Annotated in this window: 51 protein-coding genes (2 of these 51 cut by a window edge); 22 read left to right on the forward strand and 29 right to left on the reverse strand. The window is 74.4% G+C overall.

What is annotated here, in order from left to right:
• Positions 1-324 carry the 5' end (the start) of a GH1 family beta-glucosidase gene (locus tag ACFVHI_RS09450; protein WP_380337312.1) on the reverse strand. 1,020 nt of this gene lie to the left of the window's left edge, so only the first 324 of its 1,344 coding nucleotides appear in the window; its start codon is at positions 322-324; its stop codon lies beyond the left edge, outside the window.
• Between the two features lie 210 nt (positions 325-534).
• On the opposite strand from ACFVHI_RS09450, the gene ACFVHI_RS09455 reads away from it, so the two are divergent.
• Positions 535-759 (forward strand): hypothetical protein, encoded by a 225-nt coding sequence (locus tag ACFVHI_RS09455; RefSeq protein WP_363377142.1) that lies wholly within the window; start codon positions 535-537, stop codon positions 757-759.
• Positions 760-924: 165 nt separating this feature from the next.
• On the opposite strand, the gene ACFVHI_RS09460 is transcribed toward ACFVHI_RS09455, so the two are convergent.
• Genes ACFVHI_RS09460 through ACFVHI_RS09470 form a run of 3 tightly spaced genes read right to left on the reverse strand, consistent with a single transcriptional unit; the run spans position 925 to position 4,900 of the window.
• The gene (locus ACFVHI_RS09460) at positions 925-2,322 is read right to left on the reverse strand and encodes an NAD(P)/FAD-dependent oxidoreductase (RefSeq protein WP_063350413.1); all 1,398 of its coding nucleotides are present in this window, start codon (positions 2,320-2,322) and stop codon (positions 925-927) included.
• The gene (locus ACFVHI_RS09465) at positions 2,319-3,725 is read right to left on the reverse strand and encodes a cytochrome P450 (protein ID WP_380337316.1); all 1,407 of its coding nucleotides are present in this window, start codon (positions 3,723-3,725) and stop codon (positions 2,319-2,321) included. The genes ACFVHI_RS09460 and ACFVHI_RS09465 overlap by 4 nt, the downstream gene beginning before the upstream one ends.
• Positions 3,722-4,900 carry a terpene synthase family protein gene (locus tag ACFVHI_RS09470; protein WP_380337319.1) on the reverse strand — a complete coding sequence of 393 codons (1,179 nt, stop codon included), beginning with the start codon at positions 4,898-4,900 and terminating at the stop codon, positions 3,722-3,724. The genes ACFVHI_RS09465 and ACFVHI_RS09470 overlap by 4 nt, the downstream gene beginning before the upstream one ends.
• A 262-nt stretch (positions 4,901-5,162) precedes the next feature.
• On the opposite strand from ACFVHI_RS09470, the gene cpt reads away from it, so the two are divergent.
• On the forward strand, positions 5,163-5,729 hold the full coding sequence (gene cpt, locus ACFVHI_RS09475; RefSeq protein WP_380337322.1) for a chloramphenicol phosphotransferase CPT: 567 nt from the start codon (positions 5,163-5,165) through the stop codon (positions 5,727-5,729).
• A 68-nt stretch (positions 5,730-5,797) separates the two neighbouring features.
• On the opposite strand, the gene ACFVHI_RS09480 is transcribed toward cpt, so the two are convergent.
• The 7 genes from ACFVHI_RS09480 to ACFVHI_RS09510 form a co-directional block, all read right to left on the reverse strand.
• Entirely contained in the window at positions 5,798-6,592 is a 795-nt protein-coding gene (locus ACFVHI_RS09480) for a class I SAM-dependent methyltransferase (RefSeq protein WP_380337325.1), read from the reverse strand.
• 3 nt (positions 6,593-6,595) lie between these two features.
• Positions 6,596-7,366, reverse strand: coding sequence for an SDR family oxidoreductase (locus ACFVHI_RS09485; RefSeq protein ID WP_063350408.1), 771 nt, complete (start codon positions 7,364-7,366; stop codon positions 6,596-6,598).
• Positions 7,363-8,223: a TauD/TfdA family dioxygenase gene (locus tag ACFVHI_RS09490; RefSeq protein WP_380337327.1), complete on the reverse strand. Its 861-nt coding sequence runs from the start codon at positions 8,221-8,223 to the stop codon at positions 7,363-7,365. The genes ACFVHI_RS09485 and ACFVHI_RS09490 overlap by 4 nt, the downstream gene beginning before the upstream one ends.
• A gap of 18 nt (positions 8,224-8,241) precedes the next feature.
• On the reverse strand, positions 8,242-9,516 hold the full coding sequence (locus ACFVHI_RS09495) for an aspartate aminotransferase family protein (protein WP_380337329.1): 1,275 nt from the start codon (positions 9,514-9,516) through the stop codon (positions 8,242-8,244).
• 142 nt (positions 9,517-9,658) lie between these two features.
• Complete coding sequence (locus ACFVHI_RS09500) at positions 9,659-14,023, reverse strand: amino acid adenylation domain-containing protein (RefSeq protein WP_380337332.1); 4,365 nt, start codon at positions 14,021-14,023, stop codon at positions 9,659-9,661.
• A complete protein-coding gene (locus ACFVHI_RS09505; protein ID WP_380337335.1) occupies positions 14,020-14,610 on the reverse strand; it encodes a DUF6309 family protein in 591 nt (196 codons plus the stop codon). Before ACFVHI_RS09505 ends, ACFVHI_RS09500 begins: the two co-directional genes overlap by 4 nt.
• Positions 14,611-14,690: 80 nt before the next feature.
• Positions 14,691-15,488, reverse strand: a complete 798-nt coding sequence (locus tag ACFVHI_RS09510) for a phytanoyl-CoA dioxygenase (protein WP_363377132.1) — start codon at positions 15,486-15,488, stop codon at positions 14,691-14,693.
• A 369-nt stretch (positions 15,489-15,857) separates the two neighbouring features.
• Between ACFVHI_RS09510 and ACFVHI_RS09515 the strand changes: the two genes are divergently transcribed.
• From ACFVHI_RS09515 to ACFVHI_RS09525, 3 genes are all read left to right on the forward strand, one after another.
• Positions 15,858-16,535 (forward strand): TetR/AcrR family transcriptional regulator, encoded by a 678-nt coding sequence (locus ACFVHI_RS09515; protein ID WP_380337338.1) that lies wholly within the window; start codon positions 15,858-15,860, stop codon positions 16,533-16,535.
• Positions 16,536-16,675: 140 nt separating this feature from the next.
• Positions 16,676-16,870, forward strand: a complete 195-nt coding sequence (locus ACFVHI_RS09520) for a DUF1918 domain-containing protein (RefSeq protein ID WP_363377130.1) — start codon at positions 16,676-16,678, stop codon at positions 16,868-16,870.
• Between the two features lie 50 nt (positions 16,871-16,920).
• Entirely contained in the window at positions 16,921-17,106 is a 186-nt protein-coding gene (locus ACFVHI_RS09525) for a hypothetical protein (protein WP_380337341.1), read from the forward strand.
• 63 nt (positions 17,107-17,169) lie between these two features.
• Here the strand turns inward: ACFVHI_RS09525 and ACFVHI_RS09530 are convergent, their stop codons facing one another.
• Positions 17,170-17,910, reverse strand: coding sequence for a PIG-L deacetylase family protein (locus ACFVHI_RS09530; protein WP_063350402.1), 741 nt, complete (start codon positions 17,908-17,910; stop codon positions 17,170-17,172).
• 201 nt (positions 17,911-18,111) lie between these two features.
• Here ACFVHI_RS09530 and ACFVHI_RS09535 point away from each other — a divergent pair, with 201 nt between their 5' ends.
• Positions 18,112-19,134, forward strand: a complete 1,023-nt coding sequence (locus ACFVHI_RS09535; RefSeq protein WP_380337344.1) for a zinc-binding dehydrogenase — start codon at positions 18,112-18,114, stop codon at positions 19,132-19,134.
• 18 nt (positions 19,135-19,152) lie between these two features.
• The gene (locus ACFVHI_RS09540) at positions 19,153-19,539 is read left to right on the forward strand and encodes a MerR family transcriptional regulator (RefSeq protein WP_380337347.1); all 387 of its coding nucleotides are present in this window, start codon (positions 19,153-19,155) and stop codon (positions 19,537-19,539) included.
• Between the two features lie 100 nt (positions 19,540-19,639).
• Here ACFVHI_RS09540 and ACFVHI_RS09545 read toward each other — a convergent pair whose 3' ends face one another.
• The 5 genes from ACFVHI_RS09545 to ACFVHI_RS09565 form a co-directional block, all read right to left on the reverse strand.
• Entirely contained in the window at positions 19,640-20,884 is a 1,245-nt protein-coding gene (locus ACFVHI_RS09545; RefSeq protein ID WP_380337350.1) for an MFS transporter, read from the reverse strand.
• Between the two features lie 5 nt (positions 20,885-20,889).
• Complete coding sequence (locus tag ACFVHI_RS09550; RefSeq protein WP_380337352.1) at positions 20,890-21,510, reverse strand: GNAT family N-acetyltransferase; 621 nt, start codon at positions 21,508-21,510, stop codon at positions 20,890-20,892.
• Entirely contained in the window at positions 21,507-22,649 is a 1,143-nt protein-coding gene (locus tag ACFVHI_RS09555) for a type III PLP-dependent enzyme (protein ID WP_244293730.1), read from the reverse strand. The genes ACFVHI_RS09550 and ACFVHI_RS09555 overlap by 4 nt, the downstream gene beginning before the upstream one ends.
• Positions 22,650-22,799: 150 nt before the next feature.
• On the reverse strand, positions 22,800-24,176 hold the full coding sequence (locus tag ACFVHI_RS09560; protein ID WP_380337355.1) for a DUF6271 family protein: 1,377 nt from the start codon (positions 24,174-24,176) through the stop codon (positions 22,800-22,802).
• Positions 24,158-25,249 (reverse strand): phytanoyl-CoA dioxygenase family protein, encoded by a 1,092-nt coding sequence (locus ACFVHI_RS09565; protein ID WP_380337358.1) that lies wholly within the window; start codon positions 25,247-25,249, stop codon positions 24,158-24,160. The genes ACFVHI_RS09560 and ACFVHI_RS09565 overlap by 19 nt, the downstream gene beginning before the upstream one ends.
• Positions 25,250-25,702: 453 nt before the next feature.
• Here ACFVHI_RS09565 and ACFVHI_RS09570 point away from each other — a divergent pair, with 453 nt between their 5' ends.
• The gene (locus ACFVHI_RS09570; protein ID WP_380337361.1) at positions 25,703-27,652 is read left to right on the forward strand and encodes an FUSC family protein; all 1,950 of its coding nucleotides are present in this window, start codon (positions 25,703-25,705) and stop codon (positions 27,650-27,652) included.
• Between the two features lie 91 nt (positions 27,653-27,743).
• On the opposite strand, the gene ACFVHI_RS09575 is transcribed toward ACFVHI_RS09570, so the two are convergent.
• Positions 27,744-29,147 carry an amidase gene (locus ACFVHI_RS09575; RefSeq protein ID WP_380337364.1) on the reverse strand — a complete coding sequence of 468 codons (1,404 nt, stop codon included), beginning with the start codon at positions 29,145-29,147 and terminating at the stop codon, positions 27,744-27,746.
• A gap of 240 nt (positions 29,148-29,387) precedes the next feature.
• On the opposite strand from ACFVHI_RS09575, the gene ACFVHI_RS09580 reads away from it, so the two are divergent.
• The gene (locus tag ACFVHI_RS09580) at positions 29,388-30,719 is read left to right on the forward strand and encodes a cytochrome P450 (protein ID WP_380337367.1); all 1,332 of its coding nucleotides are present in this window, start codon (positions 29,388-29,390) and stop codon (positions 30,717-30,719) included.
• 53 nt (positions 30,720-30,772) lie between these two features.
• Here ACFVHI_RS09580 and ACFVHI_RS09585 read toward each other — a convergent pair whose 3' ends face one another.
• From ACFVHI_RS09585 to ACFVHI_RS09595, 3 genes are all read right to left on the reverse strand, one after another.
• Positions 30,773-31,231: a hypothetical protein gene (locus tag ACFVHI_RS09585; protein ID WP_380337370.1), complete on the reverse strand. Its 459-nt coding sequence runs from the start codon at positions 31,229-31,231 to the stop codon at positions 30,773-30,775.
• 113 nt (positions 31,232-31,344) lie between these two features.
• Positions 31,345-31,926: a DUF421 domain-containing protein gene (locus ACFVHI_RS09590; protein ID WP_063350392.1), complete on the reverse strand. Its 582-nt coding sequence runs from the start codon at positions 31,924-31,926 to the stop codon at positions 31,345-31,347.
• Positions 31,927-32,045: 119 nt separating this feature from the next.
• Positions 32,046-32,846 (reverse strand): LysR family substrate-binding domain-containing protein, encoded by an 801-nt coding sequence (locus ACFVHI_RS09595; RefSeq protein WP_380337451.1) that lies wholly within the window; start codon positions 32,844-32,846, stop codon positions 32,046-32,048.
• Between the two features lie 67 nt (positions 32,847-32,913).
• Here ACFVHI_RS09595 and ACFVHI_RS09600 point away from each other — a divergent pair, with 67 nt between their 5' ends.
• From ACFVHI_RS09600 to ACFVHI_RS09610, 3 genes are all read left to right on the forward strand, one after another.
• Positions 32,914-33,342 (forward strand): DUF5997 family protein, encoded by a 429-nt coding sequence (locus ACFVHI_RS09600; RefSeq protein ID WP_380337373.1) that lies wholly within the window; start codon positions 32,914-32,916, stop codon positions 33,340-33,342.
• A 121-nt stretch (positions 33,343-33,463) separates the two neighbouring features.
• The gene (locus tag ACFVHI_RS09605) at positions 33,464-34,405 is read left to right on the forward strand and encodes an SDR family oxidoreductase (protein ID WP_380337376.1); all 942 of its coding nucleotides are present in this window, start codon (positions 33,464-33,466) and stop codon (positions 34,403-34,405) included.
• 153 nt (positions 34,406-34,558) lie between these two features.
• A complete protein-coding gene (locus tag ACFVHI_RS09610) occupies positions 34,559-36,259 on the forward strand; it encodes a DUF885 domain-containing protein (protein WP_380337378.1) in 1,701 nt (566 codons plus the stop codon).
• Between the two features lie 53 nt (positions 36,260-36,312).
• Here ACFVHI_RS09610 and nadE read toward each other — a convergent pair whose 3' ends face one another.
• The 4 genes from nadE to ACFVHI_RS09630 form a co-directional block, all read right to left on the reverse strand.
• Positions 36,313-37,146, reverse strand: coding sequence for an ammonia-dependent NAD(+) synthetase (nadE, locus tag ACFVHI_RS09615; RefSeq protein ID WP_063350387.1), 834 nt, complete (start codon positions 37,144-37,146; stop codon positions 36,313-36,315).
• Positions 37,147-37,256: 110 nt separating this feature from the next.
• Positions 37,257-39,173, reverse strand: a complete 1,917-nt coding sequence (gene ftsH, locus ACFVHI_RS09620) for an ATP-dependent zinc metalloprotease FtsH (protein ID WP_380337382.1) — start codon at positions 39,171-39,173, stop codon at positions 37,257-37,259.
• A gap of 115 nt (positions 39,174-39,288) precedes the next feature.
• Positions 39,289-39,948, reverse strand: a complete 660-nt coding sequence (locus ACFVHI_RS09625) for a DsbA family protein (protein ID WP_063350385.1) — start codon at positions 39,946-39,948, stop codon at positions 39,289-39,291.
• A gap of 16 nt (positions 39,949-39,964) precedes the next feature.
• Entirely contained in the window at positions 39,965-41,551 is a 1,587-nt protein-coding gene (locus ACFVHI_RS09630; RefSeq protein WP_380337386.1) for an alpha/beta hydrolase, read from the reverse strand.
• A 244-nt stretch (positions 41,552-41,795) separates the two neighbouring features.
• Between ACFVHI_RS09630 and ACFVHI_RS09635 the strand changes: the two genes are divergently transcribed.
• From ACFVHI_RS09635 to ACFVHI_RS09650, 4 genes are all read left to right on the forward strand, one after another.
• Positions 41,796-42,176, forward strand: coding sequence for a PadR family transcriptional regulator (locus ACFVHI_RS09635; RefSeq protein WP_063351622.1), 381 nt, complete (start codon positions 41,796-41,798; stop codon positions 42,174-42,176).
• Positions 42,173-42,778: an HAAS signaling domain-containing protein gene (locus tag ACFVHI_RS09640; RefSeq protein WP_063350383.1), complete on the forward strand. Its 606-nt coding sequence runs from the start codon at positions 42,173-42,175 to the stop codon at positions 42,776-42,778. The genes ACFVHI_RS09635 and ACFVHI_RS09640 overlap by 4 nt, the downstream gene beginning before the upstream one ends.
• A 487-nt stretch (positions 42,779-43,265) precedes the next feature.
• Positions 43,266-45,092, forward strand: coding sequence for a putative Ig domain-containing protein (locus tag ACFVHI_RS09645; RefSeq protein ID WP_380337391.1), 1,827 nt, complete (start codon positions 43,266-43,268; stop codon positions 45,090-45,092).
• Between the two features lie 135 nt (positions 45,093-45,227).
• Entirely contained in the window at positions 45,228-45,632 is a 405-nt protein-coding gene (locus tag ACFVHI_RS09650) for a hypothetical protein (protein ID WP_380337394.1), read from the forward strand.
• A 4-nt stretch (positions 45,633-45,636) separates the two neighbouring features.
• On the opposite strand, the gene ACFVHI_RS09655 is transcribed toward ACFVHI_RS09650, so the two are convergent.
• Positions 45,637-46,557: a polysaccharide lyase gene (locus ACFVHI_RS09655; protein ID WP_380337397.1), complete on the reverse strand. Its 921-nt coding sequence runs from the start codon at positions 46,555-46,557 to the stop codon at positions 45,637-45,639.
• A gap of 309 nt (positions 46,558-46,866) precedes the next feature.
• Here ACFVHI_RS09655 and ACFVHI_RS09660 point away from each other — a divergent pair, with 309 nt between their 5' ends.
• Both ACFVHI_RS09660 and ACFVHI_RS09665 read left to right on the forward strand, forming a co-directional pair.
• Positions 46,867-47,238 carry a YciI family protein gene (locus ACFVHI_RS09660; RefSeq protein WP_063350380.1) on the forward strand — a complete coding sequence of 124 codons (372 nt, stop codon included), beginning with the start codon at positions 46,867-46,869 and terminating at the stop codon, positions 47,236-47,238.
• Complete coding sequence (locus ACFVHI_RS09665; RefSeq protein WP_380337400.1) at positions 47,235-48,455, forward strand: RNA polymerase sigma factor; 1,221 nt, start codon at positions 47,235-47,237, stop codon at positions 48,453-48,455. The genes ACFVHI_RS09660 and ACFVHI_RS09665 overlap by 4 nt, the downstream gene beginning before the upstream one ends.
• Positions 48,456-48,531: 76 nt before the next feature.
• On the opposite strand, the gene ACFVHI_RS09670 is transcribed toward ACFVHI_RS09665, so the two are convergent.
• Positions 48,532-49,194 (reverse strand): DUF6461 domain-containing protein, encoded by a 663-nt coding sequence (locus tag ACFVHI_RS09670; protein WP_063350378.1) that lies wholly within the window; start codon positions 49,192-49,194, stop codon positions 48,532-48,534.
• A gap of 168 nt (positions 49,195-49,362) precedes the next feature.
• The gene (locus ACFVHI_RS09675) at positions 49,363-50,799 is read right to left on the reverse strand and encodes a purine-cytosine permease family protein (protein ID WP_380337403.1); all 1,437 of its coding nucleotides are present in this window, start codon (positions 50,797-50,799) and stop codon (positions 49,363-49,365) included.
• Positions 50,800-50,870: 71 nt separating this feature from the next.
• On the opposite strand from ACFVHI_RS09675, the gene ACFVHI_RS09680 reads away from it, so the two are divergent.
• From ACFVHI_RS09680 to ACFVHI_RS09690, 3 genes are all read left to right on the forward strand, one after another.
• Complete coding sequence (locus ACFVHI_RS09680; protein WP_063350376.1) at positions 50,871-51,503, forward strand: TetR/AcrR family transcriptional regulator; 633 nt, start codon at positions 50,871-50,873, stop codon at positions 51,501-51,503.
• Between the two features lie 48 nt (positions 51,504-51,551).
• Positions 51,552-53,195 (forward strand): amidohydrolase, encoded by a 1,644-nt coding sequence (locus tag ACFVHI_RS09685; protein ID WP_380337406.1) that lies wholly within the window; start codon positions 51,552-51,554, stop codon positions 53,193-53,195.
• A gap of 142 nt (positions 53,196-53,337) precedes the next feature.
• A complete protein-coding gene (locus ACFVHI_RS09690; protein ID WP_380337409.1) occupies positions 53,338-54,690 on the forward strand; it encodes an erythromycin esterase family protein in 1,353 nt (450 codons plus the stop codon).
• Positions 54,691-54,727: 37 nt separating this feature from the next.
• On the opposite strand, the gene ACFVHI_RS09695 is transcribed toward ACFVHI_RS09690, so the two are convergent.
• Entirely contained in the window at positions 54,728-55,177 is a 450-nt protein-coding gene (locus ACFVHI_RS09695; protein ID WP_244293532.1) for a MarR family winged helix-turn-helix transcriptional regulator, read from the reverse strand.
• Positions 55,178-55,296: 119 nt separating this feature from the next.
• On the opposite strand from ACFVHI_RS09695, the gene ACFVHI_RS09700 reads away from it, so the two are divergent.
• On the forward strand, positions 55,297-56,033 hold the 5' portion of the coding sequence (locus ACFVHI_RS09700) for an aldehyde dehydrogenase family protein (protein ID WP_380337412.1). It continues 625 nt past the right edge of the window; only the first 737 of its 1,362 coding nucleotides appear in the window; its start codon is at positions 55,297-55,299; the stop codon falls past the right edge of the window.

The following is a 56,033-nucleotide window of genomic DNA, read 5'->3' on the forward strand; positions in this document are numbered from 1 at the left end:
CGCGTCCACCAGGCGGTCGTAGAAGGCGAGTCCGGCGGGGTTGACTGTGCCCGCGCCGGTGGGGAGCACGCGGGGCCAGGAGATGGAGAAGCGGTAGCCGTCCAGCCCGAGGTCCTTCATCAGCGCGATGTCCTCGGGGTACCGGTGGTAGTGGTCGCAGGCCACCGCACCCGTGTGGCCGTCGCGGACAACGCCGGGGCGGGCGGCGAAGGTGTCCCAGACGGAGGGCCCGCGGCCGTCCTCCGCCACCGCCCCCTCGATCTGGTAGGCGGCGGTGGCGGCGCCCCAGCGGAACCCCGTCGGCAGGTCGTAACGGTCCGGCATGACTGCCTCCTGACGTGAACGTGAGGGGAACTCATGTTACTGGCGCGACACCGAAACGCCAGGGGCAACCGGCCACCACCACAAGGGAACAGCCGCCACCCGCACGCCCCGACCGTCCGCGCGCCATCCCACCGGGCCCCGTCCGGTGGCCGACCGCCGGGGAGGGGGGTTGCATGGGGTGACCGGGCCCCAGCGATTCGGGAGGCTACCGTGTACGAGATGTGGGCCGAGCACGACCCGGCGGTGTCACCGCCGGCCGTGGTGTGGCACGTGGTGACGAAGAACGACTCGTCGACGTCCCTGTGCGGACGCTTCCTCGAACCCGCCCAGCGCGTCGCGCCGGCTGCGGGCGTCGAGGAGTCGGCGGGCCCGGACCGTTACTGCGATCCATGCCTGATCACCGTTCGCGAGGCGATGGCCGCGGCCGCCCGGTGACCGAAGCCGTCAGGTCGCCCTGGGGTCCACCTGAGGACGGACCCCAGGCCTGTCCGACCGATCTTGGTGGGACAGGACTTGGGTGTTCGAGGGCGGCGTCGACGGCAACGGCGTGAACAGGAGTGCGGGAGCGGGAGGTTGGGCGGTTCCGGCCGTCCGGGCCGGTCAGTAGGGCCCGGCCAGCGCGGCCACCCCCGGGAAGCGGGCGATCGCCTGGCCGGCGGTCGGCGGGTGGGCGCGCCGGGGTCGCAGTGCGCCGAGGGCCACCGCGGGTCTGGCCAGCCGGGCGGGTCTCGCGGCGAGGGAGAACACCTCGAAGTAGGCGGCCGAGACGGCGGGGTCGGTGAGGGCTGCGCCCAGCACCCGGCGGGTGTACCAGCGGGTGAACACGGCGGCGGGCCCGGCAGCGGTGGCGGGGTGGCTCGACAGCGCGTCCGGGAAGCCCTCGTCCTGGTCCTTGGCCATGTCCCAGGGCGTGTCGACGACCCTGGCGATCCGCCGCTGGATCAGTGCGCTCACCCCCGGGTGCAGGCCTTCGCTGTCGACGGCGGCGCGGATGGCGGCGGCACACTGGGCGGCGACCGTCATGCCGTGCCCGTACACCGGGTTCAGCGCCGCCACCGCGTCGCCGGTGGCGGCGAACCCGGCCAGCTGGCCGCCCTCGTAGCACTCGTAGCGGCGCCGGCGGTTCAGCGTCCCGTGGCAGGTGCGGATCGGGCCGAGCGGGCGGGCGGCGCGGGCGAGGTCGTGGACGACCGGGTGGTCCAGCGCCTTCAGGAAGTCGTGGAACTCCCGCTCGCCCCGGGCGGGTTCGCCGCCCCGGGTGCCGGAGAGCGTGACGATCCAGCGCCCGTCCTCGATCGGGATGATGGTGGCGCCCCGACCGGGCCGGCCGCGCCCCGGGACGGGCACGATGCTCACCACCGGGAAGCCCTCGTTTCCGCCCGGCGTCTCGAACACCCGGGCGGCGTAGGCGAGTCCGGCGTCCACCGTCTCCTCGCACAGTCCCTCGACCCCCAGGGCGCGCAGCCACTCCGGGGCGCGGGAGCGGCGGCCGGTCGCGTCGACGACCAGGTCGGCCCGCAGGGTCTCCCGCGATCCGTCCGGGTTCTCGATGTGGACCCCGACGATCCGGCCCGGGCCGCCCACCAGGCCGAGGACGGAGGTGCGTTCGCGGACCGTCACGTTCGCCTGCTCGCGCAGCCGCCGCCGGACGACGTGGTCGAGCAGGTGCCGGCTGCACGCGATCAGGTAGGCCGGCGAGTCGAAGCCCTGGAGCCAGCCCGGCCCGAGACGCATCAGCAGGCCGGCGGGGATCGAGCGGTAGTGGGCGCCGGCGGCGAGCAGGGCGTCGAGCGTTCCGGGCAGGACCTCCTCGACGGCGTCCGCGCCGCCGCCGAGCAGGATGTGGCTGAACTCGCCCTGCGGCAGGCCCCGGCGCGGGCCGGGCAGGACGGGCAGGACGTCCTGTTCGAGAACGGTGACGCTCCGGGCGTGCGGCGCCAGGGCGGCGGCCGCCAGCGTGCCGGCCAGGCCGCCGCCGAGGACGAGGGCCGTGCTCACCCGGCGGCCCCGGTGCGGACGAGGCCGTCACGGCGGGTCGCGCGCATCCACACCGGGCCGGGGCGCAGCGTGGCGAGCGGCATCTCGCGGACGGTCCGGCCGGGGACGTGCTCCAGGTGCCAGGCCCGCATGATCGTGGCGAGCAGCAGGACGGACTCGGTCATGCCGAACTGCTCGCCGACGCAGCGGCGCGGTCCCGCGCCGAAGCCGATGAACGGGCCGCGCTGCGGGTGGACGCCCACCCACCGCTCGGGGTCGAAGCGGTCGGGCTCGGGGAACAGGGCGGGCTGGCGGTGGAGCAGGTAAGGGCTGTAGATGACCGACGTGCCCTCGGGCAGGCGGTGCGCGCCGAGTTCGGTGTCGGTGGTGGTGACGCGGGTGAGCAGCCAGCCCGGGGAGTACAGCCGGACGGCCTCGCGGACGACCCGGGTGGTGAGCTCCAGCCCGTCCACGCTCGCCGACGTGCCGTCCACGCTCGCCGACGTGCCGGCCGCCGTGGTGGCGACGGCCTCGGCCCTGTCCGCCTCGGCTACGTTCACCCCGGTCGCGTCGACGCGGGCCGCGTCCACCTCGGCTCGGACCCGGTCTGCGATGTCCGGGTGTTGGGCGAGCAGGTGCAGGGCCCACACGGTGGAGTTGGCGATGGTGTCGAAGCCGGCGGCGAAGATCGTCATCACCTGGTCGGTGACCTCCGCGTTGGAGAGCGCCTGCCCGCCCGCGTCGGCGGCCACCAGCGTCGACACCAGGTCGCCCCGGTCCTCCGGATCCGCGCGGTAGGCGGTGACGACCTCGTCGACCAGGCGCACCAGCCGGGTGCGGGCGGCGTCGTAGCGGCGGTTGGCCGGCAGCGGGATCCGGTTGAGCCGGTGGGGCAGCAGCATGCGCCGGTAGGAGCCGCCGATGAGCAGCACGAAGTCGTCGACGGTCTCCTGGAGGCCGGTGAACGGCAGCCGGGTGAACAGGGTCGAGACCAGGCTGCGCCCGGCGGCCAGGCTCAACTCGGCGGTGATGTCGACCTCCTGCCCGTCGCTCCAGGACCCGGCCAGCCGTCGGGCCTCCCGGGCCATCACCTCCGTGTACCGCGCGATCCGGTCGGCGCGGAAGGCGGGCTGGACGTAGCGGCGCTGGCGGCGGTGGTCGGCGTGGGGGCAGGTCACCAGGCCGTTGCCGGCGAAGTCGCGGACCCGTTCGAACAGGAACCCGCCCTTGTCGAAGACCCGGTCCTCGCGCAGGACGTGCCGGGTCAGCTCCAGGTCGCAGACCACCACCGCCGAGACCGGCCCCAGTCTGATCTGGACGAGGCCGCCGTACCGGGGCAGGGAACGCAGGAACGCCAGCGGGTCGCGCAGGAACGGCACCAGGTGCCCGAGCAGCGGCAGGCCGCCGGGCGGACGGGGGATCATCGCGGTGACTCCGTACGGTAGCGGGCGGCCGTCGCCGTCCAGTGGATGAGCGCGCGGGTGAAGCGGACCAGCCCGAGGGCGAAGGCCCGGACCTCGCCGGGCGACGACGGGTCGCGGGCGATGCCGTCCGCCAGGAACTCCAGCGTCGTCGACTCGGCCTCGCACAGCGCCCCGAGCCGGGCCGACGCCTCTTGGGGGGCCAGGCCCTCGTGGACGGTGAACGAGCGCAGCAGGTTCTTGCCGTTCCCGGCGGCGGACTCCCCCTCGGCGGAGTAGAGGTCGTTGACCCAGCAGACGACGTGGTTGAAGCGCATCAGCAGGTCCGCCACCCTCGGGTGCCGGAACACCTCGTCGGCGAGGTCCAGGCCGTGGGCGAGTTCGATCCACCCCGCCGCGCACGACACGGCGCCGTCCTGGTCCCGTCGGCGTAGGTACTCGGGGACGGTCTGCACGGCGCCGGCCGGGGCGGCGGTCCCGAGGTCGTGGAAGGGGGTGTCGCGGAAGGGCGCGTCGTGGAAGGCGGTGTCGCGGAAGGCGGTGTCGCGGAGCGAGGCCTCGTCGAGGTAGCCGAGCGAGGTGTCCAGGTACGCGCGGAAGTACGCCGCGTAGCGCGCCCGCCACTGCGGCGGCGTCAGCTCGACCGTCTCCCGCCACAGCACCGCGAACGCCTCGACGAGTGCGTCGCCGGGCGGCTCGATGCCATCCCAGCCGCCGTCCGAGGCACCATCCGGGCCACCGCCCGGAACGCTGTCCGGAACGCCGTCCGAGCCGCCACCCGGAACGCTGTCCGAGTCGACGCCCGAACCGCCGTCCAGGACGTCCGTGAGCGCCTGGACGGTCCGCCGGGCCGCCGTGACGGGCCGGCCGATCCACTGGTCGTCGAAGCGGTCGTCGAGGATCCAGGTGAGCACCAGCCACTTCGCCGCCGCGACCAGCCTCGGCCCCCGGGGGACGTCGCCCCACGCCTCCGCCACCAGGTCCAGGTGGCCCTGTGCCAGGAACCCTTGGACGTCACCGCCGAGCACCCCGCTCGCCACCAGCCACGCCCCGACGTCGCGGCGGAGGGCGCCGGCCTCGCCATGCGGCGCCGGTCTGGCGACTCCCGCGAGGAGGTCCGGGCCTCCGGGGTGCTCGGCGGCGAGGCCACACATGCCGCGGTACGACGAAACGCCCATGCCCGTGCTCCCCCTCGCTCACCACCTCCGACCGGCCGGTCGGAGAAGGACCAGTCTGGCCAGCCACCGCGACTGTTCAAAGCGCAACCATCGCTTTTCCCCCGCACGAGTGATCGCGCCGTCACCACGTCGACACGGACCGTGACCGTTCCCCGCGTGCCGCCCGGCCCCTCCCGACACGCCCCACCCGTCGGCGGCCAGGCTCTCGCCGGGCGTCCGATATCCGGTTGGGACATGGCACCGGGATCGCTACGGTGGCGGGATGGCGACTCAGGTGATTGTGCTGAACGGTGGTTCCAGCTCGGGCAAGTCCGGGATCGCCCGGTGTCTTCAGGCGGTGCTGCCGGAGCCCTGGCTGACGGTCGGGGTCGACACCCTGATCGAGGCGATGCCCGCATCCCTGCACGATACGGACGGGGGCATCGGTTTCGCGGCCGACGGCGGGGTGAGCGTCGGGTCGAAGTTCCAGGCCTTGCAGGCGGCGTGGATCGCGGGGGTCGCGACCATGGCGGGGGCGGGCGCGCGGGTGATCGTCGACGAGGTCTTCCTCGGCCGGGCTGAGTCCCAACTCCGGTGGGAGAAGGCGCTCGTGGGGCTGGACGTGCTGTGGGTCGGGGTCCGCTGCGAGGCGGCGGTGGCCACCGGCCGGGAGCTCGCCCGGGGGAACCGGATCCTGGGGATGGCCGCTTCGCAGGCGGAATTGGTCCACCAGGGCGTGCGCTACGACCTGGAGGTGGACACCTCGCGCACCGAGTCGCTGGAGTGCGCGCGGAGGATTGCCGCCCACCTCGGAGGCGACGCCGCCGGATCCGCCCCCGTCGGCGGGTGACCCAGGGCCAGAGTCAGAGTCAGAGCCAGGGCCAGAGCCAGAGCCAGAGCCAGGGCTCGGGCCTGAGGTCAGGGGTTCTCCCGGTGCCGCCACCGCACCGGGTCGGCAGCGCCCGACACCGAAGCGCCCGCCACCGACGCGCCCGGCATCGACGCGCCGGCTCCCGGCGCCCCGGCCCGAGCCAGCGGCCGGTAGTCGGCGCACGACAGCACGAGCAACTCGTTGTCCCCGGGCTGGAATTCGTACTCCACCCGCTCCACGTGGCTCGGGATCCCGAGGGCGTCCAGGTGGTGGCGCAGCCCGTCCAGCTCCCCGTAGCGGACGCCGGTGTCGTACACCATGACCGGGAAGAGCCGGACTTCGCGGCGGGCGATCCGGGCGAGTTCCAGGAGGGCCGCCAGGTGGAAGTCCCCGTCCAGCCGGTTGCCGTAGGAGAAGAGCAGGTGCGAGCTGAGGACCAGGTCGAAGGAGTAGTCGGCGAACGGGAGTTCGGGCAGTGAGCCGGCGACGTAGCGGTCCGGGCGGGCGGCGATATCGGCCTGGAAGTCACGGGCGTTGGCGATCCACTGCCGGGTGAGGCGATCGGGGTCGCCGTACCACGTCCAGACGAAGTCCGATGCCTCCCTGACCAGTTGGTCGCGCTTGTGCCGGGTCTCCCGTTCGACGAGGACGCCGAGGTCCTCCCGGTGGTGGGCGTACTCGCGGTCGACGGCCACCGCGTCGATGCCGCGCCGGCCGGCCTCGGCCGTGAAGGCGGCCGCGCCGCCCGGGCAGTCCAGGATGCGCCGGCCGGGGGCGAGGTCGCCGTCGGTGAGCGCGAACATCGCGCGGTACTCGTCGAAGGAACGTGCGCTGACCAGCACGGTTCAGCCCCTCCCGACGTACGGCATGGTGGTGGGCAGGACGGTCAGGGACTGGACGTTGGTGTCCGGCGGCATCGAGGCCATCAGCAGGACGGCCTCGGTGAAGCGTTCCACCGGGATGGTCGCCTCGACCGCCATCGTGCCGTCCGCCTGCATGGCGGCGGGCTGCGGGCCGCCGTCGACCGGGGTGACGTTGCCGACGTCGATCTGGCCGACCGCGATGCCGTACGCGCGGCCGTCCAGGGAGAGCACCTTGGTGAGGCCGAGGACGGCGTGCTTGGCGGCCGTGTAGGCGATGGAGTTGGGCCGCGGGACGTGGGCGGACGGCGCGCCGTTGTTGATGATGCGCCCGCCCTGCGGGGACTGGGCGCTCATCACCCGGAAGGCCTCGCGGGCGCAGAGGAAGCCGCCGGTGACGATGGTGTCCAGGACGCGGTTCCAGTCCTCGAACGGGGTCTCGGTGATGGGCCGGCGCGGGGCGGCGGCGCCGGCGTTGTTGAACAGCAGGTCGACCCGGCCGAAGCGGTCGCGGACGGCGTCGAACAGGGCCGCGACCTCCTCCGGTTGGCGGATGTCGGTCGGGACGGCCAGCACCCGGGCGGGGTCGACGTCCGCGAGGGCGATGGTCTCCTGGAGGGCGTCCTTGCGCCGCCCGGCCAGCGCGACGGACCAGCCGGCGCCCAGCAGCGCCAGGGACACGGCCCGGCCGAGCCCGCTGCCGCCGCCGGTGACGACGGCGGTCCGCCCGTGCGGTGTCTGCGCGCTCCCGGTCACATGTCCTCCGTGTTCATCCAGATCCGCAGCATCCGCCGGGAGTTGGGCGCCGGCTCGTCCACGTAGGCCGAACGCCCGTGCAGGACCCGGCTGTTGCGGATGATCAGCAGGTCTCCGGCGGCCATCGGGAGGCCGAAGGCGATCTCGGGCCGGTAGAGCACCTCGTCGAGCACGCCGAGCGCGTCCCACTGGCGGTCCGTCAGCGGCGGGCCGCCGCGGTCGGGGGACGAGCGGACGGTGCGCGTCTGGTAGTAGCAGGCGATGGTCCCGTCCTTCTGGGTGTAGAGGATCGGGGAGACCACGACCTGGGGCCCGGCCCGACCGGTCCGGTCGAAGGTCCACTCCTCGGTGAGGGTGGCGAGGGCGTCCGGCCGTTCCCGCCCGATCAGGTCGTAGACGTGCCGCGCGCTCGCCAGCTTGGTCAACCCTCCACCGTTGTAGGCGGGTTGGATGCAGAGCAGGACGAGCAGGTCGCAGGTGTCGCAGTGGAAGCCGAGTTCGGTGTTGCCGTCGCCGTCCTGGTCGCGCAGCACCTGGGTGAGGTCGCCGCGCCCGTTCTGCGGGACGATCTCGCCGAAGTCCCGCAGCAGGAAGGACAGGGCGGCCGCGACCTCCTCCTCCGGGGCGGTCGGATCCATCAGCCCCACGACGTGGGCGACGCCGACGGAGCGGGCGCCGCCCTGGACGAGCGCGCGCAGCTTCGCCCGGACCGGCTCGGCCGCGCCCCACCGCTCGGCCCGCGCGTCCGCCCAGAGCAGTTGTCGCTCCCCCTCGTCGAGCGGGAGCGACCACTGCTCCCGCCGTTCCTCCAGTTCCTCGCTGCTCCAGCCGATCTCGGACACCGTGTCGTCGTACATGTGCGGAACCACTCCTCTCTACCGCTGGGCGGCGGCCGCCGCCACCGCCTTGGACCAGAGCGCCAGCGCCTCGTCGACCTGCCCGGCCGTGACGGTCAGCGCCGGGATCATCCTGACCACGTTCAGGTGGACGCCGCAGATCAGCAGCAGCAGGCCGAGGTCGGCCGCCGCCTGCTGGGCGCGCTTGGCGGTGTCCGGGTCCGGGGAGCCGTCCGGGTGGCAGAACTCGTTGCCGATCATCAGCCCGAGGCCCCGGACGTCGGCGACGCCCGGCGCTCCGGCGGCGACCGCCCGCAGGCCGTCCAGCAGCCGCGACCCCTGCTCGGCGGCGTTGTCGACCAGTTGCTCGTCCCGGATGACGTCCAGCGTGGCCAGCGCGGCGGCGCAGGCGACCGGGTTGCCGCCGTAGGTGCCGCCCTGCGAGCCGGGCCAGGCCCGCCGCATCAGGTCGGTCGGCGCGGCGATCGCGGACAACGGGAAGCCGCTGGCCAGGCCCTTGGCGGTGATCAGGACGTCGGGCACCACGCCGTCGTGGTGCAGGTGGGCCCAGAACCGGCCGGTGCGGCCGAAGCCGGTCTGGATCTCGTCGACGACCAGCAGAATGCCGTGCCGGTCCGCGCGCTCGCGCAGCCCGGCGAGGAACCCGGCGGGCGCGGGCACGTAGCCGCCCTCGCCGAGCACCGGTTCGACGAACATCGCGGCGGTCTCGGCGGGGGCGCTGACGGTCGCGAGCACCTGGTCAAGCCCGCGCAGGGCGTGCTCGACGGCCTGCGCCTCGCTCAGCCCGAGGCTCAGGCCGAGCCGGAAGGCGTCGGGGAACGGCGCCACCGCGACACCGGGCATCACCGGGCCGATGCCCGCGCGGAAGCGGCTGCCGGCCGTGGTGAGCGCGGCCGCGCCCATGGTGCGGCCGTGGAAGGAGCCCTCGAAGACGATCACGTTCTGCCGGCCGGTGGCGTGCCGGGCGAGCCGCAGCGCCGCCTCCACCGCCTCGCTGCCGGCGGTGGCGTAGAACAGCGAGTCCAGGCCGGGCGGCAGCACCTCGCCGAGCCGCTCGGTGAGGGTGAGCAAGGGGTCGTGCAGCACGGTGGTGTACTGGCCGTGGATCAGCCGGCCGGCCTGCTCGCGCACCGCCTCGACCACCCGCGGGTGGCAGTGGCCGGTGCTGGTCACCCCCACGCCGGAGGTGAAGTCGAGGTAGCGGCGGCCGTCGGCGTCGAAGAGGTGGAGCCCTTCGCCGCGGGTGGCGACGACGGAGGTGGCCTGCTTGAGCACCGGGGACAGCTGGGACACGAGGTCCGCCTTCCATGGGTCTGGGGGTACGGGTCGGTGGGGGCGCGGCTCACGGGGCGCAGCTCACGGGGCGCAGCTCACGGGGCGCCGGCGCGGCGGACGGATCGGTACGGCGGACGGGGGTCAGTGCGGCGGACGGGGGTCAGTGCGGCGGCGCGACGGGCGGCAGGTAGCCGGCCTCGGCGGCCCGGGTGAGCGCGGCCGACCACCACTGCGGGGTGGGCTCGGCGAACCGGACGCCCAGCCGGTCCAGCACGGAGGTGGTGTACGCGCGGTCCACGAGGACGTTGCGCTCCTCCTGGAGGGACCACGCGGCGGCCAGCCCCGCCGCCGTCGGGTGGTCGCGTTCGGCCCGGGCGATCGCCGCCGCGAAGGCCTCGTCGTCGGTGAGCCGGACGGGGTGGCCGTGGCCGGCGAGCCAGCGGACGAGTTCGTCGTGCGGCGTCTCGTGCGGGCTCTCGACGTGGTAGGCGCCGGGCGCGGCGTACGGGTCCAGCGCGATCGCGGCGATCCCGGCGGCCACGGTGTCGACGTAGGAGAACGCGTAGGTGGTGCGCGGCCGGCGCGGGGCGGCGCCGGCCAGCAGGTAGCCGCGGATCAGCTGGTAGATCCGGTTGTCGCCGATGTTGGCCTGGAAGGCGCCGGTCCGGCTGTGCGCCGCGATGTGGCCGCTGCGGTACAGGTAGGCGGCCCGCCCGGTGGCCGCCCAGGCGCGGACGGTCTGCTCGGCGGCGAACTTGGTCCGCTCGTACGGGGTGCGGAAGTGCTGGCCGATCCGCAGGTCAGCCTCGCTGAAGCGGCGGGGCGGGCCGTCCACGCCGCCCGCGACGGCGAGCGTGGAGACGTGGTGGACGCGGGCCGCCGGGGCGTGCTCGTCGATCCAGCCGAGCAGCCGCCGCACCGCGGTGTGGTTGGTCCGCTCCAGGTCGTCGGGCGAGGCCACCAGCCGGACGTCCGCGGCGGCGTGCACGACGAGCTGCGCGCCCCGGGCCCGCGCCAGTCCGGCCGGGGACAGGCCCAGCCCCTCCCGGTCGATGTCCCCGGCGACGACCTGGATCCGGCCGTCGTCTGCGCCCGCGCCCGCGCCGACGCCCGCGCCTAACCGCCGGACGGCGCCGGCGTCGTGCTCGGCCCGGACCAGGCAGGTGACGTGGGCGCCCCGCTGGACGAAGGCGTCGAGCAGGTGCCGCCCCAGGTAGCCGGTGGCGCCGGTGAGCAGCACCCGGGCGGGTTCGCGCACCGTGGTGCGGGCCGCCGGTACGGCGGGTGCCCGGGTGCCGGGGTGGAGCAGCTGGCCGGAGGTCGACAGCGGCGCCCGGACGGGCCGGGTGGCGGTACCGGCACCGGCACCGGCCTCGGTGGCCACAGTCCCGGCGAACGCGGCGACGATCCGCTCGGCGGCGGGGTGCGGCAGGCCGGGCCACCCGTACACCAGGTCGGCGACCAGCCGGTTCTCCACGATGCGGGCGGTGAGCCGCAGGTCGTACAGCGGGTCTCCGCCGGTGCAACGGGCCACTCCGGCCTGCTCGTCCGCGACGGTCCAGTCCAGTGCGGGCTCGTCGGGCAGCCGGAAGGTGCCGAGGAAGTTGAACCCGGCGGCGGGGCGGGTGCCGGGTGCGTCCATCGCCTGGACGGGGGCCTCGCGCAGGCGCTGCGCGGCGCCCTCGGGGCCGGCCGACGCCTCGACCGCCAGCCGTTTGACGGCGGTGAACCAGCCGACGGTGTCCAGGAATTCGCCCGGATCACCGGCGGTGTCCCGGCCGTGGGTCTCCACCTCGACGGGCAGCCGCGGGTGGCCGCTCCAGCCGGTCACGGCGTCGGCGAAGGCGGCCAGCAGAAAGGCCTCCAGGCCCGTCCCGCCGCCGTGGCGGCCGACCAGCCGGGCGGTGCCGTCCTCGTCGAGCGTCCAGCCGACGGCCGCCGGCTGCGCGCGGACCACGGGCTCCGGCGCGGACGCCGGCGCGGACGCTGCGGGAGGCGGCACCGACGCCGGGGGCGGCGGCGCGGCGGCGGCCCACTGGTAGAAGTCCGGGGTCGGCGGCAGGTCGGCCGGCTTCTGGTCGAGCACCGCCCGGTAGGCGTGGGCGAGGTCGTCCAGCAGGATGCGCCAGGACAGCCCGTCGACCACCAGGTGGTGCGCGATCAGGGCGAGCCGGTCGTCGGTGCCGGGCGGGCCGGTGAACAGGTGCGCGCGCAGCAGCCGGCCGGCCAACGGGTCCAGGCTGCGGTGGAGTTCGGTGCAGACCCCGGCGACGGTCTCGGCGATCGGGGCCGTCCCGCGCGGGATCCGGGAGAAGGACAGCGGGTCGAGGTCGGCCACCGGCCGGGGTGCGTCGTAGCCCTCCGGCGAGACGGGCCGCCGCAGTGCCGGGTGGCGTTCCAGGACGGCCGCGAGAGCGGCCGAGAGCGCGGCCGGGTCGACGGCCGTCCGGCAGCGCAGCAGGACGGACTGGTTCCAGTGCCGCAGGTCGTCGACGGCCTTCTGGCGGTACAACCACCGCTGGGCGGGGGCGAGTTGACTCCCCCGGTCGCCGCTTCCGGTCCGCCCGGCCGGAGCGGCGGCCGGAACCGGAACGGCTGCGGCCGCCTCGGCCAGGCCGTGCGCGGTCGGGTGCCGGTAGAAGTCGTCGTAGTGGACGCGCAGGCCCGACCGGCGCAGGAAGGCGACGGTGCGCATGGCGAGGATGGAGTCCCCGCCGAGGTCCAGCACGTCGGTGTGCGGCCCGACCCCGGGCAGGCCCAGCGCGGCCGCCCAGAACCCGGCGATCGACCGGGCCAGCGCGTCCCCGCCCGAGGGCGGCCCCGACTCCGCCCGGGCCTCGACCAGTTCGGCGACCAGCTCGGCCAGCCGCTCCCGGTCGAGCTTGCCGTTCGGCCCGACCGGGAACTCCGGCAGGGTCAGGATCGGCTGCGGCACGGAGTAGCCGGGCAGCCGGTCGCGCAGGTAGGAGCCGATCCCGGCCAGCCCGGCGCCGTCGGCCGACAACCGCACAGCGGCCAGGAGTTGGTTCCCCACGGCGGTCTCCCGGACCAGCACCGCGGACCGGGCGACGCCCGGGAAGTCGTCCATCGCCCGCTCGATCTCGGCGAGGTCGACCCGGTAGCCCCGGATCTTGACCTGGCGGTCCACCCGGCCGAGGAAGACCAGGCTCCCGTCCGCCCGGCGGCGGCACAAGTCGCCGGTGCGGTACATGCGTTCACCGTCGTGGCGGACGAAGCCGCGCGCCGTCTCGGCGGGCCGGCCGAAGTAGCCGGCGCTGACGCCCCGGCCGCCGATCAGCAGCTCCCCCACCGCACCGTCGGGCACCGGCCGCCCGTCGCCGTCCAGCAGGGCGAGCCGCACCTCGCCGATCCCGGTGCCGATCGGGACGGTCGGCTCCTCGGCCGGCAGCTGGCGGGCGGTGGCGGCGAGGAAGCAGGTGGCGCCGACGGTCGTCTCGGTCGGGCCGTAGTGGTTGACCAGCCGGGCGGTGACACCGGTGTCGAGCAGGGCGGCCGCGAGCGGGCGCGGCAGCGCCTCACCGCCGAGCAGCACGGTGTGCAGGGGCGGGGCGTCGCCGGGCCGGCCCTCCAGCAGGACGGTCAGGTGCGAGGGGGTGGTCTTCAGCACGGACACCCCGGCGCGCCGCAGCGATGCCCAGAACGCCTCCGGGTCGCGCACCTCGCCGTCCGGCACCACGTGCACCGAACCGCCGACCGCGAGGGCCAGCAGCCAGGCGGTGTGGCCGAGGTCGGCGGCCAGCGTGGTGACGTGCGCGACGCACGGGGCGTCGGCCTCGGTGAAACCCAGCCGGTCGGCCAGCGCCCGCGCGTAGTGCACCGCGTTGGCGTGGGTGACGGCCACCGCCTTGGGCTCACCGCTCGACCCCGAGGTGAAGGACAGGTACGCGGGGTCCTCGGCCGCACCGAGCATCAGTTCCTCGGCCCCGCAGAGCATGAGGTCACCGGCCCTGCCGGGCATGAGGCCACCGGCCCCGCCGGGCACGAGGCCACCGGTCGTACCTGGCGCGCTGCCCGGTGCGTCGGGCAGGCCCTCGGGCCCGGCCAGCCGGTCGACGTCCACCACCTCGGCCGGATGGCCCTCCGGCCCGGGGAAGGCCGCCTCGGTGCTGAGCACCCGGCCGATCCGGACGGCCGCCAGCCGCCGGGCGAGGTCGGCCGCCGACCAGTCCGGGTCGGCCATCACCGCCGCCGCGCCCGAGCGCAGCACGCCGTGCAGCAGCACCAGCATGCGGGCGTCCCGGGGCCCGAGCAGGGCGACCCGGTCGCCCGGGCCGGTGCCGGACGCGGCCAGCCGGGCCGCGATCCGGCCCGCCGCGGCGTCGAGGGTGCGGTAGTCGAGGGTGCGGTCGCCGTCGGTCAGGGCGGTCCGGTCCGGGTGCTCCCGGGCGAGCCGTAACAGGAACCCGGACAGCGACCGGGCGGACGACGCGGCCTGACTGGACGGCGTGGGCGGCGTGGACGATGCGGACGGCGTGGACCGGACGTGCTGCGTCGCGAAGGTCACTCCGGCTCGCCTCCCGTCCGGGCCGCCCGCCCGGCGCGGACCGTCCCGGCCGCGTGCGGGTCCACGGGCCGGGGGTCGCCCGCGAGGAACGCGTCCAGGCGGGGCCGGTCGGGCAGGCGTCCGGCCAGCTCCCAGGCCAGCATGCGGTGCAGGCCGTCGATGTGGATCAGTCCCTCCCGGACCAGCAGGTCCGTGTAGTCGGAGTGGTCGACCGCGCCGGTGCTCAGGTAGACCGGGGTGAACGGGGCCCACCGCAGCAACCGGAGCTTGGCGGCGCAGACCGGGTTCGCGGCCGACCAGGCGACCTCGTCGGAGCGGATGCGCACGGCCGCCTCGGCCACCGTCAGGCCGGAGCGGGGCACGAGTTCGCGTGCCCCGCCCTCGCTCAGGTGCCAGGGCAGGACGACGCCGAGGACGTCCGAGCGCGAGAGCCGGACGCGCCACCAGCCGCCGGGAATCCGGCCGGCGCGTTCGACGTTCTCCTCGCCGTCCCGGTTGCTGTTCGCCTCGTGGGTGCGCTCCACCGGGTGGTCCCGCAGGTAGGCGTGGTGGACCTCGGCGTAGGCGACGGCGGTGACGATCTCCACGCGGTGCTCCTCAGACAGTTCCGATCAGACGGTTCTCGCCAGACAGTTCTCGCCGGACAGCTCTCGCCGGACAGTTCCGGTCAGGCGGTTCCGACGTACTCGGTGAAGTGCCGTTCCGCGAACAGCTCCGGCCACCGGCCCTCCGCCAGGCCGAGTTCACGGGCCCGGGCGAGCATCAGCCGCCAGTGCGGCTTCACCGGGCGCCAGCGCGCCCCCACCTGGCAGTAGGACGCGTCGATGAAGTACCGGGGCCTGCCCGGGCCGTCCGGCGCCGGTCTGCGGGTGTGGAACAGCGCCGAGTTGAGCAGCACCGTGGAGCCGGGCGGCAGCCGGTCGATGACCACCTCGCCGGGCAGTTCGGCGGTGCCGTGGTGGGCGTACGCGGTCTTCCCGACGGTACGCCGGTGCGAGCCGGGCAGGACGGCCAGGCTGCCGACCTTCTCGTCCAGGCCGCCGAGGTAGTGCAGCGCGTGGACCATCAGCAGCGACGGGTCGGCGCGGTCGTTGGGCTCGCAGTCGTGGTGCCAGGCCTTGCCGGGGATCCCCGGGGCCTGGCGGTCGCTGTGCAGGTGGTGGAAGACGAAGGACGGCCCCATCAGACCGGACAGCGTCCGCAACAGCGGCGGGTGGGTGAGGAGTTCGCCGTGGGCCGGCAGTTCCAGCTCCAGCACCGGGGGCGGGCCGTGCCGGGCGGGATCGGTGCAGGCGGCGATCGAGCGGGCCCGTAGGCCCTCGTCCACCCAGCGGTCCACCTCGGGGGCGAGCCTGGCCCCGAGCGGCTCCGGCACCAGGCCGGGCAGGACCAGGTATCCGGACTCCAGGAACTGGCGGTGTTGCTCGGTGTCTAGGGCCTTACGCCCTCCGGAAGTCTGCGTCACCGAACCGGCCCCCTCCTTCCGGATGACGGGTCGCACAGTCGGGCACGGCGGATCGGACCTGAACAGGTTCGGGTTCTATGAAACGCACGGGATCATCCAGACCTCGGGTGGCGCCGGGTTCGTCCGTCGTCGCCACAGCTGACACACGTTCACCACGAAAGGGCACGAGTTGATCACGCAAGGTAGTCCGCTGAGGAGTATGAACCGTTGATCGTGTCCACCACAAGACCACCGCCGACTCCTGGACACCTTCCCGCCACCGTGACGTTCAGCTCCAGCCACCAATCGACCCGTTCCCCACCCGAAACTCCGGACCCATTGCGCCCCGGTGATTCGCCGCTGGCACAGCGGATGCGGCACAGTGACGTCATGAGCGGCGACACCAGGAGTCACGAGAGCGCCGGGCGGGGCCCCGTGACCAGGCGCCGTCCGGTCCAGCAGCGCAGCCAGGAGCGGTACGGCCGGATCCTCGACGCCTGCGCCGGGCTGCTCGACGAGGTCGGCGCCACCGCGCTCACCACCAAGGAGGTCGCCCAGCGCGCCCAGGTGCCGATCGGCACCCTGTACCAGTTCTTCGCCGGCAAGGAGGACCTGCTGGCCGCCCTCGCCGGCCGCAACCTCGACCGCTACCTCCAGCGGCTCGACCACCGGCTGGCGACCGCCGCGCCCCTCGGCCCGGCCGGGTTCACCGACCTCGCGGTGGAGGAGTTCGTCGCGATGAAGCGCGCGGTGCCCGGCTTCGGCCAGCTCGACTTCGGCCTCGCCGACGCGACCGCCCCCGCCGGGCTGCGGGACGACCGGCACCTGCTCGACCCGGGCGTGGACAACAACACCGCCGTCGCGCTGCGCCTCCAGGCGCTCGGCGGCGAGGTGTTCGCCACCGGCGACCCGGCGGCGCTCACCCTCGCCCTGCGGGTCGCCCTGGAGGCCGCCGACGCGGTGCTCAAGCTGGCCTTCCGCGGTGATCCGCAGGGCGATCCGGCGCTGATCGCCGAGTGCAAGCGGCTGGTCCGCGGCTACCTCGCGGAGCAGCCGCCCGCCGGCTGAGACCGGTCCCCGCACGCCCCTAGGGTCCCGCCCCGCCCCCGCGTCCCGCCCGCCCGCGCCGTTGCGAGCCCGCCGCCGCAGCAGCACAGTGGAAGGCGGAACGGCCGCAGAGGCGGCCGCCACGACCCGAGGAGCAGACCATGCACGCAGCGGTAGGTGACCAGCTCCACATCCACAGCAGGTCGGTGGGCATGACGGACCAGAAGGGCGAGATCGTCGAGGTGCGCGGCACCGACGGCGAACCGCCGTACATGGTCCGCTTCGAGGACGGCCACGAAGGCCTGGTCTACCCCGGCCCCGACTGCGCCATCGAGCACCGCCCGGCGGACCGCTGACCGACTCCCCCGCCGCCCCGCCCCCCACCCGGGCGAGGTGGTGAGCAGCGGTGTCCGCCCCCACGGCCCCGCTGCCCGGAACGCTCGCCGGGCTCGCCGGGCTCGCGCCACTGCTGGACCACTACGGGTACCTCGCGGTGGCGCTGCTCGTGCTGCTCGACAACTGCGGCATCCCGGTGCCCGGGCAGACCGCCTTGGTGCTCGCCTCCGTGTACGCCGGCACCGACACCGAGTAACCGGGTAACCAGGCCGGGCAGCCGGTCAGCCGGGCCATCGGCCCATCCGGGTGGCCGCGCGGCTCAGCGCAGCGGGAACACCTCGAACGACGCCGCGAACCGCACCCCGAGCCGGCCGCCCGCTCCCCGCCCGGCCCCCTCCAGGAACTCGCGCGCGTCCGCCATCGCCCCGCCCAGCCCGGCCAGGTACGCCTTGTGCTCCTCCAGCGAGGCCACGCCCAGGTCGAAGTGCTCGGTGGTGTCCACCGCGTGACCCGACTCCGGCGAGGCCGCCGCCCACACCTGCCGGACGCCGTTCCACGGCTCGTGGCCCTCGGCCAGCAGCTCCCGGAACACCCACCGGTTGCCGGCGTCCCGAGCCGCGTCCAGGGCGGCCCGCCCGACCGCGATGTGGTCGGCCTGGTTGGGGACGGTCCCGCCGTAGGTCTCCCGGAAGTTGCTGGTGATCACGATGTCCGGCCGGTGCCGGCGCACCGCCCGGGCGATGTCGCGGCGCAGCGGCAGCCCGTACTCCACCGTCCCGTCCGGGTGCCCGAGGAACTCGACCACGTCGACGCCGACCACCCGCGCCGAGGCGATCTGTTCCGCCTCCCGCAGCGGCCCGCACTCCTCGGGGTTCATCGAGTCGATCCCGGCCTCGCCGCTGGTGACCATCACGTAGACGACCTTCTTGCCCTGCGACGTCCACCGCGCGACGGCCGCGGCGGCGCCGTACTCCATGTCGTCCGGGTGGGCGACGACGGCCAGCGCGGTCTGCCAGTCCTCGTCGACGGGCTGGTAGGGCTCGACGGCCTGCTCACTCATGGTGCTCGTCCCTCTCGGTGCGGCTCACAGTCGCATGGTCATACGGTCGTTCCGCAGGCGACTCTAGAAGACCCCCCACACCCACACCCCGTCGGACACCCTCCCGGGCCGGCCGGGTTGCCCCTGACGCACGGGTCAGGGGTTAGCGTCCGGGCACCTGCGGCGGATCGGCCGCCGCGTCGGTTCTGGAGGAGTGCTGCGATGACGCTGCCCACGACGGCCCGGGTCGTCCGGTTGGTCACCGAGCCGGGCGGGTTGCCCGGGCCCGGGGACTTCGCGGTGGTGGAGGAGCCGTTGCCGGCGCCGGGGACGGGCGAGGTGGTCGTCCGCAATCGGGCCTTCCTGGTCTTCCCGGGCCTGCGCACGCTGATCGGGGGCGAGCTCACGGGGGCGCCGTTGCCGGCGATCGGGCCCGGGGACGCGCTGTACGGGCCGGCCCTCGGGGAGGTGCTGGCCGCTCCGGCGGGCGGGCACCTTCGGCCGGGCGACCTGGTCACCCACCTGCGGGGGTGGCGGGACCTCGTGGTCGCGGACGCCGCAGGGTTCACTCCGGTCGACCCGGGGTTCCCGGACCCGGTGGCGCTGCTCTCCCCCGGCACGGCCGCCTACGGCGGGCTGACCCGCAGCGCCGGGGTACGCCCGGGGGACGTGGTGCTGGTGACCGGCGCGGCGGGCGCGGTCGGCACGCTGGCCGGGCAGGTCGCCCGGCTGCTGGGCGCCTCCCGGGTGATCGGCACCACCGGCTCCCCCGCCAAGGCGAAGCGGCTCACCGCCGAACTCGGCTACGACGCGGTACTGGTGCGCGGCGAGCGGCCGTTCGCCGCGCAGCTGGCCGAGGCCGCGCCGGAGGGCGTCGACGTGATGCTGGACCTGGTCGGCGGGGAGCAGCTGACGGCCGCCGTCGACGCGGCCCGGCCGGGGGCCCGGTTCGCCCTGGTCGGCGCGCTGTCCGGGCAGTTGGCACCGGAGCGGCGGGGCGGCAGTTCGCCGGCTCTGGTGGACAGCTTCCGGGTGATCATGCTGGGCCTGACCCTGCGCGGCTTCACCGGCGTGGACCACCCGGACCTGGAGGCCGAGTGGCGGCAGCGGTTCGGCGGCTGGCTGCGCACCGGCGAGATCGTCTTCCCGTCGACGCGGGTGGCGGGCATCGACCAGGCGCCGCAGGCGTTGCGGAGGTTGTTCGACGGGGACACCTTCGGGGCGACGATCGTCGACCTCGCATAGCACCGAGGAGGAACGGCCATGCGGATCGGGGACGCGGCGGCAGCGGCGGGCACCACGCCCAGGGCACTGCGCTTCTACGAGCAGCGGGGGCTGCTGCCGCCGCCGACCCGGTCCGCCTCGGGCCAGCGCGAGTACGGGCCGACCGAGGTCGCCCGGGTGCGGGCGATCCGCCGGCTGCTGGCCGTCGGGCTGACCGTCGACGACCTGGCCAGCCGCCCGCACCGCCTGGACCTGCTCACCGAGGAGCCGCCGCGCCGCTGCTCGGACTCCCCCGGCCTGGAGACCTTCGCCCCGGTGGTCACCGCCCGGCTCGCCGCCCTGGACGCCGAGATCGCCCGGCTGACCGCCCTGCGCGAGCGCCTCGCCCGGCACGTCGCCGCCGGGGGCGCGGACCTGCCGGGCTGACCCGGTCCACCATCCGGAACACGGCTCGCCCGGAACGCGGCTCGCCCGGAACGCCGCGACGGGGGAGGCGCGGCGTTCCGGGCGAGGTCTGCGGGAGGAGCTAGCCGGCGTCCGGGGCGAGTCGGCCGTCGAGGGGCTCGGGGTGGGGCTCCGGGGCGGGCCAGCCGATCCGGGTGGCGCAGAGCGAGACGACCGCGGCGGAGACGGCGACGGCGGCCATGCCCCACACCAGGCTGGTGGCGTCGGCGATGAAGCCGATCACGGCGGGCCCGGCGAGCAGCCCGGTGGTGCCCATCGCGGCGACCAGGGAGAGCGCGTCCGAGCCCTGGCGGGCCGCGGCGACGTAGACGCACGGGGTGACCGCCGCGACGCCGAGGCCGACGCAGGCGAAGCCGATCAGGGTCGGCACGACGCCGCCGACGAGCAGGGCGAGGGCCAGTCCGGCGCCGGCCAGCAGGCTGCCGGTCCGCACGATCCGGCCGTCGCCGAAGCGGGTGCGCCAGCCGTCCGCGAAGATCCGGGCGAGCACCATCATCACCGAGACGACGGCGATGCCCAGCGGGGAGAGCCCGGCACCGGCGTTCACGACGTCCTTGAGGTAGAGCGCGGACCAGTCGTTCATGGCGCCCTCGGTGACGGTGCCGAACACCATCGCCAGGCCCATCCAGAGGGTCGCCGCGGCCGGGAGGGCGAAGCGGCGGCGGTCCTTCTTCGCGGCCGACGCCTGCTCCTGGTCCGGTTGCTCCTGGTCCGGTCCGTCCTGCGCCGCGGCCGGCGCGTCGTCCGTGAGCAGTCCGGGCCGGGCGACCACGACCAGCACCGCGAGCAGCGCGGCGGCGAGCCCGAAGTGCACGGCGAGCGTGCCGGTGAAGGCGGTGACGCCGGAGGCGAGCAGCGCGGCGAGCAGCGAGCCGGCGCTGAAGGTGGCGTGCAGGCGGGACATGGTGGTCCGCGCGTAGCGGGCCTCCAGCGCCGCGCCCTGGGCGTTCATCGCGACGTTCAGGCAGCCCACGGCGACGCCGTCGCAGAACAGCACCAGCAGGGTGAGCGGGTAGTCGGGCACCACGGACAGGGCGACCAGGACGACGCCGAGGGCGAGCGCGGAGAGCACGGACAGCAGGCGGGAGCCGAACCGCCGCATCAGCACCGCGACCAGCGGGAAGGACACCGCCGCGCCGACCCCGCAGGTCATCAGCAGCAGGCCGATCTGGGCCTCGCCGAGGTCGAGCCGGGCCTTCAGTGCGGGGATCCGGGAGACCCAGGTCGCGTACTGGAATCCGAGCAGGAAGAACAGTGCGGCGATGGCCAGTTGGGACCGGCGGAAGTCGTCGCGAACGGGGGACATGTGCATCAGCCCACTTCGGCTCTGGGTGGGAACCCGAGGGACGGGTCGGTGGAGGGGGTCAACGACTGCACGACGGCAGCGACGGCGGTCGGGGCCGGGACGGCGACGGCGATGGTGGCCGGGGCGGCGGCCGGGCTCAGCGGCATCGCCATGTAGAGCGCCTCGGGGCCGTAGCTTCCGGGCAGTCCGATCTCGGGGCGGGCGCGGTAGCCCAGCGGGGCCCACACCACCTGCGAGCCGCGGACGGCGACCAGGGACATGGTGCGGTAGCCGCGGGCCCGGGCGGTCTCCTCCAGGCCGCGCAGCATCCGGTGGGCCAGGCCGCGGCCGCGCAGGTCCTCGGCGACGACCAGGTCGTGGAGGTGCATGTTGGTCGCGCGGACGCCGCCGGCCTCGGCCCGGCTGAGGTCGGGGCACTGGAACAGCGGGTAGGGCAGGGCCAGCAGGTAGCCGCCGAGGCCGCCGGCGTGCTCCAGGACGAAGCAGGTGTCGGGCGAGGCGCGGTGGCGGGAGCGCAGCGCCTCGCGGCCTTCGGACAGGCCGCTGGCGGCGTAGGCGCGCTCCTCCAGCGCGACGACGCCGTCCCAGTCCTCCTCCTGGAGCAGCCGGATGCTCAGGTCGGTCATCTGCCGCTGTCTCCGTCCGGGCCGCCGGCTCCGCCGATGCAGGTGTAGGGCAGCGGCTCGAAGCCGTTGAACCCCTGGGTGGTGTAGGCGGTGGCGTAGGCGCCGCAGGAGTGGATCCAGACCGGTTCGCCGGAGGCGATCGCGCGCGGGACGCGGACCAGGCCGTCCTCCTGGGCGTACGCGTCGTCGCTGTCGCAGGTCGGGCCGGCGACGACGGCGTTGACGAACTGGCCGCCGGGGTGGGTGGGGAATTCGAGCCGGTACTGGAGCTCGTCCATCTCGTACAGGCCGTTGAACTTGCCGCAGCTCAGGAAGAGCCAGTCCTCGCGGGTGCCGTCGAGCTGGTGCCGGGAGGAGAGCCGGGCGACGTGGGCGCGGATGGCGCCGTGGTCGGCGACGAGGTGCCGGCCGGGTTCCAGCAGGAACTCCAGCGGCGCGGCGTTGACGGTGCGCAGCCGGTCCATGCCCTCGCGGATGACCGCGAACATCTTGTCCAGCGGCGGGTCGAGCGGGCGGCCGTGCCGGTCCAGGACGCCGAGGGCGGGCAGGCCGCCGCCGAGGTTGATCCGCTGCGGGGTGATGCCGCGCCAGTTGAGCGCCTCCAGGACGGCGGCGAGCGAGTCCACGGCGGCGCCCCAGGCTTCGGCGGTCATCTGCTGGGAGCCGACGTGCACGGAGAGTCCGGACGGGGTGAGGCCGGCCGAGCGGGCGGCGTCCAGGACGCGCAGGGCGTCCTCGGGCGAGCAGCCGAACTTGCGGCTCAGGCCCCACAGGGCGCCGTCGCCCGAGGTGGCGACCCGGCAGAACACCCGGGAGCCGGGGGCGTGTTCGGCGATGGCGGCGACGTCCTCCAGGCTGTCGGTGGCGAAGTCGCGCACGCCCAGCCGGTAGGCCTCGGCGATGTTGCGGTCGGACTTGATGGTGTTGCCGTAGTGGATGCGGTCGGGGCTCACCCCGGTGCGCAGGGCCTGGGCGATCTCCTGGGGGCTGGCCGCGTCGAAGCCGGAGCCGAGGGCGGCGAGGCGGCTGAGCACCTCGTCCACCGGGCAGGCCTTCATGGCGAACCGGACGGTGACGTCGGGTAGTTCGCCGATCAGGTCGGTGTACTGGCGCTCGATGCCGTCGAGGTCGTAGATGATCCGGTCGTCGGTGGCGGCGGCGAGGGCGGCGCGGAGCGCCGTCCGGTCGTGCGCGGCCGGGTCGGGCGCGACGCCGGTGTGGGCGGTGGTGTGGTGCGCCGGGGCGCGGTGGGCGATGGTCTGACGTATCACGAATGGCTCCCGGTGCGGCTACCGCGGCAGCCGGTCGGCGGGCGTGGCCTTGCTCGCCCGCATGAGCGGACCCCACGCGTCGATCAGCAGCGCGAAGTCCTCGATGTCCGCCTGCGCTTCGTCGAGCAGACGCGCCCGCTGGGGCGCCAGGTGGTCGGCGAACTCGGCGTACTTCCCGCCGAGTCGCCGGTAGCAGTGGTCCAGCGCGTCGAGCCGTCGGTGGTTCTCCGCGCGGTCCGTCGCGGCGCTGCGGCGGGCGGAGTCGGCGATGACGTCGGCGCGGATGTGGTGCGCCTCGTCGAGGAGGGCCCCGCGGGCCGCCTCCATCTCGGAGTAGACCGGGTAGAGGTAGAGCATGGAGAGCAGGAACTTGGCGTAGCGCAGCTGGTAGGCGGTGAAGCCCGTGCCGGTGCGCCGTTCCGGGGTGTAGTAGTTGACGATGTGCCGGTTGTGGACGACGCCGGGCAGGGTGGCGTCCCGGACGAGGTGCAGCAGGAAGTAGTCGCTGCCGATGGTGGCGGTGGCGGGCGGCAGCGGGACGCGGTCGTAGACCTCGTGGTCGAGGGCGACGTTGCACATGTCGATCCGCCAGATGTCGGGCAGGTCGAGCACGGCGCGGTCGTGGCGGAACGGGTCGGTGCCGCCGCCGGTGAAGGAGTCGGCGACGAGTTCGCGGCGTTCCTGCTCGCTCGCGCCGGTGGGCGCCCAGAGCGCGACGACCTGGTGGTAGGCGTCCGGGTCGAGTTCGCGGATCTCGCCGATGTCGACGGAGAGTTCACCGATGAAGGAGCCGCCGACCAGGGCGACGGGCTTGTCGGCGTGCACCGGGTCGAGGGTGACCTCGGTGACGGCGGCGGCCGCGTCGGCCGCCTTGAGGCCGAGCGTGGCGAGCTCGCGCTCGATCGGGAACACCGGTTCGCCGTCGAGCAGTTGGTACGCGCTGTCGGAGTCGCGGCGGTGCACGGAGGCGCAGCCGAGCGCACCGGCGAGCAGGAACGCCCGGTTGGTGCAGGCGCCGTAGGAGACGGCGTCGGGGAGCATCAGGTCGAGCAGTTTGTCGCCGAGCGGCCCGTCGGGGCCGGCGGCGCCGGAGCGCTCGATCACGTCGCGCAGGAAGGCGCGTTGGGCGGCCTCGTCGAGGTGGTGGACGACCACCTCCCCGGCCTCGAAAGCGGCACCAGAGCCGACACCGAGCGCAGCACCGGACCCGGCGGCGGGCAGCGCGGCGACGGCCTCGGCGTGCCGCCGGTAGGTGGCCGGATCGGCGGAATCCAGGATCAGCAGGTGCACCCGGACGCCGAACCGCCGTGCGGCGTAGGCGGCTTCGGCGCCGATCGCCGCGATGGTGGCCGCGCACTCGCGGTTGGTGGGCAGGGTCAGGCAGACGGCGCGCATGCCGGCTCCCCCGTGGACTCAGCGGGCTGCGGGGCGGGCCGGTCGTCCGTGGACTCCGGGCCGTGCCAGGAGCGCAGGCCGAGCAACCGCTCGCCGAGTTCGGTGAGTTCGGCGGGCCCGTAGCGCAGCGACTCGTGGCGGGTCGCGTCGCCGACCAGGGTGCGGTTCCAGTCCGGGGTGGCGAGGGTGCGCCAGGACTCCACCCGGGAGCGGCGCAGCTGCGCGGCCTCCTCCAGCGCGGGCATCATCGACAGGTACTGCACGGCGCGGACGCCGTTCTCGGAGGTGTTGCGGGCGACGCCGTGGGCGAGCAGGCCGTTCCAGATCAGCAGGTCACCGGCCTTCAGCTCGGGCCGCACCACCGGGAACTCGGTGCGGTCGACGTCCGGGCGGATCGGGTCGCGGTCGGCGGCCTGGGCGGCCTGCCACTCGTTGAAGCGGCGGAACAGCTCCGGGTTGCACTGGAAGCCGCCGTGGTCGGGCCGGGTGTCGTCGAGCGCGATGATGCCCTGGACGCGCTGGGGCAGCATGCCCTGGGTGGTGTCGACGTCCCAGTGCAGTTCGATGTCGAAGCCCCGGTCGGTGGGCTCGATCAGCGCGCGGTCGCGGTTGCGGATGTTCGGCGGGTTGAGGTTGAGCCGGTCGAGGGTGACCCAGAGCTCCTCGCAGTCCCAGACGTCGACGAAGGCGTCGTAGACCCGCCGGGCCTGTCTGCTGTCCCAGATCAGCTGGTGGTGGTAGGCCTCGACGAAGCCGTAGATGTGCAGTTCCCGGTCGAGTTCGTCGCGGTGGTCGCGTTCGCGGTACCAGTCCTCGGGGCGGTCGGGCGAGAGGCCCTGGAAGTCCCAGGCGAAGTCGAGCAGGCGCCGTGCGGCCTCGGCCGGGATGGCCTCCTTGACCACGATGTAGCCGTAGGTCTGCCAGAACGCGAAGTCCTCCTCGGAGAGCACCCGCAGCGGACGCTCCTTGCGGACTTCGCGCAGCGCCGTGCGCGCGAGGTAGCTCTCCCCGTCCTCGCTGAAGTAGGGGCGCGCCGAGGCGGCTCGGTGCAGATATCCGTCAGGGCTCGGCATGGGCAGTCACTCCATGGTTCGTAGTCGACGCAGCGCTTCCTGGACGCACAGTGCGGGCACGGCGAGCCGACGGCCCGTCACCGGCCGTGCGTGGAATTCAGTCCGCGGACCGCATGCCGTCCGCATGCGCTCCACCTCGCCCGGGCCCCGGCCGTGCAAGGTTCCGCCACGTCAGGGGGCCAACTCGCCGGTCCGGCAAGGCCCCTCACCCTGCCTCAGCCCTGGCCGAACCGCGCCCCTCATACGTTGGACTAGACCAACTAATGGTGTCAACCCTCGACGGCTGGTTACCAATAGGGAAATCCCTGCAGTTCAGATGGCCCCTTGGGGTTCGCTTTATGTTTCGGAGAGTGACATAAGTCGGAGTATGTTTCGAGAATTGACATACCCGGACGTGAACCAAAACGAGTTCCCCAGCGTTGCGCCCTGACCTTCGCGCCGTACGTTGGGCCTATGGCACACCGCCCCGCCGCCACCCGGCTCACCCCGCCGGGCTGGCTGACCGCGAGCCTGCGCCCCAAGGCCGCGCCGGTCCCCTGGGCCGCCGCCGCCCGGGCCTCGGTGGCGCTGGCCGCGCCGCTCGCGGTCGGCACGGCCACCGGCCGGCCCGGGTACGGCGCGCTGGTGTCGATGGGCGCGCTGTCCGGGGTCATCGGGGACACCGCGGACGCCTACCGGATGCGGGTGTTCAACATCGCCGTGCCGCAGCTGTTCGGCGCCCTCGGGGTCCTGCTCGGCACCCTGGTGTACGGTGCGGGCTGGACGGCCGTCGCCGTGCTGACCGCCGTCGCCCTGGTCTCCGGCATGATCTCCTCGATCGGCGCGGTCGCCTCGGTGTCCGGACTGCTCCTGCTGCTCAACGCGGTGGTCGGCGCCGGACTGCCGCTGCCCTCCCCCTGGTGGGCGCCGCCCGGACTGCTGCTGCTCGGCGGCCTGTTGGTGCTCGGCCTCACCCTGCTCGCCTGGCCGCTGCGCGGCGGCGCGCCGGAGCGCTCCGCCGTGGCCGGCACCTACCGGTCGGTCGCCGCCTTCCTGGAGGCCGCCGGCACCCCCGGAGCCGACGACGCGCGGCAGGCACTCACCCAGTCGCTGAACCAGTCCTACGACCTGCTGCTCGCCCGCCGGGCCCGCCGGCACGGCCGCTCCCCCACCCTGGTCCGGCTGCTCGCCCAGCTCAACGCCGCCATCCCGGTGGTGGAGGCCGCCTCGGCGGCGCAGCTGCGCCCGCGCGAGTACGGTCCGCTGCCGCCCGCCTACCCGGCGGCGGTGCGCGAGCTGGCCGCGGCCGTCGAGCGGGGCCGCTCCGGATCGACCCCGCCGCCCGGACTGCCCGATCCGGCCGGGCCGTCCACCCGCGCCCTGGTCGCCGCGATCGGCCACGCCCGGGCCGTCGCGCACGAGCCCGCACCCGACCCGTACGCCGACGGCGACCCGCTCGGCCGGCCCGCCGCGCTGCGGGTCCGCACCCGCCGGGCCGCCCACGCGCTGCTGCTGTCCGGCGCGTCCTGGCGGTACGGGCTGCGGCTGGCCCTGTGCATCGGCCTCGCCCAGATCCTGGTGTCGGTGATCGCGGTGCCCCGCTCGTACTGGGTGTCACTGACCGTCACCTTCGTGCTGAAGCCCGACTTCGGCTCGGTGTTCTCCCGGGCGGTGCTGCGCGCGCTCGGCACCGCCGCCGGGCTGCTGATCGCCATCCCGGTGCTGGCCGAGGTGCCGCACGGCTGGTGGGACGTGCCGGTGATGGCGGCGCTGGCGGCCCTGATCCCGGTGCTGTCGGCGAAGGGGTACGCGTTCCAGACCGCGGCGATCACCCCGGTGATCCTGCTGCTCTCCGACCTGCTCAACCACCGGGGCTTCCACCTGGTGCTGCCCCGGCTGTACGACTCGCTGATCGGCTGCGGCATCGCGCTGCTGGCCGGCTACCTGCTGTGGCCGGAGTCCTGGCACACCCGGATCGGGGAGCGGCTGGCCGACGCCGTCGCGGACTCCGCCGCGTACGTCTCGCTGGCCTTCACCACCGGGCCCGGGGCCGACCAGCCGGCCCGCGCCCGGTACCGGCGGCGGCTCTACCGGGACCTGTCCGCCGTGCGCAGCGAGTTCCAGCGGGCGCTCACCGAACCGCCGCCGGTCGGGGCCCGGGCCGAGGCCTGGTGGCCGCTGGTGATCGCGGTCGAGCGGATCGTGGACACCACGACCGCCACCCGGGTCCGGGTCGAGCACGGCGCTCCGGCGCCGTCCCCGGCCGAGGTCGGCGCCGTCGTCCGGGAGCTGTCCGACCTGGCCGGGGCGCTGCGCAGCGGCGGGCCGCTGCCCGAGGCCGGGCCGGACGACCTCCGGCCCGACTGTGCGCTGGGCCGGCTGCACCGCGAGGTGCAGGCGGCGCGGGCGGTGGTGCCCGCCTGAGGGGCCGGGCCGGCCGGGGCTGGCCGGTCCTGGAGCGGCCGCTCGGGCATCCGCCCCATAGAAGGCCGGGCCAGTCCCGCCGCAGGCCCGGTCAGTCCTGGATCCGCCGCCAGGGCCGGTCCGCCTCCAGCTCGAAGGCCAGCTCCAGCAGCAGCCGCTCCTGCCCGTGCGCGGCCGAGAGGTGCACGCCGATCGGCAGGCCGCTCGGCGCGGCGCCGGTGGGCAGGGCGATGCCGGGGCCGCCGGTCACGTTGTTGACCGGGGTGAAGGCCACGTAGCGCTGGAGGCGCTCGATCAGCTCGTCGAAGGCCACGTTCGGGCTGAGGTGGCCGATCGGCGGGGCGGCGTGCGCGAGGACCGGCGAGAGGATCACGTCGTGGGTGCGGAAGAGGCCCGCGTACGCGGCTTCGGCGCCGCGCAGCCGGCGCAGCACGGCCGGGGTGTGCAGGAACTCCCGCTGGTAGAGCCGGCGCAGCCCGGTGGTCAGGCCGTCGAGCCGGTTGATCCGGAAGCTGCGGTCCAGCATCAGCCGGCCGCTGACCGCGATGGCGAAGGCGATGTAGCCCCAGTAGAGGACGAAGTCGCGGGAGAACTCCTCGCCGAACGGCAGGGTGGTCTCCTCGACGTGGTGGCCCAGTGCGGCCAGCCGGGCGGCGGTCTGCTCGACGGCGGTGCGGGTGGGCTCGTCGGTACCGGCGAGCGGCGAGTCCACGACCAGTCCGATCCGCAGCCGGCGCCGCCCCGGGCCTTCGACCAGTCCGAGCGGGGGCAGCGCGGGGTTGCGGTGGTGGCGCTCGGCGGCGGCGTAGAAGGCGGCGGTGTCGCGGACGGAGCGGGTGAGCACGCCGTCGGTGACGAGGTCGATCGGCAGCTTGCCGCCCTGGGCGTTGGTGACCAGGCGGCCCCGGGTGGGCTTGAGTCCGACCAGCCCGCAGCAGGCGGCCGGGATGCGGATCGATCCGCCGCCGTCGTTGGCGTGCGCGATCGGCACCACTCCGGCGGCGACCAGCGCGGCCGAGCCGCCGGAGGAGGCGCCGGCCGAGTGCGAGGGCTTCCACGGGTTGCGCACCGGCTGGGCGGTGGCGAACTCGGTGGAGGCGTTGAGGCCGAACTCGGGCAGCCGGGTCTTGCCGAGGACGGCCAGGCCGGTGGCGAGGAACTGGTCGGTGAAGCGGGAGTTGCGCCGGGCCGGGCGGGCCTGGAAGGCCTCGCTGCCCATGCCGGTCGGCAGGCCGCGCAGGTCGACGTTGTCCTTGAGGAAGGTGGGGACGCCGTACAGCGGGCCGTCGGTGCCGTCCGGGCCGAGCCGGGGCCGGTCGTAGGACGGGTGGGCGACGGGGGCGAGCGTCCGGTCGACCCGGACGGCGCGGGCGGCGGCGGCCGCGGCCAGTTCGGCGGGGGCCACCTCGCCGGCGCGGACGAGGGCGGCCAGGGCCACGGCGTCGTGCGCGCCGAGGGCGTCGTCGGTGAACCCGTGGGCCCGCTCGTCGGTCATCCGAACCCCCCAATCCCTACTGACCGGTAGTCGCGCAAGAGTTCGCAGTGTAGGCGCGGGGCGGCGCCCGGGGATACCCCACCCCCGGCGCCCGCCGTCGGCCCCCGACGGCGCACGGGCGTTCGGCATGCGCCCCCGCGTTCACCCCACCCGCCGGTCGGAGATCGTTTCGCCGACGGCCCCGGGGAAAGGCCGGATCACGAACCGATCCGGTCCACCCCCCACCCCAAGGTGACGCCCGTGCCCACCCAGTACACCTCGGCCACCGCCCCCGGCGCCCTCCCCCTGCTCGGCCACGTCCCCGCGTTCGTCCGCCGGCCGCTGGAGTTCGTCGCCGGCCTGCCCGCCCACGGCGACCTCGTCCGGCTGCGGCTCGGCCCGCTGGACGCGTACGTCGCCTGCCACCCCGAGCTGGTCCGCCAACTGCTCACCGAGGACCGCACCTACGACAAGGGCGGGCTCGTCCTCGACAAGGCCCGCGAGGTCTTCGGCGACGGCCTGGCCACCTGCCCGGCCGCCGCGCACCGGCGCCAACGCCGCATGCTGCAACCCGCGTTCCACCGCGACCGGCTGCCCGGCTACGCCGCGATGATGGCCGAGGAGATCGCCGGCACCACCGCCTCCTGGAGCGACGGCGACGTGGTCGACGTCCCCGCCGCGATGTACCGCCTCACCACCGCGGTGACCGCCCGCTGCCTGTTCGCCGCCCACGAGCGGGCCGGCTCGCTGCCCGTCCACGACAGCATGGACGTCATCACCCGCGGCGTCGGCCGGCGCGTCATGATGCCGCTGCCCGGCACCGACCGCATCCCCACCCCGGGCAACCGCCGCTTCCGCCGCGCCCAACAGGACCTGAAGGAGGTCACCCGGCGGCTGATCGCCGACTACCGCGCCGCCGGCACCGACCACAACGACCTGCTGTCCACGCTGCTCAACACCCGCGACGAGGACGGGCGGGGGCTCACCGACGCCGAGATCCACGACCAGGTGGTCACCTTCCTGCTCGCCGGCATGGAGACCACCGCCGCCACCCTCTCCTGGGCCTGGACCCTGCTCGCCGCCCACCCGGCCATCCGCGACCGCCTGCACGCCGAGCTGGACACCGTGCTCGACGGCCGCCCCGCCCGCCACGAGGACCTGCCCGCCCTGCCGCTCACCGCCAGGGTGGTCACCGAGACGCTGCGGCTCTACCCGCCGGTGTGGATCCTCAGCCGCGTCGCCGCCGCCGACGCCGAACTCGGCGGCCACCGCGTCCCGGCCGGCGCGACCATCCTGTTCAGCCCGTACCTGCTGCACCGCCGCGCCGACGTCTTCGCCTGCCCCGCCCGCTTCGACCCCGACCGCTGGCTCACCATCACCCGCCCCTCCCCCGGTACCTACGCCCCCTTCGGCCTCGGCGCCCGCCGCTGCATCGGCGACGTGTTCGGCACCACCGAGGCCGCCCTCGCCATCGCCACCATCGCGGCCCGCTGGACCGTCACCCCCACCCCCGGCCGCCCGGTCCGCCCCGCCCGCAGCTCCTCGCTGTCCCCCCGCCCCTTCACGGCCACCCTCGCCCGCCGGGCCTGGTGACCGGGGCTCCCGCCCCGCGCCGGCGGCGGGCGGGAGCCCCGCCTGACGATGCGTCACATGGTGCGCGGCGGGCGGGGGATGCCCTGCCAGCGGTAGAGCATGGAGTCCCACGTGTAGGTGTAGGTGAAGGTGACGTCGAAGCTGGTGGTCCGCTCCAGGTGCGGCTGGCCGGGGGCCTCCGGGTCGAGCCAGGTGGTCGCGCCGTAGACGGACGCCCGCGGGTACACGCAGATCGTCCAACGGAACCAGCCCGAGGAGAGCTGGACGTCCTGGGACGGCACGTTGCCGCCCGGCGTGCTGAAGCTCCAGGCGTACGTGCCGGCGTCCAGGAACAGCCGCCGCTCGACGCACTGCTGCGCCGGCGTCACCGGAGCCGGCAGCGGCACCAACTGCCCGTATCCCTGGAGGAATTCGCGTTCGGTCGCGGCGGATGCCGTCCCGGCCGCCGGCCCGGCCACCAGGGCGAGCAGGACGGCCGTCAGGGCCGGGATCCAGGAGAGTCTGCGCAGCATTCGATCCTCCGGCCGGACGGAGGCCCGGCGAGTGTGGACGGAAGTGGTCTACGCCAATCCTGCCGGGCCGGGTGCGGCCGTTCCCATCCCAGACCTCTGGGGTGGCCGCCGGGTCAGTCCTCGCCGCGCCGGTCGGCCGCCAGGGTGGTGAGCAGCCGCTCGATGGCCTCCAGCCGGCGGTGCAGGTCCTCGACGTCGCCGCGGGTGGCGCTCTGCTCGGCGGGCTTGAGGGTGATCACCAGCTGGCCGTCGGGCTCCAGCCGCCCGACCGCGACGTCGCGGATCGTGTCGCCGTTCTGGACGCGGACGGCGTGCTCGATCTCGGACGCGCGCAGCGCCAGCCCGCGCAGCGCGCCCGGGACGAGCTTGCCGTCGCGCACCACGGTGGTCGGGGTGCCCTCCAACAGCCGGGCGGCACGCGGGTCGTGGGCCAGCCAGCGGGTGACGGCGGCGTTCACCGCGATCAGGGTGACCGCACCGATGGCGCCGCCGAGCAGGCTGTTGTCATTGCCGATGATCGCGTTCTGCACCACGTTGGACAGCAGGAAGATGACCACCATGTCGAAGGTGTTCAGGCCCGCCAGCCCGCGCTTCCCCGCGATCCGGAACAGGATCAGGATCAGCGCGTAGACCGCGATCGTGCGGAGGATCTTCTCCACGATCGGAATCTGGACGATCACCAGGTCGTGCCACATGGCCCCGCTCCTTCAACCCCTCGGCCGGACGGGGCGGGCAGCGCCCGGGCCCGACGGTACGCGCCCCACCGGGCCCCGGCCAGCACCCGGACGAACCCGGGTCCCCGGCCGGACAGGACCTACGAGCGGCGCTTCGGCTTGCCGCGCTTGGCCGCGGCCGCACCCCGGCCGCCCGCCGCGGGCTTCGGCCGGCCCTTCTGCTGGCCGCCCTTCTGCTGACCGGACTTCTGCTGGCCGGACTTCTGCTGGCCGCCCTTCTGCGGCTGGGACTTGCGCGGCGCCGCGGCCTTCTGGGGCTCGGCCGCCGGCTGGGCGCCGCGCCCGCGCGAGCTGTTGACCGTGCGGCCCCGGACGATGCCGATGAACTCCTCGACCAGCTCCGTCGTGCGGTCCTCCGGCCAGGCGAGCGCCACCTGGGACTGCGGCGCCTCGGCGACCGGCCGGAAGGTGAGGTCCTTGCGGTGGTGCAGCCGGGCCAGCGACTGCGGCACCAGCAGCACGCCGACGTTGGCCGCGACCAGCTCGATGGCGTCGGCGGTGCTGGCCGGGCGCTCGATCGCCGGGCGGCCGGGCAGCCCGCCCGGCCAGCCGAGGGTGTCGTCGAGCGGGTGGAACACCACCTCCTCGGCGAGGTCGCCGAGCGCGACCTCCTCGGCGGCCGCGAGCCAGTGGTCCTTGGGGAAGACCACGACGGTGGTCTCGGCGTAGAGCGGGATCGCGCTGAGCACGTCCCGGTCGACGGGCAGCCGGACGAGCCCGGCGTCCGCGGTGCCCTCGCGCAGCGTCCCCTCGCCGTCCCCGGCCGGGACGGCGAGGAGGTCGAGCCGCACGTCCGGGAGCCGCTCGGACCACACCCGGACCCATTTGCCGGGGGTCACGCCCGGGACGTACGCGAGCCGGAAGGACGGGTTCACCTGCATGTCTGTCACAGGGCAAGGCTACCGACCGTGACCGGGAGCGCCCGCGCACTCCCTTACCCTTGTCACCATGACATCGCTCAAGCAGAAGACCAGCCAGACCATGAAGCCGGCCACCGCCGCCAAGAAGCTGGGGATCTACCTCGACGCGGCGCCGACCGGCTTCCAGGAGGGTGTGGTCTCCCGCGAGGAGCTCAGCGCGCTTCAGGCCGACCCGCCGCAGTGGCTCCAGGAGCTGCGCCAGAACGGCCCGCACCCTCGCCCGGTGGTCGCCGCCAAGCTCGGCGTCTCCATCGCCGGCCTGGCCCGCGGCGGCGTGACCGAGGCGCTCACCACCGAGCAGATCGAGGCCCTCAAGGCCGAGAACCCGCTCTGGCTGCAGCACGAGCGCGCCAACCAGGTGGACGTCCGCAAGGAGGCCGCCCGGATCAAGGAGAAGCAGGAGAAGGACGCCGCGGCGCAGGCCGCCAAGGCTGCCAAGGCCGCCAAGGCCGGCTGACCCGCGCGCTCCGGCCGCCGGCCGGGCCCGATTGTCAGACCCCTGCACAAGGCTGGTGCCGACGTCCGTTCCACGGGCGTCGGCACAGTCGTCGGCGGACATGCGGACAGGGAGCTTGCGGATGGCACAGGCAGCAGGGGAAACACGGGCAGCACGGGCGCTGGACGGTCGGATCGCCCTGGTCGCGGGGGCGACCCGGGGCGCCGGGCGGGGCATCGCGGTGGAGCTGGGCGCCGCCGGGGCGACGGTGTACGTCACCGGGCGAAGCACCCGCGAGCAGCGCTCGGAGTACGGCCGGCCGGAGACCATCGAGGACACCGCGGACTTGGTCACCGCGGCCGGCGGCCGGGGCATCGCGGTGCCGACCGACCACCTGGTCCCGTCCCAGGTGGCCGCCCTGGTGCAACGGATCGACGCCGAGCAGGGCCGGCTGGACGTCCTGGTCAACGACATCTGGGGCGGCGAGAACCTGTTCGGCTGGAACGTCCCGGTCTGGGAGCACGACCTGGACGACGGCCTGCGGCTGCTCCGCCTCGCGGTGGAGACGCACGCCGTCACCAGCCACCACGCCCTCCCGCTGCTGCTGCGCCGCCCGGGCGGCCTGGTCGTCGAGATGACCGACGGAACCGCCGAGTACAACCGCGACACCTACCGGAACTCGTTCTTCTACGACCTCGCCAAGGCCTCCGTGCTGCGGATGGCCTTCGCGCTCGGCCACGAGCTGGGCCCGCGCGGCGCCACCGCCCTGGCGCTCACCCCCGGCTGGATGCGCTCGGAGATCATGCTGGAGCACTTCGGCGTCACCGAGGAGAACTGGCGCGACGCCCTGGCCCGGGAGCCGCACTTCGGCATCTCCGAGAGCCCGTACTTCGTCGGCCGGGCGGTCGCCGCCCTCGCCGCCGACCCCGAGGTCTCCCGCTGGAACGGCGGGTCGGTGTCCAGCGGGCAGCTGTCCCTGGAGTACGGCTTCACCGACCGCGACGGCAGCCGGCCGGACTGCTGGCGCTACCTGGTCGAGGTGCAGGACGCGGGCAAACCGGCCGCGCCGGAGGGCTACCGCTGACGGGGCGTCGGCGGCGGCGCCACCGGGCGCCGGGGAGAACCCCTTTCCCCGCGCCGCGTATTGACCGCGCCGCCACCGACTCCGAATAATCGGCGCCACCGGGGCGCCCAGGCAACCCTCGTCACTCTGACCACACCGGACCGGGGAGCGCCCATGACCGACCAGCCGCACCACGACGAACCCACCGCACTCGCCGCCCCCACCTCACTCGCCGCCCTGGCCGAGGAGTACTTCGCCGCCGAGAACGCCCACGCCCCGTTCGACGCGACGCTGAGCGGGGTCGAGGGCTACGCCCACGAGGTGCCCGACCCGTCCCGCGCGGCCGCGCTGCGCCACCGGGACGCGCTGGCGGGCTTCGGGGCGCGACTGGCCGCGATCCCGGTGGACGCGCTGGCCGGCGAGGACCTGGTCACCCACCGCGTGCTCGGGCGGCTGATCGACAACGGCACCGGCCGGATCACCCACGGACTGGGCGACTTCAGCATCTCGGCGACCATCACCGCACCGCAGAACGAGGCCTTCACCTCGCTCGCCATGACCTCCGTCGACCAGGAGGGCGCCGACGCCTACCTGGAGCGGCTGGCCGGCCTGCCGGGCTACTTCGACGCCGCCCTGCAGCTCCACCTGGACGCCGCCGCCGAGGGCCGCACGCCGCTGCGCAGCGGCGTCGACGCCGCCCTCGACCAGCTCGACGCCTACCTGGTCGCCAACCCGGACGACGACCAGCTGCTGCGCGCGCTGCAGGGCCGCCCGGAGTTCGACCGGGGCCGGGTGATCGTCCGCGACGGCGTGCGCCCGGCCGTGGCCCGCTACCGGGCCGGCCTGGCCCAGCGGCTGGCCGCGGACGCCCGGCCGGACGACCGGGCCGGGGTCTGCCACGTGCCCGGCGGCACCGAGGGCTACGCCGACGCCGTCACCCGCTACACCCGGCCCGGGCTCACCCCGGAGGAGGTCCACCGGATCGGCCTGGACACCCTGGCGGGGCTGCGCGAGGAGTTCGCCGAGCTGGGCGGCAGGGTGCTCGGCATCACCGACCCCGACGCCGTGCTGGCCGCGCTGCGGGAGGACCGCGCGCTGCGCTTCGGCAGCGCCGAGGAGATCATCACCCTGGTCGACGAGGCGCTGGAGCGCGCCCGCCGCGCCTCGGCCGACTACTTCCGGGCCTACCCGATCGCCGACTGCGTGACCCGGGAGATCGACCCGATCGAGGCGGAGACCGGGCCGCTGGCCTACTACCAGCCGCCGGGCCCGGGCGGCCTGCCCGGCACCCACTGGATCAACACGCTGCGCCCGCAGACCAGGTTCAGGTACGAGTACGAGGCGATCGCCTTCCACGAGAGCGTGCCCGGGCACCACCTGCAGATCGCCGTCGCCCAGACGCTGCACCACCTGCCGGAGTTCCGGCGCCGGCCGAGCGGCCAGCTGACCGCCCACGTCGAGGGCTGGGGCCTGTACACCGAGCGGCTCGCGGACGAGATGGGGCTGTACAGCTCGGACCTCTCCCGCTTCGGCATGCTGTCGCTCGACGCCCTGCGGGCCGTGCGCCTGGTCGTGGACACCGGGCTGCACCACTACGGCTGGTCCCGGGAGCGGGCGATCGCCTTCATGCGGGACAACACGGCCACCACCGAGGCCAACGTCCGCAACGAGATCGACCGCTACCTGGCCTGGCCGGGCCAGGCGACCGCGTACCTGATCGGCCGCCGGGAGATCGTCCGGCACCGTGAGCGCGCCCAGGCGGCATTGGGCGGCCGGTTCGACATCCGGGAGTTCCACCACGAGCTGATCGGGCACGGCAGCCTGCCGCTGGGAGTGCTGGACACGCTGGTCACGGACTGGATCGCGGCGCAGTAGGGCCCGCCGCTCCGACGGTGCGCGCACCGCGCACCGTCGGGCCGGTTCGGCTGCTACGCCGGGGTGACGGGCGGGCGGCGCTTGTGCTCGGTGCGGCGGTAGTGGCCGAGGACGGTGCGGAAGACGTCCTCGCTCACCGGCCGCTCCTCCAGGAAGTCGTCCAGGGCCTCGTAGGGGACGCCGAGGGCGTCCTCGTCGGGGCGGCCGGGGGCGAGGGTCTCCAGGTCGGCGGTGGGGGTCTTGTGGACGAGGTCCGCCGGGGCCCCCAAGGCCTCGGCCAGCGAGCGGACCTGACGCTTCGTCAGCCCGTCCAGCGGCATCACGTCGGCGGCGCCGTCACCGTACTTGGTGAAGAAGCCGACGGCCGCCTCGGCGGCGTGGTCGGTGCCGACGACCAGGCCGCCGGTGGCGCCCGCGACCGCGTACTGGGCCACCATCCGCTGGCGGGCCTTGACGTTGCCGCGGACGAAGTCCTCGTGGGAGCGGTCGGCGAAGGTGAGGCCGGCGGACGTCAGCGCGTCGAGGGCGGCGTCGGTCGCGGGCCTGATGTCGACGGTCAGGGTCCGGTCCGGCCGGATGAAGTCGAGTGCGCGGCGGGCGTCCGCCTCGTCCGCCTGGGTGCCGTAGGGCAGCCGCATGGCGCAGAACTCGGCCTGGTGTCCGGCGGCGCGCAGCCGGTCGACGGCGAGCTGGCAGAGCCGCCCGGCGGTGGTGGAGTCGACGCCGCCGCTGATGCCGAGCACCAGCGTGCGGGCGCCGGCCGCCCGGAGCTGGTCGGCGAGGAAGTCGGCCCGGCGCTTCGCCTCCTGCTCGGGGCTGGGGACGGGGGCCACCCGCAGGGTGCGGGCGATCTCCCGCTGGAGGTCGGCGGACAGGGGTTCGGTCATATCGACTCCCGGGTGAAGGTGACACGGTGGGTGCCCGCCCTGGACGCTACCAGCGGGTTCCGCGCGTTCGACGAGGTGGTGGCGGTGCTGCGGCAGACCGGGGCGAGCGCCTACGCGGGGTGCCGCAGGATGTCGAGGACGACGGCGCCGTCGACGGTCTCCTGGGCGACCAGCAGGGCGGCCAGTTCGTCGAGGTGGTGGCGGTGTTCGCGGAGCAGGTCGACGGCGCGGCGTTCGGCGCGGCGCAGCAGGCGGGCCACCGCCTCGTCGACGGCGCGCTGGGTCTGCTCGGAGTACGGGCGGCGGAACAGGTCCTCGGGGCCGTCGCCGAGGTAGTTCGGGGAGCCGCTGGAGTAGCCGACCGGGCCGAGTTCCGGGGAGAGGCCGAATTCGCGGACCATCCGGGTGGCGACGCCGGTGGCGTGGGCGAGGTCGTTGGCGGCGCCGGTGGAGCCCTCCCCGAAGACCACCAGCTCGGCTGCCCGCCCGCCGAGCTGGACGGTGATCAGGTCGATCAGGTAGCCCTCGGTGTACAGGTGGCGTTCCGCTTCGGGGAGTTGTTCGGTCGCGCCGAGGGAGACGCCGGCCGGGAGGATGGTCACCTTGGCGACGGGGTCGGCGTGTTCGCACAGCGCGGCGGTCAGGGCGTGCCCGGACTCGTGGACGGCGACGGCGTGGCGCTCCTCGGGCAGCAGCGCGTTGGAGGAGTCCCGGCGGCCGAGCAGGACGCGGTCGCGGGCGGTGTCGAGGTCGTCGGCGGTGAGGGTGGCGCGGTCGGCGCGGACGGCGTTGATGGCGGCCTCGTTGACCAGGTTGGCGAGGTCGGCGCCGGAGAAGCCGGGTGTGCCGCGGGCGATGCGGTTCAGGTCGGCATCGGGGGCGAGGGTCTTGCCGCGGACGTGGACGGCGAGGATCGCGGCCCGTTCCGCCTGGTTGGGCAGCGGGACGGTGACCTGGCGGTCGAACCGGCCGGGGCGCAGCAGGGCCGGGTCGAGGGCGTCCGGGCGGTTGGTGGCGGCGATGACGACGATGCCGGTGGTCGGGTCGAAGCCGTCCATCTCGGAGAGCAGCTGGTTGAGGGTCTGTTCGCGTTCGTCGTTGCCGCCGAGCCGGGTGCCGCCCGCGCGGCGGCCGCCGACGGCGTCGATCTCGTCGATGAAGATGATGGACGGCGCGCGTTTGCGGGCCTCGTCGAAGAGGTCGCGGACGCGGGAGGCGCCGACGCCGACGAACATCTCGACGAAGCCGGAGCCGGTCACGGAGAGGAAGGGCACCTCGGCCTCTCCGGCGACGGCCCGGGCGAGCAGGGTCTTCCCGGTGCCGGGCGGGCCGACCATGATCACCCCGCGCGGGCCCTTGGCGCCGGCGGCGGCGTAGCGTTCGGGGCTGCGCAGGAAGTCGACCACCTCGCTGACCTCCTGCTTGACGCCCTCGTACCCGGCGACGTCGGCGAAGCGGGTGGCGGGCCGCTCGGCCTCGATGATCTTGGCGCGGGAGCGGCCGATGGCGCTCAGGCCGCCGCCGAGCGAGCGGGCGGCCATCCGGCCGGACCAGAGGAACAGCCCGCCGAAGAGCAGCAGCGGCAGGAACAGCAGCAGCGTCGACCAGATCGAGCTGCCGCCGCTGTGGCTGGCGGTGATGTCGACGTGCTGGCCGGCCAGCTCGCCGCTGAGCTGGGAGGTGTCCAGGGCGGTCGGGATCTGGCTGGTGAAGTGCGTGCCGTCCTTGAGGGTGCCGGTGACCCCGCCGGTGTCGGTGATGTCCACGGTCTGCACCTGGCTGGCGCCGACCCGGTTGAGGAAGTCGGTGTAGCCGTAGTTGGCGCCGGTCGAGCCGGAGCGCGAGAACAGGATGAGCAGCAGCAGGGTCACCAGGACGGCGACGGGCAGCAGCCAGCGGCGCATCGCGGGCGGGGGCGGCTTGGGCGGCGGCGGGCCGCCGGGGGTGCGGGGCCGCTCGGGGCCCCCGCCCGGGGGCGGCGGGGTCGCGGGGTGGCGGGCGGCGCGCAGCCGGATTCGGGTGATCATCCGCGCCCACCACCTCTCCGCCGCCGGGCCTTCCCCTCCATGGTGGGGCGAGAAGGGCCCGGACGGGAGGTCCAGGACGAACCGGCCGGCCCCGGCGCGGGGGCCGGCGGCGCCGTCAGGAGAAGTCGAGCGAGCCGGTCCGGGTCCGCTTGAGCTCGAAGAAGTTCGGGTAGCCGGCCAGCAGCCGCACCCCGTCGAAGACCCGGACGGCGTCCTCGCCGCGCGGGATGGCGCTCAGCACCGGGCCGAAGAAGGCGACGCCGTCGACGTGGATGGTCGGCGTGCCGACCTCCTCGCCGACCGGGTCCATGCCCTCGTGGTGGCTCTTGCGCAGCGCGACGTCGTACGCCGTGCTGTCGGCCGCGGCGGCGAGCTCCTCCGGCAGTCCGGCCGCGACCAGGGCCTCCCGGATGACGGCGTCGTCGGCGGGCCGGTCCTGGTCGTGCAGGCGAGTGCCGAGTTCGGTGTACAGGTCGCGCAGCACGTGCTCGCCGTGCTGTTCGGCGGCGGCGATGCAGACCCGGACGGGGCCCCAGCCGGTGGTCATCAGGCGCTGGTAGCGCTCGGGCAGGTCGGTGCGGCCCTCGTTGAGGACGGACAGGCTCATCACCCGGAAGGTGAGGTCGAGCTCGCGGTGGCGCTCGACCTCACGGATCCACCGGGAGGTGATCCAGGCGAACGGGCAGATCGGATCGAAGTAGAAATCGACTTTGGTGGTCACGGTGAAGAGCCTAGACGCCGAGTGGACCGCTTTCCAGGGCCAATCGATCACCATTGCGGTGGGCCACTTCTCAGCTGCAGGTCTTCCCGTCGGCCGGCACGGTGCCGTCCAGCAGGTAGGCGTCCACGGCCTGCTTCAGGCACGGGTCGCCGGTGTTGTAGCCGCCGTGGCCCTCGCCCTGGAGGGTGACGTTGATGCCGACGCCCGGGCCGAGCTGCTGCGCCATCGCGTGGGCGCCCTCGACCGGGGTGGCCGGGTCGCCGGTGGTGCCGACCACCACGATCGGGGCCGCGCCGGCGGCCGAGACGTCCGGGTGGTCGGCCTTGCCCGGCACCGGCCAGCCGGTGCAGCTCGTCAGGCCCCAGGCGGAGTAGGGGCCGAACACCGGGGAGGCGTCGCGGAACTGCGGCAGCTGCTGTTCGACGTCCTGGTCGGAGTAGCGCTGCCGGGCGTCCACGCAGTTGATCGCCCGGTTGGCGGCGCTCAGGTTGGTGTAGCGCCCCTGCGGGTCGCGCCCGAACATCGCGTCGGAGAGCTGGAGCAGTGTGTTGCCGGTGCCCTGCTGCAACGCCTCGGTGAGCCCGGCGGCCAGGACGGGCCAGGTCTCCTCGCTGTACAGGGCGGCGGCGATGCCGGTGACGGCCAGGGTCTCGGTGAGCTGCCGCCCGCTGGTGGTGGGCAGCGGGGACTGCTCCAGCTTCTGCAACAGCGCCGTGACCGCCGCCGTGCCCTCGACGCCGCCGGCACCCGTCGGGCAGACGGCGGCCTCCTCGGCGGCGCAGGCCTTCATGAAGTTGTCGAAGGCGAGCTGGAAGCCCTTGGCCTGGCCGAGCGCGGACTGCTGCGGGTCCTTCGTCGGGTCGACGACCGAGTCCAGGACGATCCGGCCGACCTCCTGCGGGAACAGGTGCGCGTAGACGCCGCCGAGCTGGGTGCCGTAGCTGATGCCGAAGTAGAAGAGCTTCTGGTCGCCGAGCACCTGCCGCATCAGGTCGAGGTCGCGGGCGGCGCTCTCGGTGTCCACGTAGGGCAGCACCGGACCGGAGTTGTGCTCGCAGGCGGCGGTGAACTGCGCGTTGCTGGTGTCCAGCGCCTTCACCGCGTCGGGGGTCCCGGGGGTGTTGTCGATTGCCAGGCTGACGTCCATCGCCTTGTCGTCCAGGCAGCTCACCCCGGCGCTGGCGCCGACCCCGCGGGGGTCGAAACTCACCAGGTCGTAGCGGGCGTTGAGGGAGGCGTAGTCGGCGGCGAGGGCGGGCAGCGTGGCGACGCCGGAGGCGCCGGGGCCGCCGAAGTTGAACAGCAGCGAGCCGATCCGGTGCTTCTCGTCCTTGGCCCGGCTCCGGATCATGGCCAGGTCGATGGTCTGGCCGTCCGGCTTGCCGTGGTCCAGCGGCGCCTTGAGGGTGGCGCACTGCCAGTCACCGGCGGGCGCGGTGCCGCTGCCCTGCGCGGGGCTGGGGGCCGGGCAGGCCTGCCAGTCGAGATGCTGGGCCGCGAGTCCGGTCGCGGACGCGGCGGGTGAGCCGGGCGAGCCGGCCGGGGAGGTCGGCGCGGGCTCGACGGCGGAGCGGGCGTCGCCCTGGCAGCCGGCGGCACAGGCGAGCAGCAGCGCGGCCAGGCCGAAAGCGCCGGCGCCGCGGACGACGGTGTGCATGGAGCGGTCCACCTCTCGGGTTGCCGGGCGCGCCCCGGCGGACGGCGGGGCGGCGTACGCCCCGGCGCTCGGCACGGTCAACGCACCACAGACCCTAGGCGTGACGGGGCGACTGCGCCTGGTGGACGGCCCCGTCGGGGGGGCGTGCGGCGGTCCGGCTGTCACCCGCCGTCCGGGTGAGGTCGCTCCCGCGGCCGTCGTCCGAACCGCCCACTACCTGGCGTCGCATGCTATCTTGCATCGCATGGTACCTGGCATCACACACCACGACGGCGACGCCGGCGCGGCCGACGGGCCGGTGGCGACGCAACTACGCAAGGGCGTACTGGAGTACTGCGTCCTGGCGCTGCTGCGGGACGGCCCCCGGTACGGGGTGGAGCTGCTGCAGGAGCTCGGCCGGTTCCCGATGCTGGCGACCAGCCAGGGCACCATCTACCCCCTGCTGTCCCGGCTGCGCCGGGCCGGCCTCGCCGACACCTTCCTGCGCGACTCGGCCAGCGGCCCGTCCCGCCGGTACTACACCCTCACCGACACCGGCCGCAGCGCACTGGAGGAGTTCGCCACGCTGTGGCCCGCCTTCCGCGAAACCGTCGACCACGTCCTGGCCCCGGGAGAGAACCCGTGAACAACCCCATCGAGCACCCCCTGGTCCGCACCCACCTGGCCGCGGTCGCCCGGTACACCGCTCCGCTGCCCGAGCCTCGCCGCCGCGAACTGCTCGCGGACCTGCGCGAGCACATCGAGGTCTCGCTCGCCGAGTGCGACCCCGCCGACGAGGCCGCCGTCCGGCGGGTCCTGGAGCAGCTGGGCAGCCCCCGGCGGATCGCCGACGCCGCGCTCGACGAGGAGGGCGGCACCCGACCGGAGCCGGAGAGCCGCGGCCGCACCGCCCGCACCCTGGTCTTCGCGGTGCTGCCGGTTCCGCTGTCGTTCGTCCCGGCCATCGGGCCCCCGCTCGCACTGGCCGCCGCCGTCATCGCCGCGAGCAGGGTGTGGCGGTCCACGCAGTGGAGCCGCCGGGAGAAGCGGCTGGCAGCCCTGCTGCTGCTCTCCCCCGTCCTGGTCACTCCGCTGGCCGGCATCGCCGCCGCCGTCGTGTCCCCGTTCGGCCTGACCGCGACCGCCGTCCTCGCCGCCTGCGTGGTGGGCTTCTGCCCCGCCCTGCTCGCGGCGTTCCTCCTGGCCCGCTCCGCCGCCCGGCTGCGCAACGCCGCACTCACGGCCTGAACCGGCTTCACCAAAGAACACTGACGTTTCGCCGGCCCCCCCTGGTGATGCCGGAGGCCGCCCCCATGTACAAGGGGGGCGGCCTCCGCACGTCGGAGGCTCGCGCTTGCGCGCGCCTCTGCCCGGCGGCTAATGTCTTACCTGTTTCTCACCATCAAATCCCTTTTCGGCCAAGGCCGTTCATACGGTTAACGAAAACCCGCATACAGTGTGCGGACCTGGGGAACCCGAACCGCCACCCCCTCCGTCTGGGGGCTTTTCCATTACGCGGGAATCAAGGCAACTCACTTTACCGTCAGGCTCGTTGACCCCGTTCTCCGGCGGCTGCTTTGCTTCTCGGCGGCCGAGGCGGGCCTGTTTCCCCCCGGTGATCCGTTGTGCGGCGGGTCATCCAGGCGTTCCACCGCCTCCGGCCTCTCCCTGTCCTTCGCGACCACCCGTCACCCACCGGTGCCCGGGCGGTCGGCATGAGAGAGGCAACCCTCACATGGGCCGAACCCCCACGTTCCGTCTCGCCGGACGGGCGGCGCTCACCGGCGTCGCCGCGCTCGCCCTCGCGGCGGCCGGCTTCACCGCGGCACCCGCCCAGGCGCAGCCCGACGACGCCGCGCACCCCGCGGCGTCGGCGAACCACCCGTACCGGCACGGCGCCGTCCCGCTGCGCGGCCACCAGGCCGCACCGAACGCCACCTCCGCCAACAACCTCAACTACGGTGGCGGGGCGGGCAGTCCGAGCATCGGCGTGACCACCGGACCGGAGCACGTCTACCTGGTGTTCTGGGGCTCCCAGTGGGGCAGCTCCGGCACCGACGCCAACGGCAACACCACGCTCAGCGGCGACGCCAAGGGCATGGCCCCGCGCCTCCAGCAGCTGTTCAAGGGCATCGGCGCGGGCAGCGAACTCTGGTCCGGCGTCATGACGCAGTACTGCGAGGGCGTCGCCGCCGGCTCCCAGACCTGCCCGGGCAACTCCGCGCACGTCGCCTACCCCACCGGCGGCGCGCTCGCCGGCGTCTGGGTGGACACCTCCGCCGCGGCGCCCGCCTCCGCGACCGGCAACCAGATCGGCGCCGAGGCGGTCAAGGCGTCCGGCCACTTCGGCAACACCACGGCCGCGGCCAACCGGAACGACCAGTACGTCGTCGTCTCCCCCACCGGCACCACCCCCGACGGCTTCAACACCGCGTCCGGCAACTTCTGCGCCTGGCACGACTACACCGGCGACACCACGCTCACCGGCGGCGCCGTCTCCTCCCCGTACGGCGAACTCGCCTTCACCAACCTGCCGTACGTGACCGACGCGGGCTCCGGCTGCGGCCAGAGCTTCGTCAACGCGGGGACGGCCGGCACCCTCGACGGCGTCACCATCGTCGAGGGCCACGAGTACGCCGAGACCATCACCGACCAGAACCCGGCCGGCGGCTGGACCGACAGCAGCGGCGCCGAGAACGGCGACAAGTGCGCCTGGCTCAGCAGCGGCCAGGGCGCCTCGGCGAACGTCGGCTTCACCACCGGCAGCTTCGCCATGCAGTCGACCTGGGCGAACGACTTCAACAGCGGTGCGGGCGGCTGCGAGATGTCCCACCCGATCGTCGGCGGCACGACCGGCAACACCGTCACCGTCACCAACCCGGGCGCCCAGACCGGCACCACCGGCAAGGCCGTCAGCCTGCAGATCGCGGCGACCGACAGCGCCTCCGGCCAGACCCTCACCTACACGGCGAGCGGCCTGCCGGCCGGCCTGTCCATCTCCGCCTCCGGCCTTATCAGCGGCACCCCGACCACCGCCGGCACGGCGAGCGTCACGGTCACCGCCAAGGACGCCACCGGCGCCTCCGGCTCCGCCGCCTTCGGCTGGACCGTCACCTCCACGGGCGGCGGCGGCCTCACCAACGGCGGCTTCGAGACCGGCACCCTGAGCGGCTGGGCCTCCACCGGCAGCGCCGCCGCCTCCAGCGCCGCCAAGCACACCGGCGGCTACGGCGCGATGCTCGGCTCCACCGGCCCCACCACCACGTCCACGGCCAGCCAGACCTTCACCGCCCCGACCGGCAGCAGCAAGGTCGCCTTCTGGTACGACGTCACCTGCCCGGACACCGTCACCTACGACTGGGCGACCGCCACCCTCAAGGACAACACCACCAACACCACGACCACGGTGCTCGCCAAGACCTGCACCAGCGGCCTCGGCTGGAAGTCCGCCTCCGGCACCGTCACCCCGGGCCACAGCTACACGCTCACCCTCACCAACGTGGACGACAACTACCCGGGCGACCCGACCTACACCTACTACGACGACGTGACCGTCTCCTGACGGCCGCCCGTCCACGCCCCTGACGCCGCCGGGGCGGGCCACCACGGCCCGCCCCGGCGGCACCGCGTCCCAAGGACACTGCGCCCCAAGGACACCGCGCCCCGACAACATCGCGCCCTGTGAAGGAGGAGAGCCGTGACGGTGCGAAAGCTCGCGGCAGCCGCCCTGCTCGCCCTGGCGGCCGGCTGCTCGTCGAACACCGGCCCCGCCGCGCCGGGCCCGCCCGCCCTGGTGCTCGACGAGCACGCCGACGGCACGACCGTCCGGGTGGCACCCGGCACCGTCATCCGGGTCGAGCTGCACAGCACCTACTGGTCCCCGGCCGCCGGCGACAGCCCGCGGACGCTGCGTCCGACCGCCACCGCGACCACCCCCGCCCCCTCCTGCCGGCCGGGCGGCGGCTGCGGTCAGGTCACCGCCGGCTTCCTCGCCGCCTCCCCCGGCACGGCCCGCCTCTCCGCCCACCGCACCACCTGCGGCGAGGCACTGGCCTGCCCGCCCGGCCAGCGGGCCTTCACCGTGACGGTGACAGTCGGCTGACGGGTCAGTGCTGGACGCCGGAGGACAGCGAGAAGTCCGCGAAGTAGGCGCGCTGGGTGCTCGCCGGGCCCCAACTGGTGTCGTGGCCGCCGTAGAAGGTGGAGAAGAACACGCCGCCGAAGGGGATCCCGCCGATGCCCGAGGCCACCCCGCGCGCCGCGTAGACCTGGCGGCCGTCGTACCAGACGGTGACGTCCCCGGTGCCGCGGTCGACCAGCTGCTCGACGCTGTGCCACGCGCCGTCGGCCTGGAACCGCCAGTCGCCGAGCCCCTCGTCCACCCCGTAGCCGGTCGGGCCGGAGTTGGTCGGGGTGTAGAGGTAGACCTCGCCGTTGTCCGGCACGCCCTTGGCGCCGCGCCACATGTAGCGCGTCGACCAGCCTGCGCCGTGGTTGCCGCCCGACTCCTCACCGATCCTGCCGCCGTACAGTCCGGGCAGCTTCCCCGCCTTGCCCCAGTCCCGGCCGGCCGGGAACTTGAGGGAGTACTTCAGGTCCAGCGTCTTGCCCTGGGCCAGGGCGGACAGGCCCAGACTGGTCAGATCCGTGTAGAACTGGCCGCCGCCCGGGTTCGGGCAGTCGGCGCACTGGTTGGAGGAGGACCCGGCCCCGTAGATGACCTGGAGCGCCGAGCCGCCCCCGGGAGCGGCCGCGTCGTCGACCGCGCTCAAGTCCGAACCGCCCCACGTCCCCTGGTCGGCCGCGCCCCAGGCGTGCTTCCACTGGTCCGTCCCGTAACCGCGGAACTGGCCGGTCCAGGCCGTCTTCCCGCTCGCCACCGCGGCCGGCGCGGCTCCCCTCGCTCCCTCGGACCCCGAGGCGGCCGGCGCGGCGATCGAGGCCGCGGCGGGCGACGTCGACGGGGCGCAGGCGGCCAGGGCGGCGGCCGCGAGCACCGATCCGAACACACGACGAGTGCTTTTCATGACTGCCCCTCCCGACGGGACCGGGCCGGGACGGCCCACCCGCTCCATGTGACGCTCCGCCACCGGGTCACAGTAGCGGCGCCCGATGTGACGTGGCCATCACACTCCCGGGTGACGGCGGGGCGGCGTCCCCGGCCCCCGGCCCTCCCGATGCGGGCGATGTGCAAGGTGCGAGGTGCGAGGTGCGAGGTGGCGCTGCGGCCGCGAAGATTCCTCCGAACGTCCGGCGGAGGACGTCAAGACCGCGGCGACGGCTCCGACCACCGGTCGAGGAGCCCAGCCGGGCCCGCGAACCACGAGGAGCACGAGATGAAGTTCCTGATCAGCCTGCACATCAACCCGGCCGTGATGGACGCGCTGACCGACGAGGAGAAGGCGGCGATCGGCCACGGCCACGGCGAGTTCATCGAGGCGCTGAAGGCCTCCGGGGAGCTGATCACCACCCAGGCACTGGTCGATCCGACCCAGGCCGCCGTGGTGACCGTGCGCAACGGCCAGCCGGTGGTGACCGACGGCCCGTTCCTGGAGGCCAAGGAGTACCTGGGCGGCTTCTACCTGATCGATTGCGAGGACAAGGAGCGGGCGATCGCGCTGGCGGCGCTGATCCCGGACACCGCGATCGAGGGCCTGGGGGTCGAGGTGCGGCAGGTGATGTTCGCCGACGGACACTTGGAGGCATGACAGCACCGGACTTCGAGGACCTGCTACGTGCGCTCACGCCGCAGGTCCTCGGCACCTTGGTTCGCCGGTACGGCCGGTTCGAAGGGTGCGAGGACGCCGTCCAGGAGGCCGTTCTCGCCGCCACCGTGCAGTGGCCGTCCGAGGGGATGCCGGACAATCCGCACGGCTGGCTGGTGACCGTCGCGGCCCGGCGGCTCATCGACCAGTTGCGCCGCGACCGCGCGCGCCGCGAACGGGAGTCGGCGACGGCCGCCGAGGTGGTGCCGCCGGAGGTGCCGGACACCGACGACACGCTCGTCCTGCTGTTCCTGTGCTGCCATCCGACGCTCACCGCGGCCTCCCGGACCGCCCTGACGCTGCGGGCGGTCGGCGGTCTGACCACCGCCGAGATCGCCCGCGCGTTCCTGGTGCCGGAGGCCACCATGGCGGCCAGGATCAGCCGGGCCAAGCAGCGCATCAGGGCCGCCGGCAGCTCGTTCGCCCTGCCGGACGGCGCGGAGCGCGAGGAACGGCTGCGGGTCGTGCTGCACGTGCTCTACCTGATCTTCAACGAGGGCTACACCGCCACCTCCGGACCGGAGTTGCACCGCCCCGACCTCGCGCGCGAGGCGATCCGGTTGACCAGGACGGTGCACGCACAGCTGCCCGGGGACGACGAGGTGACCGGGTTGCTCGCGCTGATGCTGCTGACCCACGCCCGCCGGGAGGCCCGGACCACCCCGGCCGGCGACCTGGTGCCGCTGGACGAGCAGGACCGCAAGGCCTGGGACCGGGCGCTGATCGACGAGGGCGTCGGACTGGCCGAGGCGGCGCTGGCCGGCCCGACCCTGGGGCCCTACCAGTTGCAGGCCGCCATCGCGGCCACGCACGCCGACGCGGCCACCGCCGAGGAGACCAACTGGCCCCAGGTGCACGCCCTCTACCTGATCCTGGAACGGATCGCGCCCAACCCGATGATCACCCTCAACCGGGCGATCGCGCTCGCCGAGACCGACGGCCCGGCCGCCGGGCTGGCCCTGCTGTCCGCCCTGGACGGTGACGGGCGGATGGCCGGGCACCACCGGCTGCTGTCCGTCCGGGCGCACCTGCTGGAGAAGGCCGGCGACCCGGCCGGCGCCCACGAGCACTACCGGCGCGCCGCGAAGGCCACCGCCAGCCTCGCCGAGCGGCGCTACCTGGAGGCCCGGGCCGCCCGGACCGGGCCACGCTCCGGCTGAACACACGTCCGGGGCGTCCAAAACGTCCAGCGCGCGGCCAGGGCCACCATGGGAACGGCCTGGGGCCGGCCCCGGCTCAACGGCCCGGCGGCTCCATCCCCGGCCTGCCCCGCACCGCGTACGTCGGCAGCCGCAGTTCGCCGAGGACGGCCCGGGGCAGGCTCAGCCCGAACCGCCGCCCGACCGCGCCGAGGGTGCGGCGGCGGACGGCCGCGGGCGGCTCGCCCCCGGGACCGCGGGTGATCCCGTCGGGCTCCAGGACGCCTGCGGCGACCAGCTCGGGGACCAGCAGGTCGGGCTCCCGGCCCCAGCGCCAGCGCTCCTCGGCGAGGCCGAACCCGCACAGCACGGCGCCGTCGCGGGCGTAGTCGAGCAGCGCCGGCGGGTGGTCCGGCATCGGGCGGAAGTGGACCACCTCGACCCCGTCGCACGCTATCTCGGTGAGCCGTTCGCCGCCGGTGGAGTCGCCGTACTCGACCGCGAAGGACCACTCACCGGACTCGCCGACGCGGATCACGCCGTCGCCGTCGTCGCTCGGGCGGAACACCTCGATGTCGAGGTCCCACACCTCGGTGCCGCTGAGCGGCCCGGCCGCGGCGGCCGGATCGGCGCCCATCCGGCGGGCGAGCTCCTGCGGCGGTATCCCCCGGGCGAACAGGACGCCGTCGACGGAGCGCCCGGCGTCCGCGAGCCACCGGATGCCCTCCTCGCCCCCCGCCCCTTCGGTACCGTCCGTCATGACGCCCCCTCACCTCGCGCCGGCCCGCGTGGCCGGGCCGCCGGTCCGCACCCTAACGGACGCCACTGACAACCGGCGGTCCCCGGAAGCGTCCCGGCCGGTCGCCCTCAGCACCCTTCGGAGGAAGGTCAGTTCGACGGGGGCCGTCGGACGGCCGCGCTCAGGCGCTCAAGCGCCCCGGCGGTTCAGCTTCCCGCGTATCAGCGCCGCGTACACCGCCGCCGCGACGACCATGCCGACCGGCAGCGCGAGGTCCGCGCCGACGAGCGCGGCCACCGGCCCGGTGTACAGGGTGTCCACGCACAGCGCGGCGCCGGCCACCCCGGCCGCGAGGGCGAGCGCACCGGCCGGGTTGACGCCCGCCCGGTACCAGAAGGGGCTGCCCGGGGTCTCGTCCGTGAGCGCCCGGCCGTCGTAGCGGTTGCGGCGCAGCAGGATGTCGGTGGCGTAGATCGCGGTGCTGGGGCCGAGCAGGACGACGGTCAGCTGGAGCACGTTGCTGACGGTGTCGAGGAAGTTGGAGACCAGCAGCGCGTACAGCGTGAGGCAGACGGCGACGGTGCCGTCGACGAGCACGCTGAGCGTGCGGCGGATCCGGATGCCGACGGCTTGCAGGGCGAGGCCGGCGCTGTAGGCGGTGAGCGCGTTGACCGCGATCGTGCCGACGACCAGGGCGAGCAGGAAGACCGGGTCGAACCAGCCGGGCAGGATCCGCTGGAGGGCGGCCTGCGGGTCCGTCATGTCGACGGCGCTGGCGGCGAGTACGCCCAGGCCGCCGACGGCGACGCTGGGCAGGAAGCCGCCGAGGGCCGTCCAGCCGAGGACGGCGCGCGGGGAGGTGGTGTGCGGCAGGTAGCGGGAGAAGTCGGCGCTGGTGGTGTAGGACAGCGGGCCGGAGGCGATCAGAGTGACGCCGGCCAGGACGGCGGACCACAGGCGGGTGCCGGAGAGCGGTTCGGCGGGCGTGTAGCCGAAGTCGGCGTGCCGGAGCACCACGTACCCGACGACGGCGAAGGCGGCGGCGAGCGCCAGGGTGATCGGCAGGTAGAGCCGGAGGATCGCGGCGTGGCCGTAGACGCTGATGGTGAGCGTCACCACGACGATGGCCACCACGATGGCGATCTTGATCGGGGTGGTCGGGGTGATCCCGGCCTGCTCGGCGAGCGAGAACGCGGCGACGGCGGCCGCGGCGAGGTTGAGCGCGAAGTAGCAGACGGAGATCATCCAACCGGTGACGGCGTTGTTCACGCGGTTGCCGAGGACGCCGTACATCGCGCGGGTGATGACCTCGCTGGGCGCGCCCGCGGCCGGTCCGGAGACCGCCAACAGGCCGGTGCCCAGCCAGAACAGGTTGCCGACGACGACCACCGCGAACGCCTGGGGCAGGTCGAGCCCGGCCAGGACGAGGGCGCCGCCGACGACCAGGTTGAGGTAGTTGACGCTGGCCGCCGCCCAGACGGGGAAGAGTTCGCGGGCGCGGCCGCGCCGTTCGGTCTCGGGGATGTGGTCGATGCCGTGGACCTCGACCCGGCCGGCCCGCTCCTGCTGGAGCGGTTCGGCGGCGCGGGTGTCGGGGTGGGGGTGGTCCGGGAGCGTGGACGCCATTGGGGGCCCTCCGTGGGGGTGTCGTGCCCACCTGCTTGCTTATTGGTCGCACACTCAATAGCATCCGGCACATGACGTCAAGCGTTCAGCGCAAACGGGTCCGCAAATCCGCCGACGACCGGCGGGCGGAGATCGTCGAGGCAGCCGCCGCCGTCGCCCTCACCGAGGGCCTGGAGTGCATCACGCTGCGCAGGATCGCCGAGCAGCTCGACGTCAGACCCGGTCTGATCAGCCACTACTTCCCCGCCGTCGAGGACCTCGTCGCCGAGGCCTTCGGCAGCGCCGCCACCGCCGAACTGGAGACGCTGCTGCCCGCCGACCCGCACGACGGGTCGCCGCTGCACCACCTCGCACGGTTCTTCGCCCGCGCCACCGGGCCGGCCTACGACGACATGAGCCGGCTCTGGATCAACGCCCGCCACCTCAGCCGCTACCGGCCCGTCCTGCGCGACCGGGTCCTGGAGCAGCAGGCCGGCTGGCGCGGACGACTCGGCGGCGTCATCGAAGCGGGCGTCACCCAGGGTGAATTCCGCACCGATGACGTCGATGTGACGGCTCTTCAGATCCTGGTCGTGATCGACGGCCTCGCCGCCCACGCCAACACCGGCCTGCGCGACCACCCTTCCGCCGTCACCCGGCTCGCCGTGGCCACCGCCGAACGCGAACTCGGCCTGCCCGACGGCTCCCTCACCTGGAAAGACTGACCACTCAACCCCACAACTCCCCCACTCCGCAGCACCGTTGGAGCCGATGTGCGCACCTCCCTCGTCCTCCTGTCCGCCCGCCTGCTCGACCCGGCGACCGGCGGACCCCTCCCGCAGACCGCCCTGGCCGTCGCCGACGGCCGGATCGCCGCCCTCGGCGACGACCGGGAGATCCGCCGGCTCGCCGACGCCGCCACCACCGTGATCGACCTGAAGGGCGCCGTCGTCACCCCTGGGCTGGTCGACGGGCACCTGCACCCGGTCACCGGCGCCGAACTCACCCACGGCCTCGACCTCTCCGGCTGCACCGACCTCGCCGGGGTCCGCGCCGCCCTCGCCGCCGAGGTCCGCACCCTCGCCCCCGGCGCCTGGCTGCACGCCTGGGGCCTGGACCCGAACGTCTTCGGCGACCGGCCGGTGGAGTCCGCCGCGCTCGCGCCCGTCCTCGACGGCGTCCCGGCGCTGCTCCAACTCTTCGACGCCCACTCCATGCTGGCCAGCCCGCGCGCCCTGGAACTCGCCGGCGTCGACGGCCCGCGCAGCTTCGCCCAGGCCGCCGAGGTGGTCTGCGACGCGACCGGGCGCCCCACCGGCCTGCTGCTGGAGGACGCCGCCTGCGAACTGGTCGAACGCGCCGCCCCGCAGCCCACCCGGGCCGAACGCCGCGCCCGCCTGGCCGCCGCGCTCGCCGCCATGGCCGCCGCCGGCCTCACCGGCGGCCACGCGATGGACGCGAACGGCGACAGCCTCGACCTCTACACCGAACTCGACGAGGCGGGAGACCTGCCGCTGCGGCTGCGGGTCGCCCCCTGGTGCCAGCCCGGGGTGGACGCGGACGGGCTGCGCGCCCTCGTCGAGCAGCAGCACCGGGGCGGCCGGCTCTGGCGGGTCGACGGCGTCAAGCTGTTCATGGACGGCACCATCGACAACGGCACCGCCTGGCTGGAACGCCCGGACTGCCACGGCGAGTCCACCCACGCGTTCTGGCCCGACCCGGCGGAGTACACCCGCGTCATCGCGCACCTGCACCGCGCCGGCGTGCCGACCGCCACCCACGCCATCGGCGACGCCGCCGTCCGCCACGCGCTCGACGCCGTGGCCGCGGCCTCGGCGCAGGCCCCGGGGACGGCCGCCGCCGGGGCGCGAACCGTCCGGCACCGGATCGAACACATCGAGACCGTCCCGGACTCCGTCGTGCGGCGCTTCGCCGAGCTGGGCGTGACCGCCTCCATGCAGCCCACCCACTGCTGCGACTTCACCCGGGCCGACCACACCGACAACTGGTCCCGCCGCCTCGGCGAGGAGCGCGCCGACCGCGCCTGGCGCTGCCGCGACCTGTGGGACGCGGGCGCCACCGTCGTGCTCGGCTCGGACTGGCCGATCGCCCCCTACCCGCCGCTCGGCGTGCTGGCCGGCGCCCGCCACCGCCGCCCGAGCCGCGACCTGACCCAGCCGCCGCACCACCCCGGGCAGGCGCTCACCGCCCTGGAGGCGCTGCGGGCGATGACCGTCAACGCCGCGCACGCGGCCGGGGAGGAGCAGCAGGCCGGCCGGATCGCCGTCGGGCACCGCGCCGACCTCACCGCCTTGGCCGCCGACCCGCTCACCACCCCCGCCACCGAACTGCCGGACGTCCCCGTGCTGCTCACCGTCCTGGACGGCCGCCCGACGCACCGCGCCGCGGCGCTCTGACCCACCGGGCGGAGCCCGCATCGACGCAGGTCGGGGGTTATCCCCCCGAAGAACCCGGCGGTCGGCCCCAGCGCGCCGCACCCTCGCCGCGAACGATGATCATCTCACCGAGCTTTCGGGACAAGGAAACTGAGGAGAGATCATGACCACGGCGAACAAGCGGCGGATCGGCCGGCGCGGACTGATCGCGGTGACGGTGGCGGCCGCCGGCACCGCGCTGCTGGCCCCGGTGGCCTCCGCCGCCCCTGCGGCGGACGGCCAACGGGGCACGGTGGTCCGCGCGTTGGAGCGGTCCGCGCACCCGCTGCGGTCGACCGAGCCCGGCGGCAGCACCAGCGACCTGCGGGCGCTCGGCGCGATGGTCGGGGACGCCAAGGTGGTGGGCCTCGGCGAGGCCACGCACGGCTCGCACGAGTTCTTCACCATGAAGGAGCGGGTCTTCCGCTACCTGGTCCAGGAGAAGGGCTTCACCACCTTCGCCCTGGAGATGAGCTGGTCGGCGGGCCTGAAGATCGACAAGTACCTCCAGGACGGCAAGGGCGACGCCCGGCAGATCGTCAAGGATGAGCTGGGCAAATCACCGTGGGAGCGCCAGGAGTTCGTGGACCTGATCAGCTGGATGCGCGAGTACAACCGCCAGCACCCGGAGCGCCCGGTCCACTTCATGGGCGACGACGTCGGCGCTCCCAAGCTCGGCGAGGAGGTCTTCGCCCGGGTCGACGCCTACCTGCGCAAGACCGACCCCGCGGCCCTGGCGCGCGTCGACGGGCTGTACGCGGGCCTGCGCCCGCTCGACGACACCGTCGCCTACCTGATGAACCGGCCGGTGGCCGAGCGGAAGGAGAACGCCGCCAAGGCGCAGCAGGCGCTGGACCTGGTCACCGCCGCCAAGGGCGCCGGCGGCGAGGAGTACGACTGGGCCGTGCAGCACGCCCGCATCATCGCCCAGACCTTCGCCTTCGCCACCTTCGAACTCACCGACAAGGCCTCGGTGAACGCCGCGGAGGTCCTCCGCGACCAGGCCATGGCCGACAACACCGCGTGGTGGCAGCGCCACACCGGCGACCGGATGCTGCTCTCGGCCCACAACGGGCACGTCGGCTACCTGGCCAGCGATCCCGAGATGTACCCCAAGACGCAGGGCGCGATCCTGCGCGACACCCTCGGCCCGGAGTACCTGAACATCGGGTTCACCTTCGACCGGGGCTCCTTCCTCACCATGGGCGCCGCCCTCGGCACCGACTGGGAGAAGAACACCGTGCCCGCGGCCACGCCCGGCATGAACGAGTACACCCTGGACCAGGTCCGCCGCCAGGACTACTACGTCGACCTGCGCACCGCCCCGCGCGTGGTCCGCGACTGGCTGGACACTGCCCGACCCGTCTACGAGGCCGGGTCCACGTTCACGAAGGACCCGCTGCCCTCCGTCGCCCTCGGGCGGGCCCACGACGTCCTCATCCACCTCCACCAGGTCCACGAGGCCGAGAAGCTCTGACCTGACTCCGGCCCCGCCTCGGACCGGCGGCCCGGCCTCAGGCCGGCGGGGCCGCCGTCTCGGGGAACGCCCGGTCCAGCAGCGCGCCCAGGGCGGCCCGGTCCTGGCCGGAGAGCTGTTCCAGCGCGGTCAGTCCGGACATCAGGTCGGCCCGGATCAGCCGGACGGTCTGCTCGCCCCGGTCGGTCAGGGCGATGCTCTTGACCCGGCGGTCGGCGGGGTCGGGCTCGCGGCGGACCAGGTCGCGGCCCTCCAGCCGGTCGACGATTCCGGTGACGTTGGAGGCGTCACAGGACAGCAGACCGGCGAGGGCGCGCATGGAGCGCGGCCGGGTGAGCAGGCTGAGGGTCTTGCCCTGCATCAGGGTCAGCCCGTGCCCGGCCGCGGCGGAGGCGAAGTGGCGGTAGTAGGCCGCGGCCACCCGGGCGAGCTGATCCATCAGCTCGATCGGCGTGGCCGGTGGGTCCGGGTGGGGGTTCTGGTGCACGGTGTCGAGCATAGGCACATTGCTTGACATCCTCAACCATTGAGGTTTACCGTCCAAGAATGCTTGAGGTCATAAACCATCGACGTCCTCAAGCCAGCTGGAAGGACCGCGAGACCCTCATGAACCACACCCCCGCCGCCACGCCGGAAGCCGTCCCGGAAGCCCCGGAGACCGCCCCGGAGACCGCCGCCGCCACGGTCGCCCGCCTGCGCGCCGCCTTCGACACCGGCCGGACCAAGCCGCTCGCCTGGCGCCAGGCCCAGCTGGCGGCGCTGCGCTCGCTGCTCACCGAGCAGTCCGAGGCGTTCCTCCAGGCCCTGCACGAGGACCTCGGCAAGAGCACCGCCGAGGCCTACCGCACCGAGATCGGCTTCACGCTCAACGAGCTCGACCACACCGTCGCCCACCTGGAGCAGTGGCTGCGGCCGAAGCCCGCCGCCGTACCCGAGTTCTTCCGGCCCGCCGCGGCCCGCGTGGTGCGCGACCCGCTCGGCGTGGTCCTGATCATCGCGCCCTGGAACTACCCGCTCCAGCTCGCCCTGTCCCCGCTGGTCGGCGCACTGGCCGCCGGGAACGCGGCCGTCCTCAAGCCCAGCGAGCTCGCCCCCGCGACCTCCGCCACGCTCGCCCGGCTGCTCCCGCGCTACCTCGACCCGGCGGCCGTCGCGGTCGTCGAGGGCGCCGTCCCGGAGACCACCGCGCTGCTGGAACAGCGCTTCGACCACATCTTCTACACCGGCAACGGCGCCGTCGGCCGGATCGTCATGACGGCCGCCGCCCGGCACCTGACCCCGGTCACCCTGGAACTCGGCGGCAAGAGCCCGGTGGTGGTCGAACCCGACGTCGACCTCGCGGT

The organism is Kitasatospora sp. NPDC127121 (genome assembly GCF_042677305.1).
Lineage (GTDB): Bacteria > Actinomycetota > Actinomycetes > Streptomycetales > Streptomycetaceae > Kitasatospora.

Excerpts from the sequence above, each read along its gene's own strand:
- ACFVHI_RS09635 (WP_063351622.1), top strand. The coding sequence starts at position 41,796 with ATGGTACCTGGCATCACACACCACGACGGCGACGCCGGCGCGGCCGAC.
- ACFVHI_RS09515 (WP_380337338.1), top strand. The coding sequence starts at position 15,858 with ATGAGCGGCGACACCAGGAGTCACGAGAGCGCCGGGCGGGGCCCCGTG.
- ACFVHI_RS09520 (WP_363377130.1), top strand. The coding sequence starts at position 16,676 with ATGCACGCAGCGGTAGGTGACCAGCTCCACATCCACAGCAGGTCGGTG.
- ACFVHI_RS09625 (WP_063350385.1), bottom strand. The coding sequence starts at position 39,948 with ATGGTGATCGATTGGCCCTGGAAAGCGGTCCACTCGGCGTCTAGGCTC.
- ACFVHI_RS09690 (WP_380337409.1), top strand. The coding sequence starts at position 53,338 with ATGACCACGGCGAACAAGCGGCGGATCGGCCGGCGCGGACTGATCGCG.
- ACFVHI_RS09470 (WP_380337319.1), bottom strand. The coding sequence starts at position 4,900 with ATGGGCGTTTCGTCGTACCGCGGCATGTGTGGCCTCGCCGCCGAGCAC.
- ACFVHI_RS09630 (WP_380337386.1), bottom strand. The coding sequence starts at position 41,551 with ATGCACACCGTCGTCCGCGGCGCCGGCGCTTTCGGCCTGGCCGCGCTG.
- ACFVHI_RS09610 (WP_380337378.1), top strand. The coding sequence starts at position 34,559 with ATGACCGACCAGCCGCACCACGACGAACCCACCGCACTCGCCGCCCCC.
- ACFVHI_RS09535 (WP_380337344.1), top strand. The coding sequence starts at position 18,112 with ATGACGCTGCCCACGACGGCCCGGGTCGTCCGGTTGGTCACCGAGCCG.
- ACFVHI_RS09560 (WP_380337355.1), bottom strand. The coding sequence starts at position 24,176 with ATGCGCGCCGTCTGCCTGACCCTGCCCACCAACCGCGAGTGCGCGGCC.
- ACFVHI_RS09575 (WP_380337364.1), bottom strand. The coding sequence starts at position 29,147 with ATGACCGACGAGCGGGCCCACGGGTTCACCGACGACGCCCTCGGCGCG.
- ACFVHI_RS09680 (WP_063350376.1), top strand. The coding sequence starts at position 50,871 with ATGACGTCAAGCGTTCAGCGCAAACGGGTCCGCAAATCCGCCGACGAC.
- ACFVHI_RS09590 (WP_063350392.1), bottom strand. The coding sequence starts at position 31,926 with ATGTGGCACGACCTGGTGATCGTCCAGATTCCGATCGTGGAGAAGATC.
- ACFVHI_RS09655 (WP_380337397.1), bottom strand. The coding sequence starts at position 46,557 with ATGAAAAGCACTCGTCGTGTGTTCGGATCGGTGCTCGCGGCCGCCGCC.
- ACFVHI_RS09600 (WP_380337373.1), top strand. The coding sequence starts at position 32,914 with ATGACATCGCTCAAGCAGAAGACCAGCCAGACCATGAAGCCGGCCACC.
- ACFVHI_RS09565 (WP_380337358.1), bottom strand. The coding sequence starts at position 25,249 with ATGCCGAGCCCTGACGGATATCTGCACCGAGCCGCCTCGGCGCGCCCC.
- ACFVHI_RS09605 (WP_380337376.1), top strand. The coding sequence starts at position 33,464 with ATGGCACAGGCAGCAGGGGAAACACGGGCAGCACGGGCGCTGGACGGT.
- ACFVHI_RS09595 (WP_380337451.1), bottom strand. The coding sequence starts at position 32,846 with ATGCAGGTGAACCCGTCCTTCCGGCTCGCGTACGTCCCGGGCGTGACC.
- ACFVHI_RS09675 (WP_380337403.1), bottom strand. The coding sequence starts at position 50,799 with ATGGCGTCCACGCTCCCGGACCACCCCCACCCCGACACCCGCGCCGCC.
- ACFVHI_RS09570 (WP_380337361.1), top strand. The coding sequence starts at position 25,703 with ATGGCACACCGCCCCGCCGCCACCCGGCTCACCCCGCCGGGCTGGCTG.
- ACFVHI_RS09465 (WP_380337316.1), bottom strand. The coding sequence starts at position 3,725 with ATGATCCCCCGTCCGCCCGGCGGCCTGCCGCTGCTCGGGCACCTGGTG.
- ACFVHI_RS09545 (WP_380337350.1), bottom strand. The coding sequence starts at position 20,884 with ATGTCCCCCGTTCGCGACGACTTCCGCCGGTCCCAACTGGCCATCGCC.
- ACFVHI_RS09585 (WP_380337370.1), bottom strand. The coding sequence starts at position 31,231 with ATGCTGCGCAGACTCTCCTGGATCCCGGCCCTGACGGCCGTCCTGCTC.
- ACFVHI_RS09660 (WP_063350380.1), top strand. The coding sequence starts at position 46,867 with ATGAAGTTCCTGATCAGCCTGCACATCAACCCGGCCGTGATGGACGCG.
- ACFVHI_RS09670 (WP_063350378.1), bottom strand. The coding sequence starts at position 49,194 with ATGACGGACGGTACCGAAGGGGCGGGGGGCGAGGAGGGCATCCGGTGG.
- ACFVHI_RS09550 (WP_380337352.1), bottom strand. The coding sequence starts at position 21,510 with ATGACCGACCTGAGCATCCGGCTGCTCCAGGAGGAGGACTGGGACGGC.
- cpt (WP_380337322.1), top strand. The coding sequence starts at position 5,163 with ATGGCGACTCAGGTGATTGTGCTGAACGGTGGTTCCAGCTCGGGCAAG.
- ACFVHI_RS09645 (WP_380337391.1), top strand. The coding sequence starts at position 43,266 with ATGGGCCGAACCCCCACGTTCCGTCTCGCCGGACGGGCGGCGCTCACC.
- nadE (WP_063350387.1), bottom strand. The coding sequence starts at position 37,146 with ATGACCGAACCCCTGTCCGCCGACCTCCAGCGGGAGATCGCCCGCACC.
- ACFVHI_RS09490 (WP_380337327.1), bottom strand. The coding sequence starts at position 8,223 with ATGTACGACGACACGGTGTCCGAGATCGGCTGGAGCAGCGAGGAACTG.
- ACFVHI_RS09540 (WP_380337347.1), top strand. The coding sequence starts at position 19,153 with ATGCGGATCGGGGACGCGGCGGCAGCGGCGGGCACCACGCCCAGGGCA.
- ACFVHI_RS09530 (WP_063350402.1), bottom strand. The coding sequence starts at position 17,910 with ATGAGTGAGCAGGCCGTCGAGCCCTACCAGCCCGTCGACGAGGACTGG.
- ftsH (WP_380337382.1), bottom strand. The coding sequence starts at position 39,173 with ATGATCACCCGAATCCGGCTGCGCGCCGCCCGCCACCCCGCGACCCCG.
- ACFVHI_RS09665 (WP_380337400.1), top strand. The coding sequence starts at position 47,235 with ATGACAGCACCGGACTTCGAGGACCTGCTACGTGCGCTCACGCCGCAG.